Below are 57252 nucleotides of genomic sequence, written 5' to 3'. Positions count from 1 at the left end.
CGGAGAACGTGTTAACAGTTCCGGTTCTAGCCCTACAAGTTCAATTGCCTTTCTAGCCTTTTGCCTTGCTTCGTCTACAGATACTCCAAAATTAGTAGGGCCGAAACAAATATCTTTCTCCACAGTCTCTTCAAACAACTGATGTTCTGGGAATTGAAAGACAACCCCTACTTTTTTACGTAGTGGCTTTAGCTTTTTTTCTTTCTTTCCTGCCGAAATCAAATGTTCACCAATTTGAACTGTACCATTTGTCGGCTGCAATAAACCATTTAAATGTTGAATCATCGTCGACTTACCTGAACCAGTATGACCGATAATGGCATAATAGCCCCCACTTGGAAACGACACGTCTACATCATAAAGTGCGCGTCTTTCAAATGGAGTTTTATATTGATAACGATGCTCTACTTTTTGGAATGTAATCTCCAAAGTTCGTTCACCAAGCTTTCCATTGTAAGATGCGTATTTTGCAAGAGAATTTCATTTCTTTTTAATAATTCTGCTATTTTCACTGAAAACGGTACATCTAAGCCAATTTCTTGGAGCATATGAGAGGATTTGAAAATTTTTTCTGGAGTCCCTTCCTCTAATATTTCTCCCTTATTTAAAATAATGACACGATCTGACTGTGCCGCTTCTTCTAAATCGTGCGTAATCGATAACACAGTAATACCTTTTTGAGTAACAAGCTGTCTAACCGTTTCTACTACTTCACGTCTCCCTTGAGGGTCTAACATTGACGTTGCTTCATCTAATATTAAAATAGATGGTTGAAGTGCTAAAACGCCTGCTATTGCCACTCGCTGCTTTTGCCCACCGGATAAGGAATGAGGCTCATCATTAAGAAAATCTTCCATACGGACAAGTTGCAAGGCCTGTTCTAATCTTTCAATCATTTGTTCTCTTGGCATTCCGATATTCTCTAAGCCAAATACAACATCATCTTGCACTGTTGTTCCAACAAATTGATTATCTGGATTTTGAAATACCATTCCAATTTGTTTTCGAACATCCCATACCGTTTCCTCTGATAAAACCATTGTATCATTTATTATAATAGTCCCTGCTTCTGGCAAAAACAAACCATTCAATAATTTTGCAAGTGTAGACTTTCCTGAACCGTTTTGTCCAATAATAGAAACCCATTCTCCCTCATATAAGGAAAATGAAACATCTTTTAATGCATAAGTGGCTGCCCCAGGATATTGAAATGATATATTTTTTATCCGAAGTTTCTCTTTTTTCAATAGAAGGCACCCTTTCCTTCGCCAAGTTAGCCTATTTTTATATTTAAAAAAAAGGGCCATGACCAGTTTCTTGAAAAGAACTGTCCTGCCCTTTTAATTATCATTATACTAACTCGATAATTACCATTGGTGCTGCGTCTCCGCGACGTGGACCAATTTTTGCAATACGAGTGTATCCGCCTTGGCGCTCAGCATAGCGTGGAGCTACATCAGCGAATAGTTTTTGAAGTGCATCTTGACCAGTCTCAGCGTTAGCTACTTCATTGCGAATGAAAGCTGCTGCTTGACGACGAGCATGAAGATCTCCGCGTTTACCTAAAGTGATCATTTTTTCCACTACAGAACGAAGTTCTTTTGCACGAGTTTCTGTCGTTTGGATGCGCTCGTTGATAATTAAATCAGTAGCTAAATCACGTAACATAGCTTTACGTTGCGCACTTGTACGGCCTAATTTTCTGTATGCCATTCGTAGTTCCCTCCTTTGTTGATGGGTTTAAATCCTCAGTCGTCTTTACGTAAACCTAAACCTAATTCCTCAAGTTTATGTTTAACTTCTTCTAAGGATTTACGTCCTAAGTTACGAACTTTCATCATATCTTCTTCTGTTTTGTTCGCAAGCTCTTGTACAGTATTAATTCCTGCACGTTTTAGGCAATTATAAGAACGAACAGAAAGGTCTAGTTCTTCGATAGTCATCTCAAGAACTTTCTCTTTTTGATCTTCTTCCTTCTCGACCATAATCTCAGCATTTTGTGCTTCATCAGTTAAACCAACAAAGATATTTAAATGCTCAGTTAAGATTTTGGCACCTAAAGAGATAGCTTCTTTTGGCCCGATGCTTCCATCCGTCCATACATCAAGCGTAAGCTTATCATAATTAGCCACTTGTCCGACACGTGTCTTTTCCACTTGGTAAGTCACACGTGATACCGGAGTATAAATAGAATCAATAGGAATTACTCCTATTGGTTGATCTTCGCTTTTATTTGCATCAGCTGGCGTATACCCACGGCCACGCTTTGCAGTTAAACGCACGCGGAAATGCGCATCTTTTGCTAACGTTGCAATGTGTAAATCTGGATTTAAGATTTCTACATCACTATCGTGAGTAATATCAGCAGCTGTGACAATACCTTCGCCCTGTACATCAATTTCCAACGTCTTCTCTTCTTCAGAGTAGATTTTAAGAGCTAACTTTTTCAAGTTTAAGATGATCGTCGTAACGTCTTCTACTACGCCCTCAACTGTTGAAAATTCATGTAATACGCCATCGATTTGGATAGCAGTAACAGCGGCACCAGGGAGTGAGGATAAAAGAATACGACGTAAGGAGTTACCCAAAGTAGTACCATATCCACGCTCAAGCGGTTCAATTACGAATTTACCATATTTAGCATCTTCGTTAAGTTCAACCGTTTCGATTTTCGGCTTTTCGATTTCAATCATTAACTAAACCCTCCTTCAAAACGTCGAAACCCCGGTTAAACAAAGGTATAACCCCTGTCTAACCGAAAGTCCCCCTTAGGCAGTTCCCGATTGTGCACAACAAGCGATGTTTCTGTACGAAATTTCTCGATAATGCATCATATCCATTATAGACAAAAGGGAAAATTCTATACAGAAAAATTACACACGACGACGTTTTGGTGGACGACATCCATTATGAGGAACTGGAGTAACATCTCTAATTGCTGTTACTTCTAGACCTGCAGCTTGAAGAGCACGAATTGCAGCTTCACGACCAGCACCAGGACCTTTAACAGTAACCTCTAAAGTTTTTAAACCGTGTTCCATTGCAGCTTTAGCAGCAGTTTCAGCAGCCATTTGCGCAGCGAATGGAGTAGATTTACGAGATCCACGGAAACCAAGTGCACCAGCACTAGACCAAGAAAGTGCGTTACCGTGAGTATCTGTAAGTGTTACGATTGTGTTGTTGAAAGTAGAACGAATATGAGCTATACCAGCTTCAATATTCTTTTTCACACGTTTTTTACGAGTGTTTGTTTTACGTGCCATTGTTAGTTCAACCTCCTTTACTTATTATTTCTTTTTATTTGCTACTGTACGACGTGGACCTTTACGTGTACGAGCATTGTTTTTAGAGTTTTGACCACGAACTGGTAAACCACGACGGTGACGAAGACCACGGTAAGAACCGATCTCCATTAGACGTTTGATGTTAAGAGATACTTCACGACGAAGGTCTCCCTCAACTTTAATACGATCGATGATATCACGGATACGTCCTAATTCGTCTTCCGTTAAATCACGAACTCGTGTTTCTTCAGAAATACCTGCTTCAGCAAGAATTTTTTCAGCAGTTGTGCGACCAATGCCGAATACGTAAGTTAAAGAAATAACAACGCGTTTGTCTCGAGGAATATCTACACCTGCGATACGTGCCATTACGAATGCACCTCCTTCTGATTAACCTTGTTTTTGTTTATGTTTAGGGTTTTCACAAATAACCATTACTTTTCCACGTCTACGAATAACTTTACATTTTTCGCAGATTGGTTTAACTGACGGTCTTACTTTCATGTCTCGAACCTCCTTAAAGATTACGGAGTGCTATATTATTTAAAACGGTACGTAATACGACCACGATTTAAATCGTACGGAGATAATTCTACCGTAACTTTGTCTCCTGGTAAAATACGAATGAAGTTCATACGGATTTTACCAGAAACGTGAGCCAATACGACATGCCCATTCTCTAATTCTACTTTGAACATAGCATTTGGCAACGTTTCAAGAACGGTACCTTCGACTTCAATTACATCATCTTTAGCCATTCAATAGTTCTCCCTTCTTCAAATCAGTAACATTTTACACTGCTCTGAAATCCCGGAGAGCCAGCTACTTATAAAGTGGTAAGGATTTCGTATCCTGCTTCTGTAAGAGCAATCGTGTGCTCAAAATGGGCACACCATTTACCATCTACCGTTACCACTGTCCAGTCATCAGATAGTGTTTTTACATATCGTCTTCCTTGATTCACCATCGGCTCAACACAGATGACCATTCCCGGCTTTAATCTAGGGCCTCTATTTGGTGGACCATAGTGCGGGATTTGAGGGTCCTCATGTAAGTCTTGCCCGATTCCGTGACCAACATACTCCCTAACGATCGAGAATCCATTCTCTTCAGCATGGGTTTGAACCGCATGTGAGATATTTGATAATCTCTCGCCTGGTTTTACTTGTTCTAGACCAAGATACAACGATTTTTCTGTGACATCAAGTAGCTTTTGAACAGATTCAGAAATGTTTCCAACTGGATACGTCCATGCAGAATCTCCATGGTACCCATTGTATTTCGCACCAATATCGATACTGATGATATCGCCCTCTTTGAGCTTGCGCTTCCCTGGAATTCCGTGTACAAGCTCTTCATTTACAGAAGCACATATGCTCCCCGGAAATCCGTTGTATCCTTTAAAAGATGGCGTAGCACCATATTTTTGAATCGTCTTTTCCGCTATTTGATCGAGCTCTTTCGTTGTAATTCCTGGAGTAATGTGCTGTTTCAACTCTTGATGAGTCAAAGCAACGATCCTGCCAGCTTCTCGCATGATTTCTATCTCGCGAGGAGTTTTGCAGATTATCATTACGCTAAGCCTCCGATGAGAACATCGATATCAGCAAATACTTTATTGATATCTTGCTCACCATTAATGCTTTGTAAGTAACCAAGCTCTTCGTAGAAATCAAGCAAAGGTTTTGTTTGCTTAATATTTACATCTAAACGATTTGCTACAGTTTCTTCATTGTCATCAGAGCGTTGATATAATTCGCCACCACATTTATCGCACACATCAGCTTTTGCTGGTGGATTGAATTCTAAGTGGTAAGTCGCACCGCACTCTTTACAAATGCGACGGCCTGTAAGGCGTTTTAATAACAACCCTGAATCCACATTAATGTTTAAAACATAGTCGATTTTTTTGCCAAGATCTTTCATAATTTCTTCAAGAGCTGATGCTTGTGCAACAGTTCGTGGGAAACCGTCTAGTAAGAAACCTCTTACGCAGTCGTCTTGACTTAAACGTTCACGAACGATTCCGATTGTAACTTCATCTGGAACAAGTGCACCTTTATCAATAAAAGATTTTGCTTGTAGACCCATTTCAGTTTCAGCCTTCATAGCTGCACGGAACATGTCTCCTGTTGAAATGTGAGGGATGTTATACTTGGCAACAATCTGTTCGGCTTGTGTACCTTTACCAGCACCAGGAAGCCCCATTAAAATTAAGTTCATCCTTGTTCCCCCTCAGAGTACATGAGCATGTAGGGAAGACAATTCTTCCCACTTACTCACTGCTTGATAAACCCTTTGTAATGGCGTTTTACCAGTTGGCTTTCTAGCTGCTTCATTGTTTCTAAAGCAACGCCGACAACGATTAACATACTCGTTCCACCGATCTGTGCAGACGGAGGAAGATTTCCCAATTTCGTAAAGATAACTGGTAAGATTGCAATCGCTGCTAGGAAAATTGATCCTACAAAGGTCAAACGATACAAGATTTTTGTTAGATATTGTTCCGTATTCTTACCCGGACGAATACCTGGAACATATCCACCTTGCTTGTTTAGATTCTCTGACATTTGCTCTGGATTAACCTGAACAAATGCATAGAAATATGTGAAGGCTACAATGAGCGCAACATATATGATCATTCCCACTGGGTGAGAATAGTTAAAGTTTGCAATAATCCACTGCGATACATCATGTTTCGGGAAGAACTGTGCAATAGTCGGAGGCGTAATTAAGAATGAAACAGCAAAAATTACTGGAATAACACCAGCACTATTTACCTTAAGCGGTAAATGTGTGTTTTGTGCTCCAGCATAACCACCATTTCCTCCTGTTACACGCTTCGCATATTGAATTGGAATCTTTCTAACAGCCTGTTGAATGAAAATAACACCCACAATAACTGCTAGCACAGCTAGTAAAATCAATGCAACTTTAACGATACTCATGAACAATTGATCTCCGATATTTTGAAACTGTTGCTGATACACTTGAGATATAACACTTGGGATCGCTGCGGCAATACCGCCAAAGATAAGGATGGAAATACCATTACCTACACCTTTAGCTGTAATCTGTTCACCTAACCACATTAAAAATGCAGTACCAGCAGTCAGTACCGTAGCAATGTATAAATAAGTGCTCCAACCTGGATTCAAAATTAATTGTCCACCTACCATACCGTTAAAACCGATTGACATACCAAACCCCTGAATAAACGCAAGAACAATTGTAAAGTAACGCGTGAATTGCGTTAATTTACGACGGCCCATTTCACCTTGCTTCGACCATTCCGAAAATTTAGGAACAACATCCATCTGCAATAATTGCACGATGATGGATGCTGTAATATACGGCATGATTCCCATCGCAAAGATGGAGAAGTTTTTCAAGGCTCCACCGCCAAATGTATTTAGAATACCTAAAGCATTTAATTGATCTTGTGCCTTCAGTACGTCTCCATTTGTAAATGGCACGGGGATAAACGTGCCAATCCTGAATACGATTAACATCGCTAAAGTGAATAATATTTTACGTCTTATCTCAGCAACGCGCATAAAGTTGGAGATTGTACGAAACATTAGATCACCTCAACTGATCCGCCAGCTGCTTCAATTGCTTCTTTAGCACTTGAAGAGAACTTGTGCGCTTTAACAGTTAGTTTTTTCTCTACTGCTCCGCTTGCAAGAACTTTAACACCGTCGTTTAACTTGCTGATAACGCCAGTTTCCAGCAATAATTCAGGTGTTACTTCTGTACCATCTTCAAAACGATTTAACGTTGATAAGTTTACAATAGCAAACTCTTTACGGTTAATGTTTGTGAAGCCGCGTTTTGGTAAACGACGGAATAATGGAGTTTGACCACCTTCGAAGCCAAGACGAACACCGCCGCCAGAACGTGCGTTTTGTCCTTTATGACCTTTACCAGCAGTTTTACCGTTACCAGAACCGATACCACGACCGACACGGTTACGTACTTTACGAGAACCTTCTGCAGGTTTTAATTCATGAAGTTTCATTCCCAGGCACCTCCTTATATTAATGAGTTATCCTTAAGCTTCTTTTACAGTTACAAGGTGAGAAACTTTGTTGATCATACCAAGAATAGCAGGAGTTTCTTCCTTAACTACAGTTGAATTCAACTTTTTAAGACCTAAAGCTTCTACCGTCGCACGTTGATCTTGTGGACGACCAATTACACTACGAGTGAGGGTAATTTCTAACTTTTTCGCCATTTGTTTTCCCTCCTTAACCTAGTAGCTCTTCTACAGATTTACCGCGTAATTTTGCAACATCTTCAGCGCGCTTAAGTTCGCTTAATCCGTTCACAGTAGCGCGAATCATGTTGATTGGTGTGTTAGAACCAAGAGATTTCGAAAGAATATCTTGTACACCAGCTAATTCAAGGACCGCACGAACAGGTCCACCAGCAATAACACCAGTACCCTCAGCAGCAGGTTTTAAGAATACTTCACCAGCGCCAAAATGACCGTTGATTGTGTGTGGAATTGTTGTACCAACTAATGGTACAGCGATTAAGTTTTTCTTAGCGTCTTCGATAGCTTTACGGATTGCGTCTGGTACCTCTTGTGCTTTACCAGTACCGAATCCAACATGACCGTTTTTATCGCCAACTACAACTAGTGCAGCAAAGCGGAAACGACGACCACCCTTAACAACTTTCGCGACACGATTTATCGTAACTACACGTTCTTCAAGTTCTAATTTACTTGGGTCAATGCGATGCATCAATTTTCCCTCCTTTGACCATTAAAATTGTAATCCAGCCTCACGAGCAGCCTCAGCTAGAGCTTTAACACGGCCATGGTATAAGTAACCACCGCGATCAAATACTACTTCTTTAACGCCTTTCTCTACAGCACGCTTAGCAACTGATTCTCCAACTTTCGTAGCAGCTTCAATATTGCTAGTACCGTTAAGAGCAAGGTCTTTATCAAGAGTAGATGCACTTACTAACGTTACACCATTCACATCATCAATAACTTGAGCGTAAATATGTTGGTTAGAACGGAACACGTTTAAACGTGGACGCTCTGCAGTACCAGTAAGTTTAGCACGTACACGTGCATGTCTTTTCTTACGAGTCGCATTTTTATCAGCTTTAGTGATCATTCTTGTCACTCCTTTCTCTCACCTAACGGGTTTACTTAGCAGTTTTACCTTCTTTACGACGAACAACTTCGCCTTCGTAACGAATACCTTTACCTTTGTAAGGCTCAGGAGCACGTACAGCACGGATGTTAGCAGCGAATTCGCCAACACGTTGCTTGTCGATACCTTTAATTACGATCTTAGTTGGTGCAGGTACTTCAACTTCAAGACCTGCTTCCGGAGTCATTTCTACTGGATGAGAATAACCTACGCTTAATACAAGTTTATCACCTTGTTTTTGAGCACGGTAACCAACACCGACTAATTCAAGTCCGCGTGCGAAACCTTCAGTTACACCTTCAACCATGTTTCCGATTAAAGCACGAGTTGTACCGTGTAATGCACGGTGTTCCTTCTGTTCAGATGGACGCTCAACTGTTAATGTATTCTCTTCAATTTTGATAAGCATATCAGCATTGAAAGTACGAGTTAATTCACCTTTAGGGCCTTTTACTGTTACAGTATTGTCTTCTGCAACTGTAATAGTAACACCTGCAGGGATTTCAAGAATCTTTTTACCAATACGAGACATGTGGTCACACCTCCGTTCGTTTTAAATATATATTACCAAACGTATGCTACTACTTCTCCACCAGTTTGTAATTGACGAGCGTCTTTGTCTGTCATTACTCCCTTAGATGTAGAAACAAGAGCGATACCTAATCCGTTAAGTACACGTGGTACTTCGTCAGCTTTAGCGTAAACGCGTAAGCCAGGTTTACTGATACGTTTTAATCCAGTGATTACACGTTCATTGTTTGCACCATATTTCAGGAAAATACGAAGGATACCTTGTTTGTTATCCTCGATGTATTCTACATCACGAATGAAACCTTCACGTTTTAAAAGTTCAGCGATCTCTTTTTTGATTTTAGAAGCAGGAACCTCTAATTTCTCATGACGTACCATGTTCGCATTACGGATGCGAGTAAGCATGTCTGCAATTGGATCTGTCATCACCATGTGTTTTACCTCCTTCCCATTTGTGGGTTTTACCAACTAGCTTTTTTAACACCAGGAATTTGACCTTTATATGCAAGTTCACGGAAACAAATACGGCAAAGTTTAAATTTGCGGTATACAGAATGCGGACGACCGCAGCGTTCGCAACGTGTATACTCTTGTACTTTAAACTTAGGAGTACGCTTTTGTTTCGCTATCATAGATTTTTTAGCCACGTTTTCGCCTCCTCTACTTAGCGTTGGCTTCCATTATTTTTGGAATGGCATACCGAATTGTGTTAAAAGTTCACGAGCTTCTTCATCAGTTTTCGCTGTAGTAACGATTACGATGTCCATACCGCGGACTTTGCTTACTTTATCATAATCAATCTCAGGGAAAATAAGTTGCTCTTTAACACCTAATGTATAGTTTCCACGACCATCGAATGATTTCTTAGAAACACCACGGAAATCACGTACACGTGGTAAAGAAACTGATACTAATTTGTCGAAGAACTCATACATTTGCTCGCCGCGTAAAGTTACTTTCGCACCGATTGGCATACCTTCACGAAGACGGAAACCAGCGATTGATTTTTTAGCACGAGTTACAACAGGTTTTTGACCTGTGATTTGTGTTAATTCTTCTACTGCGTTGTCTAACGCTTTTGAGTTAGATACCGCGTCACCAACACCAGTGTTGATTACGATCTTTTCGATTTTTGGTACCTGCATTACAGATTTATAGTTAAACTTGCTCACTAGAGCAGGAGTAATTTCCTTTTGGAACTTCTCTTTAAGGCGATTCAATGAAGTGACCTCCTTTCTTAAGAAAATTATTTATCTAATAATTCACCAGATTTTTTTGCAATACGAACTTTTTTACCATCTTCTACTTTGAAGCCTACACGAGTAGGTTCACCTGTTTTCGGATCTAAAATCATAACGTTAGAAACGTGAATAGGTGCTTCTTTAGTAATAATTCCACCTTGTGGATTTAATTGAGATGGCTTAGAGTGCTTCTTAACGATATTGACACCCTCAACGATAACACGGTTTTGCTTTGGGAAAGCCACAAGGATAACGCCTTGTTTTCCTTTGTCTTTACCAGTGATTACCTGTACTTTATCACCTTTTTTTACATGCATCTTAATTCTGCACCTCCTTAGCAAGGCAATACCTTAAATTATAGAACTTCTGGAGCTAAAGAAACGATCTTCATGAAGTTGCTATCACGTAATTCACGAGCTACTGGTCCGAAGATACGAGTACCACGTGGGCTCTTATCGTCTTTAATGATAACCGCTGCGTTTTCATCAAATTTGATGTAAGAACCGTCCGGACGACGAGCTCCGCTCTTCGTACGTACCACTACTGCTTTAACAACGTCACCTTTTTTAACAACGCCACCTGGTGTTGCTTGTTTTACCGTAGCAACGATAATGTCACCAATGTTAGCATATTTACGACCAGAGCCGCCTAATACTTTAATTGTTAAAAGTTCACGTGCACCAGAGTTGTCAGCAACTTTCAAACGAGATTCTTGTTGGATCATGTTATGAAACCTCCCTTCGGACTAAAAATTCCGATTCGTCTATTTAGATAATAACCGCTTCTTCAACGATTTCAACTAAACGGAAACGCTTAGTAGCAGAAAGCGGGCGAGTTTCCATGATTTTAACGATATCGCCAAGTTTCGCTTGGTTTTGCTCATCATGGGCTTTGTACTTCTTAGAATACTTAACACGTTTTCCGTACAAGGAATGAGTTTTGTAAGTTTCAACTAAAACTGTAATCGTTTTGTCCATTTTGTCAGACACTACACGACCAGTATAAACTTTGCGTTGGTTACGTTCGCTCACTATGCAAACCTCCCCTCAATTTATCGATTAATTCCGATCTCTCTTTCACGAACTACAGTTTTCATACGAGCAATTGCTTTACGCACTTCACGAATGCGAGTTGGATTCTCTAATTGTCCTGTAGCAAGTTGGAAGCGAAGATTAAACAACTCTTCCTTTAAAGCTTTAACTTTTGTTTCGATTTCGGCAGTGGTTAATTCACGAATATCATTAGTTTTCATTAGATTCACCACCATTTTCTTCACGTTTTACGAATTTACATTTCACAGGTAACTTGTGAGCTGCAAGACGTAATGCTTCGCGTGCTACCTCTTCAGATACACCCGCGATTTCGAACATAATTTTCCCAGGTTTTACTACTGCTACCCAGCCTTCTGGTGCCCCTTTACCGGAACCCATACGTACTTCTAGAGGTTTTGCAGTGTAAGGTTTAGAAGGGAAAATTTTAATCCATACTTTACCGCCACGTTTCATGTAACGAGTCATTGCACGACGAGCAGCTTCGATTTGACGGTTTGTAATCCATGAAGCAGCTTGTGCTTGTAAACCGAATTCACCGAAAGCAATTTCAGTTCCACCTTTAGCACGACCACGCATTTTACCACGATGCTCTCTACGATATTTTACGCGTTTTGGCATTAACATATTATTTTCCTCCTTCCTCAGAAGCTTTCTTTTTTGTAGGAAGGACTTCTCCACGGTAGATCCATACTTTTACGCCTAATTTACCGTATGTTGTATCAGCTTCAACTGCTGCATAGTCAATATCAGCGCGAAGTGTATGAAGTGGAACAGTTCCTTCACTGTAAGATTCTGCACGAGCGATATCAGCTCCGCCAAGACGACCAGAAACCTGTGTTTTAATACCTTTAGCACCTGCACGCATAGCACGTTGAATAACTTGCTTTTGTGCACGACGGAATGATACACGGTTTTCTAATTGACGAGCGATGTTTTCGCCTACTAATTTAGCGTTAAGATCAGCTCTCTTAACTTCTAAAATGTTGATGTGTACACGCTTGCCTGTTAATTGGTTAAGAGCTTTACGAAGTGCTTCAACTTCAGTACCACCTTTACCAATTACCATACCAGGTTTTGCAGTGTGAATTGTAACATTTACACGATTTGCTGCACGTTCGATTTCTACTTTAGCAACAGCAGAATCTTTTAAGCGTACATTAATGTACTCACGGATTTTGATGTCTTCATGTAATAATGTAGCGTAATCTTTCTCAGCGAACCAACGAGATTCCCAGTCACGGATAACGCCGACACGAAGACCAATTGGATTAACCTTTTGACCCATCGATTATCCCTCCTTCTTTTCTGATACCACAACTGTGATGTGGCTTGTGCGTTTGTTAATTTGGCTTGCACGACCCATTGCACGTGGACGGAAACGTTTTAACGTTGGACCTTCGTCAACGAAAACTTTTTCAACAACTAGGTTGTTAATGTCCATCTCATAATTGTGCTCTGCATTTGCGATTGCAGATTTTAAAACTTTTTCTACAACTGGAGAAGCAGTTTTTGGTGTGTGGTTAAGGATAGCAATCGCTTCACCCACTTGCTTACCTCGGATTAAGTCTACTACTAAACGAACTTTACGAGGAGCAATACGAACTGTTCTCGCTACTGCTTTAGCTTGCATTGAAGTGCCTCCTCTCATTATCTTCTAGTTTTCTTATCGTCAGCAAGGTGACCTTTGTACGTACGAGTTGGTGCGAATTCACCTAACTTATGGCCAACCATATCCTCAGTGATGTACACAGGTACGTGTTTACGACCATCATATACAGCGATTGTGTGTCCGATGAACTGAGGGAAGATTGTTGAACGGCGAGACCAAGTTTTAACAACTTGTTTTTGCTCAGATGCAACTAATTTTTCCATTTTGCTCATTAAGTGATCATCGACAAATGGTCCTTTTTTTAAGCTACGAGCCATTTTGGTGCCTCCCTTCGTGATTGGCGTACGGTTCTAGAAATGAACCGTACTACAATCCCATTATTTTTTACGACGACGAACGATGAATTTGTCAGACGCTTTGTTTTTCTTACGAGTCTTGAATCCAAGAGTTGGTTTACCCCATGGAGACATTGGAGACTTACGTCCGATTGGAGAACGTCCTTCACCACCACCGTGTGGGTGATCAACCGGGTTCATTACAGAACCACGAACTGTTGGGCGTTTACCTAACCAGCGAGAGCGACCTGCTTTACCGATTTTGATAAGTTCGTGTTGTTCGTTACCTACTTGACCGATTGAAGCGCGACAAGCAGATAATACAAGACGTACTTCACCAGAAGTTAAACGTACAAGTACGTATTTACCTTCTTTACCAAGTACTTGAGCAGATGTACCAGCAGAACGAACTAATTGTCCGCCACGACCAGGCTTAAGCTCGATGTTATGAACAACAGTACCTACTGGAATGTTGATTAATGGTAATGCGTTACCGATTTTAATGTCAGCTTCTGGGCCAGACATAACTTCCATACCTACTTCTAAAGATTTAGGAGCAAGAATGTAACGTTTTTCACCGTCAACGTAGTTAATTAATGCGATATTCGCAGAGCGGTTTGGATCGTATTCGATCGTAGCAACGCGTCCTGGAATTCCATCTTTGTTACGCTTAAAGTCGATGATACGGTATTGACGCTTATGTCCGCCACCTTGATGACGTACAGTGATTTTACCTTGGTTATTACGACCAGCCTTCTTGCTTAAAGGAGCAAGTAATGACTTTTCGGGTCTATCAGTCGTGATTTCAGCGAAATCATTCGTAGTCATATTACGACGACCGTTAGTAGTTGGATTATACTTTTTGATTCCCATCTCAATTTCCCTCCTTCTTTAGTAAGAATTAAACGCCTTGGAAGATTTCGATTTCTTTGCTGTCAGCAGTTAGCTTAACGATTGCTTTACGACGACGGCTAGTAAAACCAGCGTGACGACCAACGCGTTTTGCTTTCGGCTTGTAGTTCATGATGTTCACTTTTTCTACTTTAACACCAAAGATCGCTTCAAGAGCATCTTTAACTTCTGTTTTATTAGATTTAACGTCCACATCGAACGTGTATTTTTTTTCAGCCATCATTTCCATAGAACGTTCAGTGATAACTGGGCGCTTAATGATATCACGAGGATCTCTCATTATGCAAGCACCTCCTCTACTTTTTCCACTGCCGCTTTTGTCATGATTAGCTTATCATGATGAAGCACGTCTAAAACGTTTACGCCATCAGCAGTGATTACTGTTACTCCAGGGATATTGCGAGCAGATAACTCTACAGATTCGTTTGCATCAGCAGTTACGATAAGAGCTTTCTTCTCAACAGTTAATCCTTTAAGTACTGCTAGCATATCTTTTGTTTTTGGTGCATTTAACACTAGGTCTTCAAGAACTACAATGTTGTTCTCAACTACTTTAGTAGCTAATGCAGATTTGATTGCTAAACGACGAACTTTCTTAGGAAGTTTGTACGCATAGCTTCTTGGTGTAGGTCCGAATACCGTACCACCACCACGCCATTGAGGAGAGCGGATAGACCCTTGACGAGCACGTCCAGTTCCTTTTTGACGCCATGGTTTACGACCACCACCGCGAACTTCAGAGCGAGTTTTTACTTTGTGTGTACCTTGACGTAAAGATGCACGTTGCATCATTACAGCTTCGAAAAGTACAGCTTCATTTGGTTCGATACCGAAAATAGCTTCAGCTAATTCGATTTCACCAACCTGTGAACCAGTTTGGTTATATACAGTAACTTTTGGCATTGGAATTCCTCCTTCCTATTGTGAATTATTTGCTAACCTTCACAGCGCCTTGAACAACTACAAGAGATTTCTTAGCACCTGGAACGTTACCTTTTACTAGTAATAAGTTGCGCTCAGTGTCAACTTGAACGATTTCTAAGTTTTGGATAGTAACTTGGTCTCCACCCATACGTCCAGCAAGTTTTTTGCCTTTGAATACACGGTTCGGAGCAACTGGGCCCATTGAACCTGGACGACGGTGATAGCGAGAACCATGAGACATAGGTCCGCGAGATTGTCCGTGGCGTTTGATAACACCTTGGAAACCTTTACCTTTAGAAATTCCTGTTACATCAACGATTTCACCTGTAGCGAATACGTCAACTTTTACCTCTTGACCAACCTCTAATCCGTCCACGTCTGCATCGCGGATTTCGCGAATGAAGCGCTTAGGAGTTGTAGATGCTTTAGCAGTGTGGCCTTGTTCAGGCTTGTTAGTTAACTTTTCACGTTTATCTTCAAATCCTAACTGGATTGCATTGTAGCCATCAGTTTCAGTTGTTTTCTTTTGAAGAACAACGTTTGGATTAGCAGCGATAACTGTTACTGGGATTAACTCACCATTCTCAGCAAATACTTGAGTCATACCGATCTTTCTTCCTAAGATTCCTTTGGTCATGAGTTACACCTCCTACATTTTTAAGTTATATAAATTATAGTTTGATTTCGATATCTACACCAGATGGTAAGTCTAAACGCATTAATGAATCTACTGTTTGTGGAGTAGGACTCACGATGTCGATTAGACGTTTGTGCGTGCGCATTTCGAATTGCTCACGAGAATCTTTGTACTTATGAACAGCACGAAGAATTGTGTAAACAGTTTTTTCAGTTGGTAATGGGATCGGACCAGAAACTGTTGCCCCAGAACGCTTAGCTGTTTCTACAATTTTCTCAGCTGACTGATCAAGAATACGGTGATCGTAAGCTTTTAAACGGATACGAATTTTTTCTTTTGCCATTATTTTCCCTCCTTCGTTCGCCTATTTCTAAAATAGACCTTCTCCATGGAAATTTCCCCACACCATGCCATGGCAAAGCGGCCGGGTGTGTCAGCAACCTTCCACTTCATCGCAGTCAAAGACCAACATTGTTTATTATACAATGTTATTCGTCTAGATGCAAGCATCTTTTTGTTTGCATCTGCTTTTCTCTACTTTTGCTATTATACATGGCACTTTAAAGAATTTCAAGTTTTCATCTAACAGAATTCATTTTACAGTTTCTGGATTATCTTTTATTGTTTTTATATTACTATAGAAGAAACTCGTCAAAACAAAAAAAACACTCTCTTCTCCCTTATATAAACGCAAACAAAAAACCTAAGGGAAAATCCCTTAGGTTTTTTTATATCAGTTAAGATTACTCAACGATAGTAGCAACTACACCGTAACCTACTGTACGTCCACCTTCACGAATAGAGAATTTAGTTCCCTCTTCGATAGCGATTGGAGCGATAAGTTCGATAGTCATTTCGATGTTGTCACCAGGCATTACCATTTCAGTACCTTCTGGTAATTGGATGATACCAGTTACGTCAGTTGTACGGAAGTAGAACTGAGGACGGTAGTTAGCGAAGAATGGAGTGTGACGTCCACCTTCTTCTTTAGATAATACGAAAACTTCAGCTTTGAATTTAGCGTGAGCTTTTACAGAACCGCTTTTTGCAAGTACTTGTCCACGTTGGATGTCTTCACGAGCAACCCCACGAAGTAAAGCACCGATGTTGTCTCCAGCTTGAGCTTGGTCAAGAAGTTTACGGAACATCTCTACACCAGTTACAGTTGTAGAAGCATTTTCTTCAGCAAGACCGATGATTTCTACTACGTCACCAACTTTAACGATACCGCGCTCAACACGACCAGTAGCAACTGTACCACGACCTGTGATAGAGAATACGTCCTCTACAGGCATTAAGAATGGTTTGTCAGTTTCACGTTCTGGAGTTGGGATGTAAGCATCAACTTCAGCCATTAATTCAATGATTTTTGCTTCCCAATCAGCTTCTCCTTGAAGAGCTTTAAGAGCAGAACCTTTGATTACAGGAATGTCGTCGCCTGGGAATCCGTATTCAGATAATAGGTCGCGAACTTCCATTTCTACTAATTCTAATAATTCTTCGTCATCTACCATGTCGCATTTGTTTAAGAATACAACGATGTAAGGAACACCTACTTGACGAGAAAGAAGGATGTGCTCACGTGTTTGAGGCATTGGGCCATCAGCAGCAGATACTACTAAGATACCGCCGTCCATTTGAGCAGCACCAGTGATCATGTTTTTAACATAGTCAGCGTGACCTGGGCAGTCAACGTGTGCATAGTGACGAGTTTCAGTTTCGTACTCAACGTGTGCAGTTGAGATTGTGATACCGCGCTCTCTTTCTTCTGGAGCAGCATCGATTTGATCGTATCCGCGTGCTTCAGCACCACCAGCTTTTGCAAGAACTGTAGTGATCGCAGCAGTTAATGTAGTTTTACCATGGTCAACGTGGCCGATTGTACCGATGTTAACATGGGGTTTAGAACGTTCGAATTTAGCTTTAGCCATTCTAAATTCCTCCTTAGTTTATATAGGTTATTTTATATTTAGACTAGAAAGCGAAACTTACGTCCCACTTTCTAAGCTTACATAAGTAGTTATACTTGAACAATCGATAAAAATCAATTATTCACCTTTATTTTTTTTGATAATTTCTTCAGAAACAGACTTTGGTACTTCTTCATAGTGGTCAAACACCATAGAGAATGTTCCGCGTCCTTGAGTGTTAGAACGTAATGACGTTGCATAACCGAACATTTCAGAAAGTGGAACCATAGCGCGAACAACTTGTGCGTTACCGCGAGCTTCCATACCTTCTACACGTCCACGACGAGATGTTACGTCACCCATAATGTCACCCATGTACTCTTCAGGAATTACAACTTCAACTTTCATCATTGGCTCAAGAATTACTGGGCTACATTTAGAAACCGCAGCTTTAAGTGCCATAGATGCAGCGATTTTGAACGCCATCTCAGATGAATCGACATCATGGTAAGATCCGTCAACTAATGCAGCTTTAATGTCAACTAGTGGATAACCAGCTAGTACACCATTTTTAAGTGCATCTTCAAGACCTGCTCCAACAGCTGGGATGTATTCACGAGGAACTACACCACCGACGATCTTGTTTTCGAATTCGAATCCTTTACCTTCTTCGTTAGGTTCAAACTCAATCCAAACGTGACCGAATTGTCCACGACCACCAGATTGACGAGCGAACTTACCTTCAACTTTCGCAGCAGCGCGGAAAGTCTCACGGTATGCTACCTGAGGAGCACCAACGTTTGCTTCCACTTTGAATTCACGGCGCATACGGTCAACGATGATATCAAGGTGAAGTTCACCCATACCAGCGATGATAGTTTGGCCAGTTTCTTGGTCAGTGTGAGCACGGAATGTTGGATCTTCTTCAGAAAGCTTAGATAATGCTGTACCCATCTTATCTTGGTCAGCTTTAGATTTTGGTTCGATAGCTACAGAGATAACTGGCTCTGGGAATTCCATAGACTCAAGGATAACAAGGCTCTTCTCGTCACAAAGAGTATCACCAGTAGTAGTATCTTTTAAACCTACAGCAGCAGCGATATCACCAGCGTAAACTGTTGAAATCTCTTCACGGCTGTTAGCGTGCATTTGTAGGATACGACCTACACGCTCACGCTTACCTTTAGTTGAGTTTTTCACGTATGATCCAGAGTTTAACACACCAGAGTACACACGGAAGAACGTTAACTTACCAACATAAGGGTCAGTCATGATTTTGAATGCTAAAGCTGCGAATGGTTCTTCATCGCTAGACTTACGTTCTACTTCTTCATCTGTATCCGGTAGAGTACCTTTAATAGCAGGTACATCTAGTGGAGATGGAAGGTAGTCGATAACTGCGTCTAACAGAATTTGAACACCTTTGTTTTTGAATGCAGAACCACAGATTACTGGGAAGAATTCTACAGAAGTTGTAGCCTTACGGATACCAGCTTTAAGCTCTTCTACAGTGATTTCTTCACCTTCTAGGTACTTCATCATCATTTCTTCATCAAGCTCAGCTACCGCTTCAATAAGTTTTCCACGGTATTCTTCAGCTAATTCTTTGTGCTCTTCAGGAATTTCAACACGTTGAATGTCTGTTCCTAAATCGTTACCGTACATGTAAGCACACTCTTCAACAAGGTCAATGATACCATTGAACTCATCTTCAGCACCGATTGGTAACTGAATTGGATGTGCGTTTGCTTGTAAACGATCGTGGATTGTTCCTACAGAGTATAAGAAATCTGCACCGATCTTATCCATTTTGTTAACGAATACGATACGAGGTACGCCGTAAGTAGTAGCCTGACGCCAAACAGTTTCTGTTTGTGGTTCTACACCAGATTGCGCATCAAGTACTGCTACAGCGCCATCAAGTACGCGTAAAGAACGTTCTACTTCTACTGTGAAATCTACGTGTCCTGGAGTATCAATGATGTTTACACGATGACCTTTCCATTGTGCTGTAGTTGCAGCAGAAGTAATTGTGATACCACGCTCTTGCTCTTGCTCCATCCAGTCCATCTGAGATGCACCTTCGTGAGTTTCACCGATTTTATGAATACGTCCTGTGTAGTACAGAATACGCTCAGTTGCTGTTGTTTTACCAGCATCGATGTGAGCCATGATACCAATATTACGAGTGTTTTCTAAAGAGAACTCTCTTGCCATTTGGTGTCTTGCTCCTTCCATATATGGATTGGATTTTTTTATTTTAAGTAGCAAAAAAGCCACTTTATATTGTTACACATGTCAGTATGTCCAGTACTCTCATTATGTAAAACGAGCGCCCGATGAAAGGGAGAGGCATTCTCCCTCTCCACACTTCCATAAGCGACAAATAAAGCGGTTTATGCTTACATTTATTTTACGTTGAATCCTACCAACGGTAATGAGCAAATGCTTTGTTAGCTTCTGCCATTTTATGAGTGTCTTCACGTTTCTTAACAGATGCACCAGCGTTGTTAGCTGCATCTAAGATTTCGTTAGCAAGACGCTCTTCCATAGTTTTTTCACCACGAAGACGAGCGTAGTTTACTAACCAACGAAGACCTAAAGTTGTACGGCGTTCTGGACGAACCTCAACTGGAACTTGGTAGTTAGCACCACCAACACGACGAGCGCGTACTTCAAGAACAGGCATGATGTTCTTAAGAGCTTGCTCGAATACTTCCATTGGCTCTTTACCAGTACGTTCGTTTACGATATCGAACGCATTATAAAGAATTGTTTGAGATTTACCTTTTTTACCGTCAACCATCATTTTGTTGATAAGGCGTGTTACTAGCTTAGAATTGTACATTGGATCTGGTAACACGTCACGTTTCGCAACAGGTCCTTTACGAGGCATATTGAGTTCCTCCTTTCATTTTAAAGTTATTATTTTTTAGCAGGTTTTGGTCTCTTAGTACCATATTTAGAACGTCCTTGCATACGTTTGTCAACACCAGCTGTGTCAAGCGCACCACGAACGATGTGGTAACGTACCCCCGGTAAATCCTTTACACGACCACCGCGAATTAATACTACGCTATGCTCTTGTAGGTTATGACCGATACCTGGGATGTAAGCTGTAACCTCGATACCGTTTGTTAAACGTACACGAGCGTATTTACGTAACGCTGAGTTAGGTTTCTTTGGAGTCATTGTACCAACACGAGTACATACACCACGTTTTTGAGGTGCAGAGATATCAGTTGATTTTTTCTTTAAAGAGTTAAAACCTTTGTTTAACGCAGGTGATTTAGATTTCCATACTTTATCAGTACGACCATTTCTCACTAATTGGTTAATAGTAGGCATTTGATTATCCTCCCTTCGCATGTTTGTATGACCACATATCCAGGTGGTTCATTATTAGTTGAAAACAAAGTTTTTGCAAGGAAGAGCAAATGCTCTCTCCTCACAAAAACAGTTTTAACTTATTATTCCTATTGCTGAAGCTCCCACTTGAATCCCCGAAGCTTTACCAAGCTTACGAACTGATTCAACTTTTGTTATGGGCACGTTATATTGCATTGCAACACGAATGATAGCATGGGTTAACCGCATGTCAGCATCCTCTGCGATGACAACTTCTTTAACTGTACCATTTTTGATTGCTTCCAATGTGCGTTTATGACCAACGACTACATTTTCAGCAGTTGATACTTTTTGATAAGACATATAAATATCCTCCAAAGCATCGTTCAGGAGCAACCTTGATTATAGTAACATTTTGACTCATACAATGTCAACTAAGATTAATTGTTTTTATACAAAATTTATACCGGAAAATTTTACTGTTCCACATAAACCTCATCGTTTTCTACATTCATGTCATCTTGTGTTGTTTTTACAAGATCCACTTTGCGATAACGATTCATACCTGTTCCAGCAGGAACAAGTTTACCGATAATAACATTTTCTTTTAATCCTAGAAGTTCATCGCGTTTACCCTTAATTGCTGCATCAGTTAAGACACGAGTTGTTTCTTGGAACGATGCTGCAGATAAGAATGAATCTGTTTCAAGTGAAGCTTTTGTAATACCAAGTAGAACAGGTCTAGCCGTTGCTGGTTGCTTACCTTGCAGTAAGACCTTAGCATTCGCATCAGTAAACTGATGGATATCTAGTAATGTTCCTGGTAATACATCTGTTTCACCTGCATCACTTACACGAACTTTACGTAACATTTGACGTACCATTACTTCTACGTGTTTGTCACCAATTTCTACCCCTTGCATACGGTATACTTTTTGAACTTCACGTAATAAGTATTCTTGAACCGCCGTAATGTCCGTTACTTTTAGTAATTCTTTCGGATCAATAGAACCTTCTGTTAACTCTTTACCGTGGCTAATTGGCTGTCCTGGAGTTACTTTCAGACGAGCACCGTAAGGAATAGCATACGTACGAGCTTCAACTTCACCCTGCACAACTACTTCTTGGCGATCTTTAACGTCGTTGATCGCTGCGATAACACCGTCGATTTCACTGATAACTGCCTGACCTTTCGGATTACGAGCTTCGAAAATCTCTTGGATACGAGGTAAACCTTGAGTGATATCATCTCCGGCAACCCCACCTGTATGGAATGTACGCATCGTTAACTGTGTACCTGGCTCACCGATAGATTGAGCTGCGATAATACCTACCGCTTCTCCTACTTCTACGTCTGTTCCAGTTGCTAAGTTACGACCGTAACACTTCTTACATACACCGTGGCGAGTGTTACACGTAAACGCTGAACGAATGTTTACAGTTTCAACACCCGAATTTTCAACGATATGAGCAATATCTTCAGTAATTAATTGATTTTCAGCAACTAATACTTCACCTGTTTCAGGATGTTTTACAGTTTTTCTTGCAAAACGTCCAACAAGACGATCATATAATGACTCGATAACTTCATTACCCTCTTTAATCGCACCAATTAATAAACCGCGATCTGTTCCACAATCATCTTCACGAACGATTACATCTTGTGCAACGTCAACAAGACGACGTGTTAAGTAACCAGAATCGGCAGTTTTAAGTGCTGTATCGGCAAGACCTTTACGCGCACCATGCGTAGAGATGAAGTACTCAAGTACTGTTAAACCTTCACGGAAACTCGATTTGATTGGAAGTTCGATGATACGACCAGATGGATTGGCCATAAGACCACGCATACCAGCAAGCTGAGTAAAGTTAGATGCGTTACCACGGGCACCTGAGTCACTCATCATGAAGATTGGGTTGCGTTTATTCAAGGATTTCATCAGTTTTCCTTGGATAACATCTTTTGCATTACTCCAAATAGAGATAACGCGATCGTAACGTTCTTCTTCCGTGATTAAACCGCGACGGAATTGTTTAATTACATTATCTACTTTTGCTTGTGCTTCGTGGAGAATTTCATCTTTTTCGCCTAATACAAGAATGTCAGATACCCCAACTGTAATACCAGCTTTTGTAGAGTACTTGAATCCTAAGTTTTTCATACGGTCAAGCATGCGAGACGTTTCTGTAATTTGGAAACGTTTGAACACTTCCGCAATGATGTTACCAAGGATCTTCTTGCTAAATGGCGCCACTTCTTCGCGACTAGCAATAATTTCTTTAATGTTCGCACCTTTTTCAACGAAATATTTCGCTGGTGTTTCTTTTTCAAGGTTTGAATTTGTTGGTTCATTAATATAAGGGAACGACTCTGGTAAGATTTCGTTAAATATTAATTTACCAACTGTTGTTAATAGAAGCATACTCTTTTGCTCTTCAGTAAATGTTGCGTTGTTTACTGCACTTGCAGCTACTGCAACACGTGTATGAAGATGAACATATCCATTTTGATATGCAAGCAATGCTTCGTTTGCATCTTTAAAGACCATACCTTCACCGATTGCACCTTCACGCTCAAGTGTTAAGTAATAGTTACCTAATACCATATCCTGAGATGGAGTAACAACTGGTTTACCGTCTTTCGGGTTCAAGATGTTTTGTGCCGCTAACATAAGAAGACGAGCTTCAGCTTGAGCTTCTGATGATAAAGGTACGTGAACGGCCATTTGGTCACCGTCAAAGTCCGCGTTGTATGCAGTACATACAAGTGGGTGTAGACGGATTGCGCGACCTTCTACTAATGTAGGTTCAAACGCCTGGATACCAAGACGGTGAAGTGTTGGTGCGCGGTTTAGAAGTACTGGATGTTCTTTAATCACAGACTCTAAAACGTCCCAAACTTCAGGTTGTACACGCTCGATTTTACGTTTCGCACTCTTAATGTTATGTGCTAATCCTTTTTCAACTAACTCTTTCATTACGAAAGGTTTGAACAGTTCAAGCGCCATTTCTTTTGGTAATCCACATTGATACATCTTTAAGTTCGGTCCTACAACGATTACAGAACGACCAGAGTAGTCAACACGTTTACCTAATAAGTTTTGACGGAAACGTCCTTGTTTACCTTTAAGCATGTGAGATAGTGATTTTAATGGACGATTACCTGGTCCAGTAACTGGACGGCCACGACGACCATTATCGATTAATGCGTCTACAGCTTCTTGTAACATACGTTTTTCGTTTTGAACGATGATGCTTGGTGCACCTAAGTCCAATAGACGTTTTAAACGATTGTTACGGTTAATTACACGACGGTATAAGTCGTTTAAGTCAGAAGTAGCAAAACGTCCACCGTCTAACTGTACCATTGGGCGTAGTTCTGGTGGGATTACTGGTAGAACATCTAAGATCATCCAAGACGGTTCATTTCCAGAGTTACGGAATGCTTCTAATACTTCTAGACGTTTAATAGCACGAGTACGGCGTTGTCCTTGTGCTGTTTTTAATTCTTCTTTTAAGAAGTCTACTTCTTTATCTAAATCGATGTCTTGTAGTAGCTTTTTAATTGCTTCTGCACCCATAGCAGCTTGGAATGTGCTACCATATCGATCACGATATGCACGGTATTCTTTTTCAGAAAGTAATTGCTTCTTATCAAGTGGTGTATCTCCACTTTCTGTTACAACATAAGAAGCGAAATAAATTACTTCTTCAAGCGCGCGAGGGGACATGTCTAAGACAAGTCCCATGCGGCTCGGGATACCTTTGAAATACCAAATATGAGATACAGGAGCAGCTAATTCGATATGACCCATACGTTCACGACGTACTTTTGCACGCGTTACTTCAACGCCACATCGATCACAAACTACACCTTTATAACGTACACGTTTGTATTTTCCGCAATGACATTCCCAGTCCTTTTGTGGTCCGAAAATACGCTCACAGAACAAGCCATCTTTTTCAGGCTTTAACGTACGATAGTTAATAGTTTCTGGTTTCTTAACTTCACCGTATGACCAAGAACGAATCTTGTCAGGTGAAGCAAGTCCAATCTTCATATATTCAAAGTTATTTACATCTATCAAGGGGCCTACCTCCCTTTTAGTCTACAGGTTATCCCAATTATTCCTTAGTTGTCTCAACTTCGACATTCAATTTATCTGCTGATTGATGATCATCGTCATCTTCTGTATCACGCATTTCAATTTCTGTATCGTCGCTAGACATCATTTTAACGTCCATACCTAAACTTTGCAGCTCTTTAATCAATACTTTGAATGATTCAGGAACGCCTGGTTCTGGAACATTTTCGCCTTTAACAATTGCTTCATAAGTCTTAACACGTCCAACAACATCATCAGACTTCACTGTTAAGATTTCTTGAAGAGTATAAGCAGCACCGTATGCTTCAAGTGCCCAAACCTCCATCTCACCGAAACGCTGTCCACCGAACTGAGCTTTACCTCCAAGAGGTTGCTGCGTTACAAGTGAGTATGGTCCAGTAGAACGAGCATGAAGTTTATCGTCAACCATGTGCGCAAGTTTGATCATATACATGACACCAACAGATACGCGGTTATCGAATGGTTCACCAGTACGTCCGTCATACAGGATTGTTTTCGCGTCATTTGCCATACCAGCTTCTTCAATTGTGCCCCAAACATCTTCCTCACGAGCACCATCAAATACTGGTGTTGCAATGTGAATGCCAAGGTATCTTGCTGCCATACCAAGATGAAGTTCTAATACCTGACCGATATTCATACGAGATGGTACCCCTAATGGGTTTAACATGATATCGATTGGCGTACCGTCTGGTAAGTAAGGCATATCTTCTTCTGGTAAAATACGAGAAATAACACCTTTGTTACCGTGACGTCCGGCCATCTTGTCACCTTCAGAGATTTTACGTTTTTGAACGATATATGCACGTACAAGTTGATTCACACCTGGTGGTAATTCATCGCCATCTTCACGGTTGAATACTTTTACGTCTAAGATAATACCGCCACCACCGTGTGGTACACGTAGTGATGTATCACGTACTTCACGTGCTTTTTCTCCAAAGATAGCATGTAATAGACGTTCTTCAGCTGTTAATTCTGTTACACCTTTAGGTGTTACTTTACCAACAAGTAAATCTCCATCTTTTACTTCAGCACCAACGCGAATGATACCGCGCTCGTCAAGGTTACGTAATGCGTCTTCCCCAACGTTTGGAATGTCACGTGTAATTTCTTCTGGTCCAAGCTTCGTATCACGAGCTTCTGATTCATATTCTTCAATATGAATAGAAGTGTACACATCATCTTTTACAAGGCGCTCACTCATGATGATCGCATCCTCGTAGTTATAACCGTCCCAAGTCATGAAGCCAACAAGCACGTTACGTCCAAGTGCTAGTTCACCTAATTCCATAGAAGGACCATCCGCAAGGATTTCACCTTTTACAACTTCATTTCCAACACTTACGATTGGACGTTGGTTGTAACAAGTTCCTTGGTTAGAACGAATGAATTTTTGCATTTTGTAGCGATCTAAGTCGCCTTTTACTGTTTGACCGTCAACTTCTACATAGCGACGTACCCAAACTTCACGTGCTTCTACGCGCTCAACAACACCAGGATGTTTACAGATTACTGCAGCACCTGAGTCTTTTGCTGATACGTACTCCATACCTGTACCTACAATCGGAGATTCCGGATTCATTAACGGAACCGCCTGACGTTGCATGTTCGCTCCCATAAGTGCGCGGTTAGAGTCATCGTTTTCTAAGAACGGAATACAAGCTGTCGCTGCCGACACTACTTGTTTTGGAGATACATCCATGTAGTCGATGCGTTCTCTATTTGTGACAATGTTTTCACCACGGAAACGAGCTACGATATCTTCACTTAGGAATTCACCTTCGTCAGATAATTTCATATTCGCTTGGGCTACAACATAGTTATCTTCTTCATCTGCTGTTAAGTAATCAACATGCCCTGTTACAAGACCAGTTTCTGGGTCAACACGACGGTATGGTGTTTCAATGAAACCAAACTCATTTACTTTCGCGAACGAAGATAATGAGTTAATCAAACCGATGTTTGGTCCCTCTGGTGTTTCAATCGGACACATACGACCGTAGTGGGAGTAATGAACGTCACGCACTTCAAAGCCTGCGCGCTCACGCGTTAAACCACCAGGTCCTAATGCAGATAGTCTTCGTTTGTGAGTTAACTCTGCTAATGGGTTTGTTTGGTCCATAAACTGAGATAACTGAGAACTTCCGAAGAACTCTTTAATAGATGCAATAACAGGACGAATATTAATTAGTGCCTGTGGTGTAATTGCATTTGTATCTTGGATCGACATTCTCTCACGAACAACACGTTCCATACGAGAAAGACCGATACGGAATTGATTTTGTAATAGTTCTCCAACAGAACGCAGACGACGGTTTCCTAAATGGTCAATATCATCTGTATCCCCTACTTTGTATAGTAGGTTGAAGAAGTAACTGATAGAAGCAAGGATATCACCTGGTGTGATGTGTTTCACATCACGAGTAATGTTTGCATTACCAATTACATTAATTACGCGTTCGCCTTCCGACTCAGGAGCATAAATCTTAATAGATTGCAGCTCAACATCGCCTTCTACCACTCCACCCATTGGTTTCGCTGTTTTGAATCCAATGTTTTTCTCTAAGTAAGGTAAAATGCGATCAAGTGTACGACGATCTAAGATTGTTCCTTCTGCCGCTAAAATTTCACCAGTTTCTGGATCCACTAATGTTTCAGCTAAACGTTGATTAAACAACCTGTTTTTAATGTGTAACTTCTTGTTGATCTTATAGCGACCTACATTTGCTAAATCGTAGCGCTTTGGATCGAAGAAACGAGACACAAGTAAGCTCTTAGCATTTTCTACTGTTGGTGGTTCACCAGGACGTAGACGCTCATAAATTTCAAGCAATGCTTTTTCTGTGCTATCTGTGTTGTCTTTTTCTAATGTGTTGCTTAAGTATTCGTTATCACCTAAAAGCTCGGTGATTTCTTGATCAGAGCCAAACCCTAATGCGCGTAACAAAACAGTTACAGGAAGTTTACGCGTACGGTCAATACGCACATATACAACATCCTTAGCATCTGTCTCATACTCTAACCAAGCTCCGCGGTTTGGAATTACAGTAGCAGTAAAACCACGTTTTCCGTTTTTATCCACTTTGCCACTATAGTATACGCTTGGAGAGCGAACTAACTGGGAAACGATAACACGTTCTGCACCGTTAATTACGAATGTTCCAGTCTCTGTCATGAGTGGGAAATCTCCCATGAACACATCTTGTTCTTTTACTTCACCAGTTTCCTTGTTGATTAGACGCACTTTTACACGAAGTGGTGCTGCATACGTCACATCACGCTCTTTGCATTCGTCTACAGAGTATTTAGGTTCACCTAAGCTGTAGTCGATAAATTCAAGCGATAGATTTCCCGTAAAGTCTTCAATCGGAGAAATGTCTTGGAACATTTCTCGCAAACCCTCATCAAGAAACCACTGATAAGAAGAGGTTTGAATTTCGATAAGATTTGGTAACTCTAATACTTCACTAATACGGGCATAACTTCTTCGTTGGCGGTGGCGTCCGTATTGAACTAGTTGACCTGTCAACTGCTTCACCCCTCAAATCATGAGTATTATAAATGCACAAAAAAATTTGTGCAAAATCACAAATAAATACAACTACTGCTATTAGCGTAGTCTCTTTCTCTTAAAGATAAATACGTTGAGTCTTTCTACCTGCTCAAAAAAGAAAAATGGCTTCTATAAGAAAACCATCATTCTGTTTCATAATCTGCTGATTTTACTATCTTTTCCAAGAGAAACAAAAATATACATCTTTCTCAACGCAGAAAATCATATATTGGCATTGTATAATGTTAACATAGCCAAAAATAACCGTCAACGTTTTTTTGATTTTATGATATAATATCCTTTTTTCTTTTCTACAACCTCAACTTCAGAAAATACTTCTTCTAGTTTTTTTAGCGCAGACGGTGCACCTTGTTTCTTTTGAATAACAACCCAAAGTTCTCCACCCGGAACTAAATACTCCACAGCTTTTTCTAAAATCTCATGTACGATATCTTTACCCGCACGAATTGGAGGGTTAGATAGAATAGCAGCATACTTACCATCTACATTTTCATAGACGCTACTTTGAAAAATACGTATATTCTCGATTTTGTTATTAGCGGCGTTTTCTTTCGCAAGCCCAAGTGCCCTCTCGTTCACATCCACCATGTGAACTTCACGACCTTGAAACTCTTTCGCTAACGACAAACCAATAGGACCGTATCCGCAACCTACGTCTAATATATCACCTTTAATATCTGGCATTTGAAACGCTTCAATTAAAAGACGGGAACCAAAGTCCACTTCGTTTTTCGAGAACACCCCATGGTCAGATAAGAAAGTAAATCGAGATCCACGAAGGGCAAACTCCCATCGCTTACGATCACTTTTACTAGAAGGGTCGTTAGAAAAATAATGGTCTGCCATATGGCCACCTCTTTTCTTTACAGTTAAAAAAAAAGCTCGCATGAGAGCGAGCTTTTTTTAAAGCATCAAAAGTTAATTACTTAACTTCTACAGCAGCGCCAACTTCTTCAAGTTTAGCTTTGATTTCTTCAGCTTCTTCTTTAGCAGCAGCTTCTTTGATTACTTTTGGAGTGTTGTCAACTAATTCTTTAGCTTCTTTTAAGCCAAGACCAGTGATTTCACGAACAACTTTGATAACTTTGATTTTTTGTGCACCAGCGCTAGTTAGTTCCACATCAAATTCAGTTTTCTCAGCAGCAGCTTCTCCAGCGCCACCAGCAACAGCTACAGGAGCAGCAGCAGTTACGCCGAATTCTTCCTCGATAGCTTTTACTAAGTCGTTAAGTTCTAATACAGTCATAGATTTAACTGCTTCAATGATTTGTTCTTTAGTCATTGTAAATATCCTCCCTTAAATAGGTTTGTATTGTTTTATCGATAATACGTAATTATCTTTTAAAAAATTAAGCGCCTTGCTCTTCCTTTTGGTCTGCAACTGCTTTAGTAGCAAGTGCAAGGTTACGGATTGGAGCTTGAAGAACGCTAAGAAGCATAGAAAGTAAGCCTTCACGTGATGGAAGAGTAGCGATTGCTTTAACCTCATCAAGTGTTACAAGTTTACCTTCGATTACGCCCGCTTTAATTTCTAAAGCTTCATGATCTTTAGCGAAGTCGTTTAATACTTTCGCAGGAGCAACTACATCCTCGTTACTGAACGCGATTGCGTTTGGTCCTGTTAAGAATTCATTTAACTCAGCCATTTCAGCAGATTCTGCAGCACGACGAGTTAGAGAGTTTTTGTAAACTTTGAACTCAACGCCAGCTTCACGTAATTGCTTACGTAATTCTGTTGCTTCAGAAACTGTTAAACCACGGTAGTCAACAACGATTGTAGATTTACTAGCGCGAAGTTTGTCCGCGATTTCAGTTACAACTTGTTGTTTAGTTTCGATTACTTTGCTCATGTTATTACACCTCCTGTAGATTATATAGAAGATGTACCGAAAGTGCACTAAAAACCTCCATGCCCAACTTGTAGACATGGAGGCATATAGTCACAGAAAAAAGATTCCGCTTCGTATATTAACACCTAGGTAGGAAATTAAGTCTATTGACACCTACTGTCTACGGTACACTAATTAAATTCACAACATAAATGATTATATTAAAACTTCTTTATGAAGTCAACTTCCAAAATTTACGCTAATGTAGAAACGTCTACACGTACGCCAGGTCCCATTGTAGAAGCAACTGTTACGTTCTTCATGTAAGTACCTTTTGCAGCAGCTGGCTTAACTTTTTGTAAAGTGTCAGCAATTGTTTTGAAGTTTTCTACTAATTTAGCATCTTCGAAAGATACTTTACCGATTGGAACGTGGATGTTACCAGCTTTATCAACGCGGTATTCAACTTTACCAGCTTTGATTTCGTTAACAGCTTTAGTTACATCGAAAGTAACTGTTCCAGTTTTAGGGTTTGGCATTAAACCTTTAGGTCCTAATACGCGACCAAGTTTACCAACTTCACCCATCATGTCAGGAGTTGCTACTACTACATCGAAATCGAACCAACCTTGTTGGATTTTACCGATGTAATCAGTATCGCCTACGAAGTCAGCTCCAGCAGCTTCAGCTTCTTTAGCTTTTTCACCTTTAGCAAATACTAATACACGTTGTACTTTACCAGTACCGTGTGGAAGAACAACTGCGCCACGGATTTGTTGGTCAGCTTTCTTAGGGTCAACACCTAAACGGAATGCAGCTTCTACAGTTGCATCAAATTTAGCTGTGTTTGTTTTCTTTACTAATTCTACTGCTTCTGTTGCAGAGTAAGCAGCTGCACGATCAACAAGCTTTGCAGCTTCTACGTACTTTTTACCTCTTTTAGCCATTTTTATTTCCTCCTCGAATGTGGTTTTAGCGGAATAACCTCCCACGTTTACGCCTGTTTTCAGGTATAACCTGAGGATGAGCGCCATCCATTTATTTAAAAACGATAATCATTTACGATAATAAAGGTTGCGAATTGGAATTCCAGACCCGCAACCTTTTTTAAAAACAAATCGAATTAGTCTTCGATAACGATGCCCATACTGCGTGCAGTACCTTCAACCATACGCATTGCAGCTTCTACGCTAGCAGCGTTTAGGTCAGGCATTTTAGTTTCAGCGATTTCGCGTACTTTATCACGCTTAACAGTTGCCACTTTATTACGGTTTGGTTCACCAGAACCAGACTCAATACCAGCTACTTTCTTAAGAAGAACAGCAGCAGGAGGAGTTTTAGTAATGAAAGTGAATGAACGGTCCTCAAATACCGTAATTTCAACAGGGATGATAAGACCAGCTTGATCTGCTGTACGAGCGTTAAACTCTTTACAGAAGCCCATGATGTTAACACCTGCTTGTCCTAATGCTGGACCAACTGGTGGAGCTGGGTTAGCTTTACCTGCAGGAATTTGAAGCTTTACCATTTTAATTACCTTTTTAGCCACGAGACACACCTCCTTAAGTCCGTGATGTGGTCAATTGGACAGTGATTTGCCCTCCCACGTCATATTTTATCTGTAAGGATAAAATCTTTCAAAAAACGTCTCCGATAACGAAGACGTACTGACTTAAAAGATATTATCACTTTTTACAATTCATTTCAAGTTTCATTTTATAATTTTTCAATTTGATGGAAGTCAAGTTCAACTGGAGTCTCGCGACCAAACATGTCCACAAGCACGCTAACCTTTTTCTTCTCCACATCAATTTCTTCAATAGCACCTGTATAATCTGCGAATGGCCCCTCATTTACACGTACTGTCTCATGAAGTTCAAAGTCGAAATCAACCACTTCGTTGTCCATTCCCATATGTTTCATAATGGTAACAACTTCCTCTTCTAATAGAGGTGATGGTTTAGATCCAGAACCAGAAGAACCAACGAACCCAGTTACACCTGGCGTGTTACGTACAACATACCAAGAGTCATCAGTCATGATTAATTCTACTAATACATAACCTGGGAACACTTTTCTTTTCATTAATTTTTCTTTTCCGTTTTTCATTTCTACTTCTACTTCTTCCGGGACAACAACACGGAAAATTTTATCTTGCATACCCATTGATTCTACACGTTTCTCTAGGTTTGCTTTTACTTTATTTTCATATCCAGAATAAGTATGGACAACATACCAACTTTTTTCCATTCATTTAGGACGAGCGTCCTTCCCTCCCTGACGTACATTTTTTTGCGCAAATGAAAAAACCCGTTCACCGGGCTTTTACACAGTTCTTATAAATAACATTATATCATGGATAAGTGCTTCTTATTCAAGAATTAACCAAGAATTAACCGAATTAAAGAAGAAATGCCCATATCAACTACTGCGAAGAAAATCGCAAAGAACACAACTGTAGCAACAACAGTCGCTGTTGAGCGGAGTAATTCATCTTTTTTAGGCCAACTTACTTTTTTCATTTCGCGACCTACATCGCCGAAAAAGTTCGTTAAACGCATCTGCGGGACCTCCAGTGTATTATTTCAATTATTTATTTTGTTTCCTTGTGAACTGTATGCTGATTGCATGTTTTACAAAACTTTTTTATTTCAAGTCGCTCTATTGAGCTCGTATCTTTCATAGTAGAGTAGTTTCGATTTTTACACTCTTCACATGAGAGTACAACTTTTTTCCTCATTAGTTACACCAACCTTGTAACATTATGTCCCTAAAAATGTATCATACAATAAAAGACAATGTCAATGACATGCATTTTGTACTCTCTACAAAAGAAAACAGGTGATTTATTTTACACCTGCAGCACTTGTTACTTCTTATGAATTTAAAGTTGTACTTTCTCTCATTTCCATATATCGTTCCAATTTCCTCTTTACTCGTTGTAAAGCGTTATCAATAGATTTCACATGCCTGTTTAACTGTTCTGAAATCTCTTGATAAGAACGACCATCTAAATATAAAGAAAGCACTTTTCTTTCTAAATCGCTTAATAATTCAGATATTTTTGATTCTATGTCTGTATATTCTTCCTGGCTAATGATCATCTCTTCAGGATCAGTCACCTTCGCTTCAGAAATAACATCCAATAACGTTCGATCAGATTCCTCATCGTAAATCGGCTTATCTAAAGACACATACGAATTTAAAGGAATATGTTTTTGTCTTGTTGCCGTTTTAATAGCGGTAATAATTTGTCGAGTGATACATAGTTCAGCAAATGCTTTGAATGAAGACAGCTTGTCCTCTTTATAATCACGAATTGCTTTAAACAACCCTATCATACCTTCTTGAACAATGTCTTCTCGATCGGCACCCACTAAAAAGTAAGATCTTGATTTCGCACGAACAAAGTTCTTATACTTGTGAATTAAATATTCTAGAGCGTCAGTATTACCTTTTCGAACTAACTCAACGATTGCCTCATCCTCTAAATCACGAAATGTAACGTCGCCTATACTTACGAAGCCTGCTTCCACCTTGATCCCTCCGACCGCTATTTATTTAGCAATATTATACAGTAAAAAGATAAAGAGCGTCAATGCTTCAACGCTCTCCTCTTCTTAATTTTTCTAATTTTTCTGTAATATCCTTACTAAATATCTTTCGCATGGCAGGCTGCTGTTCTTTCGCGTCTTTTGTACGCCTTCTTACTTGTTGTTCCATCGCTTGTACTTCCAACTCTAATTCACGCGCAGATTTTCGAAGGGCACCTTGCCCAAATATAACCCATTGTTCTGTATAATCAGAAGTCGCAACATATATTTGTGTATTTATATTTCTAAGCTCTATTGCAAGTTGCTCTATCTTTTCGTCTGCAGTTTGATTCTTTCGTGTGAATATTACTTCTACACGAGATTGTTTCATCTTTTTTTCAATACCATGGACTGTATAGGCATCAAAGACTATCATCACTTTTGTGCCTGTATAACCTTGATAATCCGCCATCTTATCAATAAGCGCATCTCTTGATGATTGTAAATCTACATCCCGCAGTTTCTTCAAATCTCCCCAAGCTCCGATAATGTTGTAACCGTCAACGATTAAAATATCGTTCATTTTTTATTTACCAATTTCGTGACGTTTACGATATACCTCATACATTAACAAACTTGCGGCTACTGAAGCATTTAAGGATGTAACTTTACCAACCATCGGTAGAGTGATTAAGAAATCACACTTTTCACCAATAATACGACTCATACCTTTTCCTTCACTACCAATTACTAATCCAATCGGCATTGTACCATCTAAATTACGGTAATCCGTTTTCCCTTTGGCATCTGTACCAGCAATCCAAAGTCCACGCTCTTTTAATTCATCAATTGTACGAGATAAGTTTGTTACGCGCGCAACAGGAATGTATTCAATCGCTCCTGTTGATGCTTTCGCAACTGATGCTGTAAGTCCCACAGCTCTTCTCTTCGGAATAATAATTCCATGAGCTCCTGTTGCATCAGCAGTACGCATAATAGAACCTAGGTTATGCGGATCTTCAATCTCATCTAAAATCAAGAAGAACGGATCTTCATTACGTTTTTCTGCCACTTTGAATAAATCTTCTAACTCTGCATACTGATATGCAGCTACTTGAGCAATTACACCTTGATGATTACCCTCAACTAATTGATCTAACTTTTTCTTTGGTGCATGTTGTAAAATAATCTTATTTTCTTTCGCTAACGCTAGTACAATTTGTACTTGTCCTTTGGCAGCACCTTCTGCGATCCAAATTTTATTAATATCTCTCCCTGATCTTAACGCTTCAATTACAGGGTTACGTCCGATAATATATTCACTAGTCATGATGATGTGCCCCCTTCCTTTTCTTCTAAAACTGCAATTGCCTTATATACAATTTCGTCTAATCTTTCACGATTATTTAATAAATGATGATAACCAATTAGTGCTTCAAAGGCTGTACTATGTCGATATGTTTGTACATCCGTATTTTTCGGAACTGTACCTGAATTTGCATTACGCCCTCTTCTTAATACCGCCTCTTCTTCCTCTGTCAAAAATGCCGTCTCTAATAAATGATAAACAACTTTCGCCTGTGCTTTTGCTGAAACAAAGCTCGTCCCTAAGCGATGTAATTGATTAGGGCGAACTTTTCCTTTTTGAAGGAGGTGATAGCGGATATATTGTTCATATACCGCATCACCCATATACGCTAACGCCAAGCTGTTTAATTGCTTTGCATCAATCATCCTTATCCTCTTTTCCATCTTGTACCTTGAGCGGTATCTTCTAAAATAATATTACGTTCTTTTAAATCGTCACGAATTTGATCAGACAATGCGAAATCGCGATTTTTACGAGCTTCAATGCGCTTTTGGATAAGCTCTTCAATTTCTTCATCCAGTAATTCTTCTTTTGATAATTCTAATCCTAAAATATCAAATAACGTTTCCAGTTGTTTTACGTATGCTTCAATCACAACTTTAGATGTATGCTCTTCAAGTAAATATTGATTTGCATGATTTGCTACGTTGTATAATTCGGTAATTGCATTTGCAGTGTTAAAGTCATCATTCATTGCCTCTTCAAATGCAGTCTGGAATTTCTCTATTTCAGCTAACCATTTCTCATTATGGTCCGTTAAATCCGTACTACTCTCCATACGATGCTTTAAGTTTCCATAAGCTGTTTTAATTCTTTCCAGTCCATTATTCGTACTTTGTAATAACTCTTCACTAAAGTTAATCGGGTGACGATAGTGTACTGATAACATAAAGAATCTAATTAACTGCGGGTCGTATTGCTTAATAATATCGTGAACTAAAATAAAGTTACCAAGCGATTTAGACATCTTCTCATTGTTAATATTAATATATCCATTATGCATCCAGTAACGTGCAAACGTTTTTCCAGTCAATGCCTCTGACTGCGCAATTTCATTTTCATGATGCGGGAACGCCAAATCTTGCCCACCAGCATGAATGTCAATTGTATCCCCTAAGTACTTACGCGCCATTGCTGAGCATTCAATATGCCATCCTGGACGTCCTTGCCCCCAAGGGCTTTCCCAGAAGATTTCTCCTTCTTTCGCAGCTTTCCATAAAGCAAAATCAAGAGGGTCTTGTTTCTTTTCCCCTACCTCAATACGAGCACCGTGACGTAAATCTGCGATTGGTTGATGTGATAATTTACCGTAACCTTCAAATTCCTTCGTCTTAAAGTACACATCACCCTCTGATTCATATGCATACCCTTTATTCACAAGTTCTTGAATAAATTCAATAATGATATCCATATTTTCTGTTACACGAGGATGAACTGTTGCATGTTTGCAACCTAGTGCTGTTACATCTTCAAAGTACGCTTCAACAAAACGATCAGCAATCGTTGGTACATCTTCACCTAATTCATTTGCCGCTTTAATTAATTTATCATCTACGTCCGTAAAGTTAGATACATATTGCACATCGTATCCTTTGTATTCTAAATAACGACGCACTGTATCGAATACCATAGGAGGTCTTGCATTCCCAATATGAATGTAGTTATAAACTGTAGGTCCGCATACATACATCTTTACCTTATTTTCTTCTAATGGAACAAACTCTTCTTTTTGACGTGTTAACGTATTATAAATGTGAATAGTCATTTTTATCCTTCCTTTCTACCTTTAATTCCAATTGTTTCTTCAATTTATCAAGTTCTACTTCCATAGCCTTTAATTTATCAAAAATCGGATCTGGAAGGTCAGAGTGATTTAATTCTTGACCAATCTTTACTCCATTTTGAATAACGACACGGCCAGGTATACCTACAACTGTAGAATGTGCAGGAACTTCTTTTAATACGACAGACCCTGCTCCGATTTTAGAATTCTCTCCCACAGTAATAGACCCAAGAACTTTAGCACCCGTCGCAATTAATACATTATCCTGAATTGTTGGGTGCCTCTTCCCTTTTTCTTTTCCTGTACCACCTAATGTAACCCCTTGATAAATCGTTACATTATCACCAATTTCACAAGTTTCTCCAATTACAACTCCCATTCCATGATCTATAAAAAAGCGTCGACCAATAGTTGCTCCTGGATGGATCTCAATGCCAGTAAAAAAGCGACTCACTTGTGAAACAAAACGTGCAAGAAAGAAAAAATTCCTTTTATAAAAAGCATGTGCAATTCGATGGGCCCAAACTGCATGTAATCCAGAGTAAGTTAAAATGACTTCGAAATAACCTCTTGCCGCTGGATCCTGTTCAAAAACGACTTCAATATCTTCCCGAAGCCTCTTAAACATCGGTGTTCCCTCCCCTTTATGGGCTGCTTTTTTGTCGAACGAACTAACTCCCCTAACTCATCACTTCTCCCCTAATTCTTTATATAAGGGGAGAAATTCTATATCTCTACCTATTTACACGGTATAAAAAAAAAGGCGTCTCTGTCATATTGACAGAGACGCCTTTTAAGCGCGGTTCCACTCTGTTTAGGCTTAAAAAAGCCTCAAACTCATCCATGATAACGGTGTACACCGCTTCTGCTTACTTTGCGGCCTAAGACGTCCCACGAAGCAATTCGCTGTTCAGCAGAAGACTCGAAGGGGCATTTCAAAAACCCGCTTATAAACCACTCCCAGCCTAAAGGTGGTTCTCTCTGTAAAAAGCCTGATTTTCTACTTCTCCTTCTCGTCGCTTTTCCTTATTAGATTTTAGGTATACTTATTATATTTCTAAATCTAGAAAATGTTAACCAATTACTTTTTGAAGACGATTTAAAACTTTTTCTTTTCCAAGAAGTGCAATAGCATTCGGAAGCTCTGGACCATGCGTTTGTCCTGTAGTTGCAACACGGATTGGCATAAATAAATTTTTACCTTTATGTCCTGTTTCCTTTTGAACTGCTTTAATTGCTGCCTTAATTGCTGCTGGCTCCATTGCTTCTAGAGCTTCTATTTGACCAGCAAATGCACGAAGTACTTCAGGTACTTGTTCACCATTTAATACTTCTTGTCCTTCTTCTTCATAATCAACATGATCTTTAAAGAACATTTCAGAAAGCTCTACAATTTCAGCTCCAAAACTCATTTGTTCATGGTATAAAGCAATTACATCACGAATCCAAGCTTGGTCTTGTTCGCTTAAAGTTTCTCCCACACGTCCAGCTTTCACTAAATGCGGTAAGCTTAACTCTACAACCGTATCTAAATCTTGCTTTTTCATATACTGGTTGTTCATCCATTTTAGTTTTTGAGAATCAAATAATGCAGGTGATTTTGATAAACGAGCTGCATCGAACATTTTGATAAACTCATCTTTAGAGAAGATTTCTTCTTCTCCTACCGGAGACCAACCTAGTAGTGCAATAAAGTTAAAGATTGCTTCTGGAAGATACCCAAGCTCTTTATATTGCTCAATAAATTGAATAATAGATTCATCACGCTTACTTAACTTTTTACGACTTTCATTAACAATTAGAGTCATATGACCGAATTGTGGAATATCCCAGCCGAAAGCTTCATAAATCATCATTTGTTTCGGTGTATTTGAAATATGATCATCACCACGAAGTACATGTGTAATTTCCATTAGATGATCATCTACTGCTACTGCAAAGTTATAAGTTGGAATTCCATCTTTTTTCACAATAACAAAATCACCGAAATCATTTGAATGGAACGCAACTTCATCTTTTACAATATCTTTGAATGTGTAGTCACGATCAGCTGGTACACGGAAACGAATACTTGGAATACGTCCCTCAGCTTCAAATTCTTTCACTTGTTCTTCAGTTAATTCACGGTGGTTACCTGCGTAACGAGGTGTTTCACCGCGAGCGATTTGTCCTTCACGCTCTGCTTCTAGCTCTTCTTCTGTCATGTAACATTTATAAGCTAGACCACGCTCTAATAAATCTTCATATAATTTTTTATAAATATCTAAACGCTCTGTTTGGCGATATGGTCCAAATTCACCACCAACATCAACACCTTCATCCCAGTCCATACCGAGCCATTTCAAGTATTTTAATTGGCTTTCTTCTCCACCAGCCACGTTACGTTTTACATCAGTATCTTCAATACGAATAATAAATTTGCCATCTAAATGACGAGCAAATAAATAATTAAATAATGCCGTACGCGCATTTCCGATATGTAAGTGTCCTGTTGGACTTGGCGCGTAGCGCACTCTCACTTGCTTTTCCATAATTGGTACACCTTCCATTCTTAATGTCAACACATTCTATAATTGTACACCAAAAAAATGTGATTATCCATCTTACGAATTAAAAACCATTATTTTTTCTGTAATAAAACAACCGCTTGAGAAGCAATCCCTTCTTCTCTACCTGTAAATCCTAATTTTTCTGTTGTTGTTGCCTTTACATTAATGTTATTGATAGACGTTTCTAACAGTTCACTAATGCGCTTACGCATGCTCTCAATATGTGGTGCCATTTTTGGTTTTTGAGCAATAATTGTACAATCTAAATTTCCTAACTCGTAACCTTGTTCACGCACAAATTCCCAAACTTTTTGTAACAATACAGCTGAATCTGCATCTTTAAAAGCTGGGTCTGTATCAGGAAAATGCTTTCCGATATCTCCTGCTGCAATCGCACCTAAACATGCATCAGCAATCGTATGTAACAATACATCTGCATCTGAATGACCGATTAATCCTTTCTCGTGTGGAATTGTAATTCCACCGATAATCAACGGACGCCCTTCCGCAAATTCATGTACATCAAAACCTTGTCCAATTCGAAACATCCTTACTTCCTCCTTAAGCTAAACTACTGAGCTTTATGACTCTATATTATATCGCTATCCTTATAAAGAAAAGCCCGGCTGTTGCCGAGCTTTTCTTTATTAACACATCATCAACTTTATTTCTTCTGAACACGAAGGAAACTTTCAGCAATTAGTAGATCTTCCGGAGTCGTCACTTTAATATTATAGTAACTCCCCTCCACTACACCAACTTGCTTCCCAACGCGTTCTACGAGACTTGCATCATCTGTGCCAAGAAAACAACTTTGCTTTGCGCTTCTATGAGCTTCTAGCAAAAGAGAAACAGAGAATCCTTGTGGTGTTTGTACAGCGTTAAGTTGAGACCGCTCTACCGTTTCTACAACAACACCCTGCTCTACTTTCTTAACAGTATCTTTTACTGGCACTGCACAAATGGAAGCTCCATATTTTTCTGCTGCAGTTAATACATCGCAAATCACTTTATTCGTTACGAACGGGCGCGCCCCGTCATGAACAAGAACATATTCGACACCACTCGCATACTGAAGTGCGTTATATACGCTATCTTGTCTTTCGGCTCCACCCTGAATAAATTGTACGTGCTTTTCAATCTGGTACTTCTGCACCAACTCTTCAAAATACGGGCGTTCTTCTTCGTTAATTGCCATAATAATACTTTTGCACGCTTTATCTTTTTCAAAAGCACGCAATGTGTGCACAATAATTGGTACTTCATCTATAAGTAAAAATAACTTATTTTTACCAGCACCCATTCGTTTCCCTTGGCCCGCTGCCGGAATAATTAATGTATACATATTAATAATCCTCTACTTATAATGCTTTTTCTAGCAATTTACGTTTTGCGAAAATCATACGACCAGCCGATGTTTGTAATACGCTAGTAACAAGTACATCAAGTTGTGAACCCACATACTCTCTACCATCTTCTACTACAATCATCGTACCATCATCTAAGTATGCAACACCTTGATTCTGTTCTTTACCATCTTTCACAACATAAACACTTAATTCTTCACCAGGGAGTACGACTGGTTTAATCGCATTAGCTAAATCATTAATGTTTAACACCGTAACCCCTTGTAATTCAGAAACTTTGTTTAAATTGAAATCGTTTGTTACTACAGTTCCACCAGTGATTTTTGCCAACTTTACAAGCTTGCTATCTACTTCTTGGATATCATCGAAATCGCCTTCATAAATTTCTACCGGAATTGGCATCTCCTTTTGAATACGATTTAAAATGTCTAGTCCTCTGCGGCCACGATTACGCTTTAAAGCATCTGAAGAATCGGCAATATGCTGAAGCTCTTCTAATACGAATTGTGGAATGACGATTGTTCCTTCTAAAAACTTTGTTTGGCAAATATCTGCAATACGTCCATCAATAATTACACTCGTATCGAGAATTTTCCAATGAGTCGTAGATTTTTCTGCTTCGACCTCTACCTCTTCATTCTCACTATTGTTTTTCTTCTTACCTCCGCGTTGGGGTAATGTAAATAATCCTAGCAATTCATTCCTCTTTTTAAATCCTACTTGGAATCCTAAATATCCAAGTAAAAGGGTGAAGAACACTTGCAACACCGTACTAATAACTGGAATTGTAAATTCACGAATTGGTATCAAAATTAAATATGCAACAATAAGACCAGAGATTAATCCTAATGTACCAAATAAAACATCTGCTACAGGCGCCTTTACAAGAGCCTCTTCAATATGCTTAATAAGTTGAACAATATAATCTACAAGCCAAAATGTTGTTAAAAATAAAATAATTGCACCAATAATTGCACGAACATACGATCCTTCCAACAAAGGAACCGCACCGATATCTAATACATTAATAATTTTTGGGATTAAGTAAATCCCTAACGCTCCCCCGATCACTAAAAAGAAGAGCTGTACAATCCGTTTTAACATCCAACCACCTCCTACTCATTATTAACCATTGTTTCGCTAATCAAAACGCCGAATGCAAAAGCGGACGTGTTTTTTTGTAAATAGTTTTATTTACCAATATATCATATCATATACCAAAAATGTTCTAGTGTCGTTATATTATAGAATCAATGTAATATTCTTAATTGTGTCTACTCATATAGAGATGCTCTTGAATTCTTTTTAGACCTTCTCGTATTTTCTTCGCTCTCACTTCTCCAATTCCTTCCACATCATCCAATTCATTAATAGTTGCTCGGCAAACACCTTGCAATGTTTTAAATCGATTAATTAAATTCTCGATAATAAGTGGCGGAACACGAGAAATCTTGCTTGTGATTCGGTATCCTCTAGGTGTCACACTTTCTTCTAAACTTGTTTGTCCTGAATACCCAAGTAATTTAACTAAATCACTATCCTCTAAAAGTTGTGTATTTGCAAGATCTTGTAACTTTTTCAAGATTTGATGATGGTCTTGTGTTTTCTCCTGGTGATAATCTTTAATTAACAATGCTGCCTCTGCCTCTAAATCAGCTAGTAATTCTGTAAGCTGTAAACGAATTAACCTACCTTCTGTTCCTAGCTCATGAATATAGCTCAATATTTCATTTTTTATACGCAGCACCATTTCAACACTATGTAAAACGTGAACCACCTCGGACATTGTAACGACCTCTTCAAATTCTAGAATACCCAAATTCGTAATGCCGTCATTCCATACAGCCTTATATTTTTCTAGCGTTTGAATTGCTTGATTTGCCTTCGTTAAAATGACACCTATATCTTTTAGTGTATAACGTAAGTTCCCTTGATATAGCGTAATTACATTACGTCTTTGTGAAATGGCCACAACAAGGCTGCCCGTCTGCTTTGCTACACGCTCTGCTGTTCGGTGACGCATACCTGTTTCAATAGAATCAATAGATGAATCCGGAACTAACTGTGCGTTTGCAATTAAAATTTTACTTCCAGTTTCATTTAAAATAAGTGCTCCATCCATTTTTGCTAATTCATATAAACTAGCAGGAGAGAATGCGCAATTAATATGAAAACCACCATCAACAATGCTTTTAATCTGCTCATTATACCCAAGAACAATTAGTCCCCCTGTTTGTGCGCGAAGTACATTATCTATCCCTTCGCGCAGTGGTGTTCCCGGGGCCACGAGCTGTAAAATATTAATTATACTTTTGACACGTTGCTTATTTTCTTCCATAGCCTAGCCTCCTAATGTCAAACGAAGCGCTTCTCCTAAATTAGAAACACCTACAACCTCAATCCCCTCTGGAATTGTCCACCCCCCTAAATTTTTTCTAGGAATGATAGCACGTTGAAATCCTAATTTAGCTGCTTCTTGTACACGTTGTTCGATTCTTGATACTCTTCTTATTTCTCCAGTTAATCCAACTTCTCCTATTACCGCATCAGTTGGTGCCGTAGATTTATCTCTAAAACTTGAAGCTATACTTAAGGCAACAGCTAAATCAATTGCCGGTTCATCTAATTTCAAACCACCAGCTACTTTTAAATACGCATCTTGATTTTGTAATAGTAAACCTGTTCTTTTCTCTAGTACCGCCATAATAAGCGAGACACGATTATGATCAATTCCTGTCGCCATTCTTCGAGGATTTCCAAAACTAGTAGGGGAAATTAATGCCTGTATTTCTACTAAAACTGGTCTTGTTCCTTCCATTGAGGCAACTACTGTTGAACCTGCAACTCCAACTGGTCTTTCCTCAAGGAAAATTTCAGAAGGATTTAAGACTTCTGCAAGGCCAAGTTCTTTCATTTCAAAGATACCCATTTCATTCGTAGAACCAAAACGATTCTTTACAGCTCGTAAAATACGATATGTATGGTGTCGATCTCCTTCAAAGTAAAGAACTGCATCGACCATATGTTCTAGCATACGCGGTCCCGCAATTGCACCTTCTTTTGTCACATGCCCTACGATAAAAATTGGGATTCCCTTTGTTTTTGCAAGTTTCATTAATTCTGCTGTACATTCACGTACTTGCGCCACACTACCAGGAGCTGATGTCACTTCAGGTAAATGTATCGTTTGAATAGAATCAATAACAACAAAAGCAGGATTCATCTCTTCAATATGTGCTGCAATACGCTGTAAATCTGTCTCTGATACAACAAATAGATTACTACCATTTACATGTAAACGATCTGCACGAAGTTTAATCTGCTTTGCTGACTCCTCACCTGATATATACAATACATCATATGAAGCATCTGCTAATTGCGAGGAAATCTGTAATAATAACGTTGATTTTCCAATCCCAGGGTCCCCACCAATAAGTACTAAAGATCCATCTACAATTCCGCCACCTAGTACACGGTTAAACTCCTGAAATTTTGTTTCAATACGTGCCTCAGACTTTGTTTCTACTTCTGTAAGACGTCTTGGTTTTGTTACTTCTGTTTGAATTGCATTTGCATAATTTAGGCGTCTGGATGATACAACGGGTTCCATCTCTTCAACAAGCGAATTCCATTGACCACACCCTGGACATTTACCCATATATTTTGGTGATTGATAACCACACTCTTGACATGTGAATTTTGTTTTCTTTTTAGCCATATCTTTTTATATTTCACTTCGCTTTCATCTATAAACATTTGACCTTCTCGTACAAGAAAGAGGGCTATCTCGTAGCCCTCTTAGTTTGTCTATACTTATTTTACCTTTTCAGCACTATGAATGACAAATGTTTCCCCTTCTACATCAAAGATAACTTTTTGCCCTTTCTCAATAGCACCTTTTAAAAGTTCTTCCGATAGTCTATCTTCTACATGCTTCTGAATTGCTCTACGTAGTGGACGAGCACCATATTCACGATCAAACCCTTTATCAGCAATAGCTGCAATCGCCCCTTCTGTTAATTGCAATTCAATTTCTTGTTCTTTTAAGCGATTCACTAACTGATTTACCATAAGAGTCACAATTTCTTGAATATGTTTTTTCTCAAGCATATGGAATACGATAATTTCATCAATACGGTTTAAGAATTCTGGACGAAATGCCTTTTTCAGCTCATCCATTACTTTACCTTTCATATCCGAATAATCACGGCTTTCATCTTGTACGTTAAATCCAAGATGTTTGTTACGTTTTAACGCCTCAGCACCAACGTTAGACGTCATAATAACAATCGTATTACGGAAGTCAACTGTACGTCCTTTAGAATCAGTTAAACGACCATCTTCCAATACCTGTAGTAAAATATTAAATACATCGGGATGCGCCTTCTCTACTTCATCTAATAGGACAACTGAATACGGCTTACGACGAACCTTCTCTGTTAATTGTCCGCCTTCTTCATACCCAACATATCCTGGAGGAGAACCAACTAAGCGAGAAGTTGAATGTTTCTCCATATACTCAGACATATCAATGCGAATCATTGCATCCTCATCACCGAACATAGATTCTGCCAATGCTCTTGCTAATTCTGTTTTACCTACACCTGTTGGTCCTAAGAAAATAAATGAACCAATTGGACGTTTCGGATCTTTTAGTCCTGCTCTTGCACGACGAACAGCTTTCGCTACAGCCACTACCGCTTCATCCTGGCCGATGACACGATCATGAAGAATGGATTCTAAGTTTAATAATTTATCAGTCTCTGTTTGTGCAAGTTTAGAAACAGGGATACGTGTCCATGTAGAAACGACATTTGCAATATCTTCTACCGTAACCTCTGAATTTTCTTTTCCTTGTTGCTCTTTCCACTGACGCTTTGTATCTTCCAATTTCTCACGTAAGCGTTGTTCCATATCACGTAAGGAAGCAGCCTTTTCAAACTCTTGACTTTGTACAGCCGCATCTTTTTCTTTTCGAATTTCCTCAAGCTTCACTTCAAGCTCTTTTAAGTTTGGTGGTGTTGTATAAGAGCGTAAGCGAACCTTTGAAGCAGCTTCATCAATTAAATCAATTGCTTTATCCGGTAAGAAACGATCCGTAATATAACGATCAGAAAGTTTTACAGCTGCATCAATTGCATCATCTGTAATAGACACACGGTGATGCGCCTCATAACGATCGCGTAAACCTTTCAAGATTTGAGTTGATTCTTCTAGACTCGGCTCATCAACATGAATTGGCTGGAAACGTCTCTCTAAAGCTGCATCCTTTTCAATATATTTACGATACTCATCTAAAGTTGTCGCACCAATACATTGTAATTCTCCGCGTGCTAAAGATGGTTTTAAAATATTTGATGCATCGATTGCACCTTCTGCTCCACCTGCACCGATTAATGTATGAAGTTCATCAATAAATAGAATAATATTCCCTGCTTGACGTATTTCATCCATTACTTTCTTTAAACGATCTTCAAACTCACCACGATATTTCGTCCCAGCTACCACTGTTCCCATATCTAGTGTCATAACACGCTTATCTCTTAACGTTTCAGGAACTTCATTATTTACGATTTGCTGTGCTAACCCTTCAGCAATTGCTGTTTTACCTACACCAGGCTCTCCAATTAACACTGGATTGTTTTTTGTTCTACGGCTTAACACTTCAATTACACGTTGAATTTCTTTACTACGTCCAATAACAGGATCCAAACGATTCTCACGTGCAACAACTGTTAAGTCGCGCGCTAAACTGTCTAGTGTCGGTGTATTGGCATTTGTCGATGAACCACCTTGGTGACCTGAACTCGCTTCGTTACTTCCAAGAAGTTGTAACACTTGTTGTCTTGCTTTGTTGAGGCTTACGCCTAAATTATTTAAAACACGTGCCGCTACACCTTCACCTTCACGGATTAAGCCAAGTAAAATATGTTCTGTTCCAACGTAAGAATGTCCTAGCTTACGCGCTTCATCCATAGACAATTCAATAACTTTTTTAGCACGAGGTGTATAATGTACAGTTTGAGAAGCTTCTGTTCCACGTCCAATTAACGCTTCTACCTCTTTTTGCACTTTTTCCGGGCTCAATCCAAGAGCAATTAACGCTTTTGCTGCAATTCCTTCACCTTCGCGTACAAGCCCAAGTAAAATATGTTCTGTTCCAATATTATTATGCCCAATGCGAATTGCTTCCTCTTGAGATAAAGCTAATACTTTCTGTGCTCTTTCTGTAAATCTTCCAAACATCATAGAAATCGCCTCCTACTTGCGCTTAGTTTTTTTCAATACGTAATCGCTCACGGATTAAGGTTGCTCTTCGATAATCTCTTTCTTCTGGTCCTAAAGGTCCTCCTGCGTATTGTTGTAAAATACCTGGTTGCGTAAGAACCATTAGCTCAGTCAAAATATTTCTCGATATACCTTTTATATATCCTAGATCAATACCAAGTCGTACATCCGATAAGCAAGTTGCCGCTTCTGCAGATTGAATTAAACGACTGTTTGCTAGTATACCGTAAGAACGATAAACCTTATCTTCAAGCTCAATACTCGAATTTTGTACAATTAATTCTCTGGCCAATTTTTCTTGTTGTATAATTTGCTGCATGACACTCTTTAAATCTGCAATAATATCTACTTCGGATTTCCCTAGCGTCATTTGATTTGATACTTGAAATATATTACCTAACGCTTCGCTACCTTCACCGTATATTCCTCTTACTACTAACCCTAATTTTTGAATTACTTGTATAATACGGCTAATTCTTTTTGTTAAAACCAGCCCTGGTAAATGAATCATTACAGAAGCTCTTAATCCTGTACCAACGTTAGTAGGACAACTCGTAATATATCCAAGTGATTCATCAAAAGCATATTCAACCTCTTTCTCAATCCAATTATCTATTTGATTAGCGCTTTGAAGCGCCTTTGATAACTGTAGCCCTGGAAATAGGCACTGAATCCTAATGTGGTCTTCCTCATTAAGCATCACACTAATGTGTTCGCTTTCTGATAACAGACATGCTCCATATTCGGTCCCTGCGAGATTTGGACTAATTAAATGCTTTTCGACTAAAACTCTCCTTTGAAGAGGCGTTAATTCATTCATTTTTAATAATCCAAACTTCCCAAAGGGCTCTACCGATTTATTTATAAATTTCTTTTTAAATAATTCTTGAACCTGTTGAGCTTCCTCTTCGTTTTGCATAGTAGAAAATTGATATTGCTTAAAATTACGAGCCAAACGAATTCGACTACTTAAAACAATATCAGAATCAGGGCCATCCCCCTTCATCCATGGACTAATCGCTTCATTCATAATTTTGTCCAGTGACATAGAACTACTCCCCCTCTCTATGCTCACTAAGCTGAGTTTCAAGCCCTCGAATTTCATCTCTTACCTCAGCAGCTTTCTCAAACTCCTCATTCTGTACATATTGTTTCAGAATAAGTTTTAGTTCATCTAATTCTTTCTTTAAGTGGATATTTCCTTCCATTCGTTCCGGAATTTTTCCACAATGTTCTGTATGTCCACCATGAAGTCGCTTTAACAATGGGTTTAAGTGTCCTTTAAATGTATCGTAACAAGAAGCACAACCAAAGCGTCCCACTTTTGTAAAATGTTCATATGTCATCTTACAATCTGGACATCTTACTGTATTTGTATTTGAAAACCCGTTTTTTTCTTCTCCAAACATTGTTGATTCACCGTGTAATAAACCAGCAAATACATCATGAAATGAAAAGTTAGACTGTGATGATTGAAAGAAAGACGTATAGCCACTTTGCTCCGCACATTGCTCACAAAGATGAACTTCCGCCTTCTTCTCGTTGATTACTTTTGTATAATGTAAAGTTGCTGGTCTTATATTACAGTTTTGACAAGTCATCAATATCCCCACCTTTACAATAGGAACGATCTACCTCATGATACTTTTCATACATTACTAGATTGTCCTCTTTCCTTAATCCATTTAGATAAAAGTACATGCTCTTTTTCAAAACTTCTACAATATTTAACTGCCCTATCTTAATTATCATTCTTTTACAAAAGCTGTATTTATTTATATTTCAGTGTTCTTAACATTGCGCATAATATTCGAGCCCTAAGTTCATCTCGAGAAGGAATATCCATTGATAATACAGAACGATCTAGTACACTTAACATTAGTTTTGCTTCACGGCCTGTTATAATTCCCTCTTCTAATAAACGTATAATCATACTCTCTGCATTCCCTTGTGCAACGCTATGATCAATCATATGAAGCATTTGATCAATAATGTCTATATCATCATGCAGTTTGACTTTTATAATGCGAATGTAACCTCCACCACCACGTTTACTTTCTACTATAAATCCTCTTTCTAATGTAAAACGGGTATTGATTACATAATTGATTTGAGATGGTACGCACTCGAATCGATCCGCAATCTCATTTCTTTTGATTTCAATCACATTATTATTACTTAAGTCAATAACTTGCTTTAGATATTGCTCAATGATATCAGATATATTTCTCATTTATCCGCCACCTTTATTGACTTTGACTATCTTTGACTTTAATTATATACGTATTAATAAAATTTGCAACTCTTTTGCTTATTCACTATCCTAGCCACATTCCCCTGTATTTAATCAACATGGTAATTATTTAAGCACATTTTTTTAATTACTATGGATTATAAAAGAAAACACGAAAAAACACGAGTCATTTGACTCGTGTTTAGTTGCTTGGCGACGTCCTACTCTCACAGGGACAAGGTCCCAACTACCATCGGCGCTAGAGAGCTTAACTTCCGTGTTCGGTATGGGAACGGGTGTGACCTCTCTGCCATCATCACCAAACTATGAAGGCATATTCCTTCAAAACTAGATAACATTTGCTACATATTATATGGTTAAGTCCTCGATCTATTAGTATTCGTCAGCTCCACATGTCACCATGCTTCCACCTCGAACCTATCAACCTGATCATCTTTCAGGGATCTTACTAGCTTACGCTATGGGAAATCTCATCTTGAGGGGGGCTTCATGCTTAGATGCTTTCAGCACTTATCCCTTCCGCACATAGCTACCCAGCTATGCCCTTGGCAGAACAACTGGTACACCAGCGGTGCGTCCATCCCGGTCCTCTCGTACTAAGGACAGCTCCTCTCAAATTTCCTACGCCCACGACGGATAGGGACCGAACTGTCTCACGACGTTCTGAACCCAGCTCGCGTACCGCTTTAATGGGCGAACAGCCCAACCCTTGGGACCGACTACAGCCCCAGGATGCGATGAGCCGACATCGAGGTGCCAAACCTCCCCGTCGATGTGGACTCTTGGGGGAGATAAGCCTGTTATCCCCGGGGTAGCTTTTATCCGTTGAGCGATGGCCCTTCCATGCGGAACCACCGGATCACTAAGCCCGACTTTCGTCCCTGCTCGACTTGTAGGTCTCGCAGTCAAGCTCCCTTATGCCTTTGCACTCTACGAATGATTTCCAACCATTCTGAGGGAACCTTTGGGCGCCTCCGTTACACTTTAGGAGGCGACCGCCCCAGTCAAACTGCCCACCTGACACTGTCTCCCGGGTCGATAAGACCCGTAGGTTAGAATTTCAATACAGTCAGGGCGGTATCCCACCAGCGCCTCCACCGAAGCTAGCGCTCCGGTTTCAATGGCTCCCGCCTATCCTGTACAAACTGTACCAAAATTCAATATCAGGCTACAGTAAAGCTCCACGGGGTCTTTCCGTCCTGTCGCGGGTAACCTGCATCTTCACAGGTACTATAATTTCACCGAGTCTCTGGTTGAGACAGTGCCCAAATCGTTACACCTTTCGTGCGGGTCGGAACTTACCCGACAAGGAATTTCGCTACCTTAGGACCGTTATAGTTACGGCCGCCGTTTACTGGGGCTTCAGTTCAGAGCTTCGCTTACGCTAACCCCTCTCCTTAACCTTCCAGCACCGGGCAGGTGTCACCCCCTATACTTCGCCTTACGGCTTCGCAGAGAGCTGTGTTTTTGCTAAACAGTCGCTTGGGCCTATTCACTGCGGCTTTCCGTTAAGAAAGCACCCCTTCTCCCGAAGTTACGGGGTCATTTTGCCGAGTTCCTTAACCAGAGTTCTCTCGCACACCTTAGGATTCTCTCCTCGCCTACCTGTGTCGGTTTGCGGTACAGGCACCTTTTATCTCGCTAGAAGCTTTTCTTGGCAGCGGGGAATCAAAGACTTCGCTCCATAAGGAGCTTCCCCATCACAGCTCAGCCTTCACGATAAGCGGATTTGCCTACTTATCAGCCTAACTGCTTGGACGTGCACAACCAATCGCACGCTTCTTCTATCCTTCTGCGTCCCTCCATTGCTCAAACGATAAAGAGGTGGTACAGGAATATCAACCTGTTGTCCATCGCCTACGCCTGTCGGCCTCGGCTTAGGTCCTGACTAACCCTGAGCGGACGAGCCTTCCTCAGGAAACCTTAGGCATTCGGTGGACGGGATTCTCACCCGTCTTTCGCTACTCATACCGGCATTCTCACTTCTAAGCACTCCACCAGTCCTTACGGTCTGACTTCACTGTCCTTAGAACGCTCCCCTACCACTGATACCATTCGGTATCAATCCGCAGCTTCGGTGGTGTATTTAGCCCCGGTACATTTTCGGCGCAGAGTCACTCGACTAGTGAGCTATTACGCACTCTTTAAATGGTGGCTGCTTCTAAGCCAACATCCTAGTTGTCTAAGCAACTCCACATCCTTTTCCACTTAATACACACTTTGGGACCTTAGCTGGCGGTCTGGGCTGTTTCCCTTTTGACTACGGATCTTATCACTCGCAGTCTGACTCCTAAGGATAAGTCATTGGCATTCGGAGTTTGACTGAATTCGGTAATCCGATGAGGACCCCTAGTCCAATCAGTGCTCTACCTCCAAGACTCTTACACTTAAGGCTAGCCCTAAAGCTATTTCGGGGAGAACCAGCTATCTCCAGGTTCGATTGGAATTTCTCCGCTACCCACACCTCATCCCCGCACTTTTCAACGTGCGTGGGTTCGGGCCTCCATTCAGTGTTACCTGAACTTCACCCTGGACATGGGTAGATCACCTGGTTTCGGGTCTACGACCACGTACTAAACGCCCTATTCAGACTCGCTTTCGCTGCGGCTCCGCCTCTTCAGCTTAACCTCGCACGGGATCGTAACTCGCCGGTTCATTCTACAAAAGGCACGCCATCACCCGTTAACGGGCTCTGACTATTTGTAGGCACACGGTTTCAGGATCTCTTTCACTCCCCTTCCGGGGTGCTTTTCACCTTTCCCTCACGGTACTGGTTCACTATCGATCACTAGGGAGTATTTAGCCTTGGGAGATGGTCCTCCCAGATTCCGACGGAATTTCACGTGTTCCGCCGTACTCAGGATACATTCAAGAGAGAACGAAGTTTCGACTACGGGGTTGTTACCCTCTACGACGGACCTTTCCAGGTCGCTTCGTCTACCTCGTTCCTTTGTAACTCCGTATAGAATGTCCTACAACCCCAAGAGGCAAGCCTCTTGGTTTGGGCTATGTTCCGTTTCGCTCGCCGCTACTCAGGAAATCGCATTTGCTTTCTCTTCCTCCAGGTACTTAGATGTTTCAGTTCCCTGGGTCTGTCTTCCTTACCCTATGTATTCAGATAAGGATACCATACCATTACGTATGGTGGGTTTCCCCATTCGGAAATCTTCGGATCAAAGCTTACTTACAGCTCCCCGAAGCATATCGGCGTTAGTCCCGTCCTTCATCGACTCCTAGTGTCAAGGCATCCACCGTGCGCCCTTTCTAACTTAACCAAACTAAAATTAAAAAATATGAGCTACACTGTTATCTAGTTTTCAAAGAACATACATTTATATATGAGAGATAGTTCTCTCAAAACTGAACAAAACGAAACACGGAAACTTATATTGATGAACAGCGTTCATCAATTCTCCATAGAAAGGAGGTGATCCAGCCGCACCTTCCGATACGGCTACCTTGTTACGACTTCACCCCAATCATCTGTCCCACCTTAGGCGGCTGGCTCCAAAAAGGTTACCCCACCGACTTCGGGTGTTACAAACTCTCGTGGTGTGACGGGCGGTGTGTACAAGGCCCGGGAACGTATTCACCGCGGCATGCTGATCCGCGATTACTAGCGATTCCAGCTTCATGTAGGCGAGTTGCAGCCTACAATCCGAACTGAGAACGGTTTTATGAGATTAGCTCCACCTCGCGGTCTTGCAGCTCTTTGTACCGTCCATTGTAGCACGTGTGTAGCCCAGGTCATAAGGGGCATGATGATTTGACGTCATCCCCACCTTCCTCCGGTTTGTCACCGGCAGTCACCTTAGAGTGCCCAACTTAATGATGGCAACTAAGATCAAGGGTTGCGCTCGTTGCGGGACTTAACCCAACATCTCACGACACGAGCTGACGACAACCATGCACCACCTGTCACTCTGCTCCCGAAGGAGAAGCCCTATCTCTAGGGTTTTCAGAGGATGTCAAGACCTGGTAAGGTTCTTCGCGTTGCTTCGAATTAAACCACATGCTCCACCGCTTGTGCGGGCCCCCGTCAATTCCTTTGAGTTTCAGCCTTGCGGCCGTACTCCCCAGGCGGAGTGCTTAATGCGTTAACTTCAGCACTAAAGGGCGGAAACCCTCTAACACTTAGCACTCATCGTTTACGGCGTGGACTACCAGGGTATCTAATCCTGTTTGCTCCCCACGCTTTCGCGCCTCAGTGTCAGTTACAGACCAGAAAGTCGCCTTCGCCACTGGTGTTCCTCCATATCTCTACGCATTTCACCGCTACACATGGAATTCCACTTTCCTCTTCTGCACTCAAGTCTCCCAGTTTCCAATGACCCTCCACGGTTGAGCCGTGGGCTTTCACATCAGACTTAAGAAACCACCTGCGCGCGCTTTACGCCCAATAATTCCGGATAACGCTTGCCACCTACGTATTACCGCGGCTGCTGGCACGTAGTTAGCCGTGGCTTTCTGGTTAGGTACCGTCAAGGTGCCAGCTTATTCAACTAGCACTTGTTCTTCCCTAACAACAGAGTTTTACGACCCGAAAGCCTTCATCACTCACGCGGCGTTGCTCCGTCAGACTTTCGTCCATTGCGGAAGATTCCCTACTGCTGCCTCCCGTAGGAGTCTGGGCCGTGTCTCAGTCCCAGTGTGGCCGATCACCCTCTCAGGTCGGCTACGCATCGTTGCCTTGGTGAGCCGTTACCTCACCAACTAGCTAATGCGACGCGGGTCCATCCATAAGTGACAGCCGAAGCCGCCTTTCAATTTCGAACCATGCAGTTCAAAATATTATCCGGTATTAGCCCCGGTTTCCCGGAGTTATCCCAGTCTTATGGGCAGGTTACCCACGTGTTACTCACCCGTCCGCCGCTAACTTCATAAGAGCAAGCTCTTAATCCATTCGCTCGACTTGCATGTATTAGGCACGCCGCCAGCGTTCATCCTGAGCCAGGATCAAACTCTCCAATAAAGTTAGTTTGTCTAGCATCTAAAATAAAAATTGACGTTTCACGTTGTTTGTTTCGTTCAGTTTTCAAAGAACTAATGGTGGAGCCTAGCGGGATCGAACCGCTGACCTCCTGCGTGCAAGGCAGGCGCTCTCCCAGCTGAGCTAAGGCCCCAAACAAGTATCGGGAAGACAGGATTTGAACCTGCGACCCCCTGGTCCCAAACCAGGTGCTCTACCAAGCTGAGCCACTTCCCGAAAGAAAACGCGCCCGAGAGGAGTCGAACCCCTAACCTCTTGATCCGTAGTCAAACGCTCTATCCAATTGAGCTACGGGCGCATATGGTGCCGAGGGCGGGGGTCGAACCCGCACGGTGGTCACCCACCGCAGGATTTTAAGTCCTGTGCGTCTGCCTGTTCCGCCACCCCGGCATGTCATATTGAAAATTGGAGCGGAAGACGGGATTCGAACCCGCGACCCCAACCTTGGCAAGGTTGTATTCTACCACTGAACTACTTCCGCAAGACATGTTTGAGATATTTTATTAAAAGTGCGGGTGAAGGGAGTCGAACCCCCACGCCAAAGGCGCTAGATCCTAAGTCTAGTGCGTCTGCCAATTCCGCCACACCCGCATATTAATTAAAATGGTGAGCCATGAAGGACTCGAACCTTCGACCCTCTGATTAAAAGTCAGATGCTCTACCAACTGAGCTAATGGCTCTTACAATAAAAACTGGTGCCGACTAGAGGACTTGAACCCCCAACCTACTGATTACAAGTCAGTTGCTCTACCAATTGAGCTAAGTCGGCTAAATGGTGGAGGATGACGGGATCGAACCGCCGACCCCCTGCTTGTAAGGCAGGTGCTCTCCCAGCTGAGCTAATCCTCCGGATTGCCTGGCAACGTCCTACTCTCACAGGGACAAGGTCCCAACTACCATCGGCGCTAGAGAGCTTAACTTCCGTGTTCGGTATGGGAACGGGTGTGGCCTCTCTGCCATCATTACCAGACTGTATTCATTTAAGACAAGAATCATTGTAACTCATTTAACTTTTAAAGTCAACAAGTTTTTTATATTCTTTCAAAACTAGATAACATTGCTTCATATTATATGGTTAAGTCCTCGATCTATTAGTATTCGTCAGCTCCACATGTCACCATGCTTCCACCTCGAACCTATCAACCTGATCATCTTTCAGGGATCTTACTAGCTTACGCTATGGGAAATCTCATCTTGAGGGGGGCTTCATGCTTAGATGCTTTCAGCACTTATCCCTTCCGCACATAGCTACCCAGCTATGCCCTTGGCAGAACAACTGGTACACCAGCGGTGCGTCCATCCCGGTCCTCTCGTACTAAGGACAGCTCCTCTCAAATTTCCTACGCCCACGACGGATAGGGACCGAACTGTCTCACGACGTTCTGAACCCAGCTCGCGTACCGCTTTAATGGGCGAACAGCCCAACCCTTGGGACCGACTACAGCCCCAGGATGCGATGAGCCGACATCGAGGTGCCAAACCTCCCCGTCGATGTGGACTCTTGGGGGAGATAAGCCTGTTATCCCCGGGGTAGCTTTTATCCGTTGAGCGATGGCCCTTCCATGCGGAACCACCGGATCACTAAGCCCGACTTTCGTCCCTGCTCGACTTGTAGGTCTCGCAGTCAAGCTCCCTTATGCCTTTGCACTCTACGAATGATTTCCAACCATTCTGAGGGAACCTTTGGGCGCCTCCGTTACACTTTAGGAGGCGACCGCCCCAGTCAAACTGCCCACCTGACACTGTCTCCCGGGTCGATAAGACCCGTAGGTTAGAATTTCAATACAGTCAGGGCGGTATCCCACCAGCGCCTCCACCGAAGCTAGCGCTCCGGTTTCAATGGCTCCCGCCTATCCTGTACAAACTGTACCAAAATTCAATATCAGGCTACAGTAAAGCTCCACGGGGTCTTTCCGTCCTGTCGCGGGTAACCTGCATCTTCACAGGTACTATAATTTCACCGAGTCTCTGGTTGAGACAGTGCCCAAATCGTTACACCTTTCGTGCGGGTCGGAACTTACCCGACAAGGAATTTCGCTACCTTAGGACCGTTATAGTTACGGCCGCCGTTTACTGGGGCTTCAGTTCAGAGCTTCGCTTACGCTAACCCCTCTCCTTAACCTTCCAGCACCGGGCAGGTGTCACCCCCTATACTTCGCCTTACGGCTTCGCAGAGAGCTGTGTTTTTGCTAAACAGTCGCTTGGGCCTATTCACTGCGGCTTTCCGTTAAGAAAGCACCCCTTCTCCCGAAGTTACGGGGTCATTTTGCCGAGTTCCTTAACCAGAGTTCTCTCGCACACCTTAGGATTCTCTCCTCGCCTACCTGTGTCGGTTTGCGGTACAGGCACCTTTTATCTCGCTAGAAGCTTTTCTTGGCAGCGGGGAATCAAAGACTTCGCTCCATAAGGAGCTTCCCCATCACAGCTCAGCCTTCACGATAAGCGGATTTGCCTACTTATCAGCCTAACTGCTTGGACGTGCACAACCAATCGCACGCTTCTTCTATCCTTCTGCGTCCCTCCATTGCTCAAACGATAAAGAGGTGGTACAGGAATATCAACCTGTTGTCCATCGCCTACGCCTGTCGGCCTCGGCTTAGGTCCTGACTAACCCTGAGCGGACGAGCCT

General features: G+C 40.9%; 63 protein-coding genes, 9 tRNA genes, 5 rRNA genes and 2 other annotated features (2 of these 79 only partly in view). All 77 genes read right to left on the bottom strand.

Annotation, left to right across the window (positions count from 1 at the left end; all coding sequences use genetic code 11):
- Window positions 1–429, bottom strand: the 5' end (the start) of a protein-coding gene (locus MHB52_RS00820) for an energy-coupling factor ABC transporter ATP-binding protein (protein WP_000406534.1). Its footprint begins 453 nt before the window's first position; only the first 429 of its 882 coding nucleotides appear in the window; its start codon is at window positions 427–429; the stop codon falls past the left edge of the window.
- Window positions 405–1247: an energy-coupling factor ABC transporter ATP-binding protein gene (locus tag MHB52_RS00815; protein ID WP_000711765.1), complete on the bottom strand. Its 843-nt coding sequence runs from the start codon at window positions 1245–1247 to the stop codon at window positions 405–407. The genes MHB52_RS00820 and MHB52_RS00815 overlap by 25 nt, the downstream gene beginning before the upstream one ends.
- Before the next feature lie 103 nt (window positions 1248–1350).
- Complete coding sequence (rplQ, locus tag MHB52_RS00810; protein WP_000331490.1) at window positions 1351–1713, bottom strand: 50S ribosomal protein L17; 363 nt, start codon at window positions 1711–1713, stop codon at window positions 1351–1353.
- A 35-nt stretch (window positions 1714–1748) separates the two neighbouring features.
- Entirely contained in the window at window positions 1749–2693 is a 945-nt protein-coding gene (locus tag MHB52_RS00805) for a DNA-directed RNA polymerase subunit alpha (RefSeq protein ID WP_000569643.1), read from the bottom strand.
- Between the two features lie 180 nt (window positions 2694–2873).
- Window positions 2874–3263 carry a 30S ribosomal protein S11 gene (gene rpsK, locus MHB52_RS00800; RefSeq protein WP_000101798.1) on the bottom strand — a complete coding sequence of 130 codons (390 nt, stop codon included), beginning with the start codon at window positions 3261–3263 and terminating at the stop codon, window positions 2874–2876.
- 24 nt (window positions 3264–3287) lie between these two features.
- Complete coding sequence (gene rpsM, locus MHB52_RS00795) at window positions 3288–3653, bottom strand: 30S ribosomal protein S13 (RefSeq protein WP_000090788.1); 366 nt, start codon at window positions 3651–3653, stop codon at window positions 3288–3290.
- Between the two features lie 21 nt (window positions 3654–3674).
- Window positions 3675–3788, bottom strand: a complete 114-nt coding sequence (gene rpmJ, locus MHB52_RS00790; RefSeq protein WP_000868344.1) for a 50S ribosomal protein L36 — start codon at window positions 3786–3788, stop codon at window positions 3675–3677.
- Window positions 3789–3823: 35 nt separating this feature from the next.
- Entirely contained in the window at window positions 3824–4042 is a 219-nt protein-coding gene (gene infA, locus MHB52_RS00785; protein ID WP_001029884.1) for a translation initiation factor IF-1, read from the bottom strand.
- Between the two features lie 68 nt (window positions 4043–4110).
- Window positions 4111–4857: a type I methionyl aminopeptidase gene (gene map / locus MHB52_RS00780; protein WP_000582539.1), complete on the bottom strand. Its 747-nt coding sequence runs from the start codon at window positions 4855–4857 to the stop codon at window positions 4111–4113.
- A complete protein-coding gene (locus MHB52_RS00775; protein ID WP_001048989.1) occupies window positions 4857–5507 on the bottom strand; it encodes an adenylate kinase in 651 nt (216 codons plus the stop codon). The genes map and MHB52_RS00775 overlap by 1 nt, the downstream gene beginning before the upstream one ends.
- Before the next feature lie 56 nt (window positions 5508–5563).
- Window positions 5564–6865 carry a preprotein translocase subunit SecY gene (gene secY / locus MHB52_RS00770; RefSeq protein WP_000490117.1) on the bottom strand — a complete coding sequence of 434 codons (1302 nt, stop codon included), beginning with the start codon at window positions 6863–6865 and terminating at the stop codon, window positions 5564–5566.
- Window positions 6865–7305: a 50S ribosomal protein L15 gene (gene rplO / locus MHB52_RS00765; RefSeq protein WP_000766081.1), complete on the bottom strand. Its 441-nt coding sequence runs from the start codon at window positions 7303–7305 to the stop codon at window positions 6865–6867. The genes secY and rplO overlap by 1 nt, the downstream gene beginning before the upstream one ends.
- A gap of 33 nt (window positions 7306–7338) precedes the next feature.
- Window positions 7339–7521 (bottom strand): 50S ribosomal protein L30, encoded by a 183-nt coding sequence (rpmD, locus tag MHB52_RS00760; protein WP_001085234.1) that lies wholly within the window; start codon window positions 7519–7521, stop codon window positions 7339–7341.
- A gap of 13 nt (window positions 7522–7534) precedes the next feature.
- Window positions 7535–8035 (bottom strand): 30S ribosomal protein S5, encoded by a 501-nt coding sequence (gene rpsE, locus MHB52_RS00755; protein WP_000554646.1) that lies wholly within the window; start codon window positions 8033–8035, stop codon window positions 7535–7537.
- 21 nt (window positions 8036–8056) lie between these two features.
- Window positions 8057–8419 (bottom strand): 50S ribosomal protein L18, encoded by a 363-nt coding sequence (gene rplR, locus MHB52_RS00750; protein ID WP_000628816.1) that lies wholly within the window; start codon window positions 8417–8419, stop codon window positions 8057–8059.
- A gap of 31 nt (window positions 8420–8450) precedes the next feature.
- Window positions 8451–8990: a 50S ribosomal protein L6 gene (rplF, locus tag MHB52_RS00745; RefSeq protein WP_000086558.1), complete on the bottom strand. Its 540-nt coding sequence runs from the start codon at window positions 8988–8990 to the stop codon at window positions 8451–8453.
- A gap of 32 nt (window positions 8991–9022) precedes the next feature.
- Window positions 9023–9421, bottom strand: a complete 399-nt coding sequence (rpsH, locus tag MHB52_RS00740) for a 30S ribosomal protein S8 (RefSeq protein ID WP_000245511.1) — start codon at window positions 9419–9421, stop codon at window positions 9023–9025.
- 29 nt (window positions 9422–9450) lie between these two features.
- On the bottom strand, window positions 9451–9636 hold the full coding sequence (rpsN, locus tag MHB52_RS00735) for a 30S ribosomal protein S14 (protein ID WP_001085700.1): 186 nt from the start codon (window positions 9634–9636) through the stop codon (window positions 9451–9453).
- Between the two features lie 33 nt (window positions 9637–9669).
- Entirely contained in the window at window positions 9670–10209 is a 540-nt protein-coding gene (gene rplE, locus MHB52_RS00730) for a 50S ribosomal protein L5 (RefSeq protein ID WP_001080831.1), read from the bottom strand.
- Between the two features lie 26 nt (window positions 10210–10235).
- Window positions 10236–10547, bottom strand: coding sequence for a 50S ribosomal protein L24 (gene rplX, locus MHB52_RS00725; RefSeq protein WP_000558200.1), 312 nt, complete (start codon window positions 10545–10547; stop codon window positions 10236–10238).
- A gap of 38 nt (window positions 10548–10585) precedes the next feature.
- Window positions 10586–10954, bottom strand: a complete 369-nt coding sequence (gene rplN / locus MHB52_RS00720) for a 50S ribosomal protein L14 (protein ID WP_000615912.1) — start codon at window positions 10952–10954, stop codon at window positions 10586–10588.
- Window positions 10955–10997: 43 nt separating this feature from the next.
- Window positions 10998–11261 carry a 30S ribosomal protein S17 gene (rpsQ, locus tag MHB52_RS00715; protein ID WP_000004106.1) on the bottom strand — a complete coding sequence of 88 codons (264 nt, stop codon included), beginning with the start codon at window positions 11259–11261 and terminating at the stop codon, window positions 10998–11000.
- A gap of 20 nt (window positions 11262–11281) precedes the next feature.
- A complete protein-coding gene (gene rpmC / locus MHB52_RS00710) occupies window positions 11282–11482 on the bottom strand; it encodes a 50S ribosomal protein L29 (protein WP_000855718.1) in 201 nt (66 codons plus the stop codon).
- On the bottom strand, window positions 11472–11906 hold the full coding sequence (gene rplP, locus MHB52_RS00705) for a 50S ribosomal protein L16 (RefSeq protein ID WP_000928969.1): 435 nt from the start codon (window positions 11904–11906) through the stop codon (window positions 11472–11474). Before rplP ends, rpmC begins: the two co-directional genes overlap by 11 nt.
- Before the next feature lies 1 nt (window position 11907).
- Window positions 11908–12567 carry a 30S ribosomal protein S3 gene (gene rpsC / locus MHB52_RS00700; RefSeq protein WP_000529956.1) on the bottom strand — a complete coding sequence of 220 codons (660 nt, stop codon included), beginning with the start codon at window positions 12565–12567 and terminating at the stop codon, window positions 11908–11910.
- A 3-nt stretch (window positions 12568–12570) separates the two neighbouring features.
- Complete coding sequence (rplV, locus tag MHB52_RS00695; protein WP_001148024.1) at window positions 12571–12912, bottom strand: 50S ribosomal protein L22; 342 nt, start codon at window positions 12910–12912, stop codon at window positions 12571–12573.
- Between the two features lie 17 nt (window positions 12913–12929).
- Window positions 12930–13208: a 30S ribosomal protein S19 gene (gene rpsS / locus MHB52_RS00690; protein WP_000124454.1), complete on the bottom strand. Its 279-nt coding sequence runs from the start codon at window positions 13206–13208 to the stop codon at window positions 12930–12932.
- 60 nt (window positions 13209–13268) lie between these two features.
- Window positions 13269–14099: a 50S ribosomal protein L2 gene (gene rplB, locus MHB52_RS00685; protein ID WP_000511583.1), complete on the bottom strand. Its 831-nt coding sequence runs from the start codon at window positions 14097–14099 to the stop codon at window positions 13269–13271.
- 28 nt (window positions 14100–14127) lie between these two features.
- Window positions 14128–14418: a 50S ribosomal protein L23 gene (gene rplW, locus MHB52_RS00680; protein ID WP_001205558.1), complete on the bottom strand. Its 291-nt coding sequence runs from the start codon at window positions 14416–14418 to the stop codon at window positions 14128–14130.
- Entirely contained in the window at window positions 14418–15041 is a 624-nt protein-coding gene (gene rplD / locus MHB52_RS00675) for a 50S ribosomal protein L4 (RefSeq protein ID WP_001127258.1), read from the bottom strand. The genes rplW and rplD overlap by 1 nt, the downstream gene beginning before the upstream one ends.
- A gap of 25 nt (window positions 15042–15066) precedes the next feature.
- Window positions 15067–15699, bottom strand: a complete 633-nt coding sequence (rplC, locus tag MHB52_RS00670; protein WP_000160207.1) for a 50S ribosomal protein L3 — start codon at window positions 15697–15699, stop codon at window positions 15067–15069.
- 34 nt (window positions 15700–15733) lie between these two features.
- Window positions 15734–16042: a 30S ribosomal protein S10 gene (rpsJ, locus tag MHB52_RS00665; RefSeq protein WP_001040596.1), complete on the bottom strand. Its 309-nt coding sequence runs from the start codon at window positions 16040–16042 to the stop codon at window positions 15734–15736.
- Between the two features lie 400 nt (window positions 16043–16442).
- Window positions 16443–17630 carry an elongation factor Tu gene (tuf, locus tag MHB52_RS00660; RefSeq protein WP_001029614.1) on the bottom strand — a complete coding sequence of 396 codons (1188 nt, stop codon included), beginning with the start codon at window positions 17628–17630 and terminating at the stop codon, window positions 16443–16445.
- A 117-nt stretch (window positions 17631–17747) separates the two neighbouring features.
- Complete coding sequence (gene fusA, locus MHB52_RS00655) at window positions 17748–19826, bottom strand: elongation factor G (protein ID WP_000090370.1); 2079 nt, start codon at window positions 19824–19826, stop codon at window positions 17748–17750.
- A gap of 208 nt (window positions 19827–20034) precedes the next feature.
- Window positions 20035–20505, bottom strand: a complete 471-nt coding sequence (gene rpsG, locus MHB52_RS00650) for a 30S ribosomal protein S7 (protein ID WP_001137491.1) — start codon at window positions 20503–20505, stop codon at window positions 20035–20037.
- Window positions 20506–20534: 29 nt separating this feature from the next.
- Window positions 20535–20957 (bottom strand): 30S ribosomal protein S12, encoded by a 423-nt coding sequence (gene rpsL, locus MHB52_RS00645; protein ID WP_001142341.1) that lies wholly within the window; start codon window positions 20955–20957, stop codon window positions 20535–20537.
- A gap of 114 nt (window positions 20958–21071) precedes the next feature.
- Complete coding sequence (locus MHB52_RS00640; protein ID WP_000121837.1) at window positions 21072–21320, bottom strand: 50S ribosomal protein L7ae-like protein; 249 nt, start codon at window positions 21318–21320, stop codon at window positions 21072–21074.
- A gap of 113 nt (window positions 21321–21433) precedes the next feature.
- On the bottom strand, window positions 21434–25045 hold the full coding sequence (gene rpoC, locus MHB52_RS00635; RefSeq protein ID WP_000567939.1) for a DNA-directed RNA polymerase subunit beta': 3612 nt from the start codon (window positions 25043–25045) through the stop codon (window positions 21434–21436).
- A gap of 37 nt (window positions 25046–25082) precedes the next feature.
- A complete protein-coding gene (gene rpoB, locus MHB52_RS00630; RefSeq protein ID WP_000147553.1) occupies window positions 25083–28616 on the bottom strand; it encodes a DNA-directed RNA polymerase subunit beta in 3534 nt (1177 codons plus the stop codon).
- A 291-nt stretch (window positions 28617–28907) separates the two neighbouring features.
- Window positions 28908–29507, bottom strand: coding sequence for a class I SAM-dependent methyltransferase (locus MHB52_RS00625; RefSeq protein ID WP_061663736.1), 600 nt, complete (start codon window positions 29505–29507; stop codon window positions 28908–28910).
- Window positions 29508–29583: 76 nt separating this feature from the next.
- Window positions 29584–29943, bottom strand: a complete 360-nt coding sequence (gene rplL / locus MHB52_RS00620) for a 50S ribosomal protein L7/L12 (RefSeq protein ID WP_000159736.1) — start codon at window positions 29941–29943, stop codon at window positions 29584–29586.
- A 67-nt stretch (window positions 29944–30010) separates the two neighbouring features.
- Complete coding sequence (rplJ, locus tag MHB52_RS00615; protein WP_000048716.1) at window positions 30011–30511, bottom strand: 50S ribosomal protein L10; 501 nt, start codon at window positions 30509–30511, stop codon at window positions 30011–30013.
- A gap of 39 nt (window positions 30512–30550) precedes the next feature.
- Window positions 30551–30695: a sequence feature (ribosomal protein L10 leader region), on the bottom strand.
- Window positions 30696–30744: 49 nt separating this feature from the next.
- The gene (gene rplA, locus MHB52_RS00610) at window positions 30745–31437 is read right to left on the bottom strand and encodes a 50S ribosomal protein L1 (RefSeq protein WP_001987630.1); all 693 of its coding nucleotides are present in this window, start codon (window positions 31435–31437) and stop codon (window positions 30745–30747) included.
- A 176-nt stretch (window positions 31438–31613) separates the two neighbouring features.
- Window positions 31614–32039, bottom strand: a complete 426-nt coding sequence (gene rplK / locus MHB52_RS00605) for a 50S ribosomal protein L11 (protein ID WP_001085872.1) — start codon at window positions 32037–32039, stop codon at window positions 31614–31616.
- Between the two features lie 167 nt (window positions 32040–32206).
- Window positions 32207–32740, bottom strand: a complete 534-nt coding sequence (gene nusG, locus MHB52_RS00600; protein WP_000415794.1) for a transcription termination/antitermination protein NusG — start codon at window positions 32738–32740, stop codon at window positions 32207–32209.
- Between the two features lie 131 nt (window positions 32741–32871).
- Window positions 32872–33051 (bottom strand): preprotein translocase subunit SecE, encoded by a 180-nt coding sequence (gene secE / locus MHB52_RS00595; RefSeq protein ID WP_001241323.1) that lies wholly within the window; start codon window positions 33049–33051, stop codon window positions 32872–32874.
- Between the two features lie 32 nt (window positions 33052–33083).
- Window positions 33084–33230, bottom strand: a complete 147-nt coding sequence (rpmG, locus tag MHB52_RS00590) for a 50S ribosomal protein L33 (RefSeq protein ID WP_014481927.1) — start codon at window positions 33228–33230, stop codon at window positions 33084–33086.
- A 136-nt stretch (window positions 33231–33366) separates the two neighbouring features.
- A complete protein-coding gene (locus MHB52_RS00585; RefSeq protein ID WP_000387193.1) occupies window positions 33367–34026 on the bottom strand; it encodes an RNA polymerase sporulation sigma factor SigH in 660 nt (219 codons plus the stop codon).
- A gap of 67 nt (window positions 34027–34093) precedes the next feature.
- On the bottom strand, window positions 34094–34606 hold the full coding sequence (locus MHB52_RS00580; RefSeq protein WP_000997885.1) for an NYN domain-containing protein: 513 nt from the start codon (window positions 34604–34606) through the stop codon (window positions 34094–34096).
- 3 nt (window positions 34607–34609) lie between these two features.
- Window positions 34610–35353, bottom strand: coding sequence for a 23S rRNA (guanosine(2251)-2'-O)-methyltransferase RlmB (gene rlmB / locus MHB52_RS00575; protein ID WP_000200237.1), 744 nt, complete (start codon window positions 35351–35353; stop codon window positions 34610–34612).
- Window positions 35350–35757 carry a Mini-ribonuclease 3 gene (locus tag MHB52_RS00570; RefSeq protein ID WP_000564261.1) on the bottom strand — a complete coding sequence of 136 codons (408 nt, stop codon included), beginning with the start codon at window positions 35755–35757 and terminating at the stop codon, window positions 35350–35352. The genes rlmB and MHB52_RS00570 overlap by 4 nt, the downstream gene beginning before the upstream one ends.
- A gap of 2 nt (window positions 35758–35759) precedes the next feature.
- The gene (gene cysS, locus MHB52_RS00565; RefSeq protein ID WP_000152276.1) at window positions 35760–37157 is read right to left on the bottom strand and encodes a cysteine--tRNA ligase; all 1398 of its coding nucleotides are present in this window, start codon (window positions 37155–37157) and stop codon (window positions 35760–35762) included.
- Window positions 37138–37803 (bottom strand): serine O-acetyltransferase, encoded by a 666-nt coding sequence (cysE, locus tag MHB52_RS00560; protein ID WP_000476497.1) that lies wholly within the window; start codon window positions 37801–37803, stop codon window positions 37138–37140. Before cysE ends, cysS begins: the two co-directional genes overlap by 20 nt.
- A 151-nt stretch (window positions 37804–37954) precedes the next feature.
- Window positions 37955–38201: a binding site (T-box leader), on the bottom strand.
- A 47-nt stretch (window positions 38202–38248) separates the two neighbouring features.
- Window positions 38249–39706 (bottom strand): glutamate--tRNA ligase, encoded by a 1458-nt coding sequence (gltX, locus tag MHB52_RS00555; RefSeq protein WP_000415143.1) that lies wholly within the window; start codon window positions 39704–39706, stop codon window positions 38249–38251.
- 89 nt (window positions 39707–39795) lie between these two features.
- A complete protein-coding gene (gene ispF, locus MHB52_RS00550; RefSeq protein ID WP_000488388.1) occupies window positions 39796–40272 on the bottom strand; it encodes a 2-C-methyl-D-erythritol 2,4-cyclodiphosphate synthase in 477 nt (158 codons plus the stop codon).
- Between the two features lie 116 nt (window positions 40273–40388).
- Window positions 40389–41069, bottom strand: coding sequence for a 2-C-methyl-D-erythritol 4-phosphate cytidylyltransferase (ispD, locus tag MHB52_RS00545; protein WP_061663735.1), 681 nt, complete (start codon window positions 41067–41069; stop codon window positions 40389–40391).
- Between the two features lie 16 nt (window positions 41070–41085).
- Complete coding sequence (locus tag MHB52_RS00540; RefSeq protein WP_000919677.1) at window positions 41086–42195, bottom strand: PIN/TRAM domain-containing protein; 1110 nt, start codon at window positions 42193–42195, stop codon at window positions 41086–41088.
- A gap of 160 nt (window positions 42196–42355) precedes the next feature.
- Window positions 42356–43429, bottom strand: coding sequence for a DNA integrity scanning diadenylate cyclase DisA (gene disA, locus MHB52_RS00535; RefSeq protein ID WP_000392159.1), 1074 nt, complete (start codon window positions 43427–43429; stop codon window positions 42356–42358).
- Between the two features lie 3 nt (window positions 43430–43432).
- Window positions 43433–44809 (bottom strand): DNA repair protein RadA, encoded by a 1377-nt coding sequence (gene radA, locus MHB52_RS00530; RefSeq protein WP_001085202.1) that lies wholly within the window; start codon window positions 44807–44809, stop codon window positions 43433–43435.
- Window positions 44810–44904: 95 nt separating this feature from the next.
- Window positions 44905–47340, bottom strand: a complete 2436-nt coding sequence (gene clpC, locus MHB52_RS00525) for an ATP-dependent protease ATP-binding subunit ClpC (RefSeq protein WP_000971184.1) — start codon at window positions 47338–47340, stop codon at window positions 44905–44907.
- Window positions 47341–47362: 22 nt separating this feature from the next.
- On the bottom strand, window positions 47363–48427 hold the full coding sequence (locus MHB52_RS00520) for a protein arginine kinase (RefSeq protein WP_000050843.1): 1065 nt from the start codon (window positions 48425–48427) through the stop codon (window positions 47363–47365).
- Window positions 48428–48431: 4 nt separating this feature from the next.
- Window positions 48432–48980: a UvrB/UvrC motif-containing protein gene (locus MHB52_RS00515; protein ID WP_000128397.1), complete on the bottom strand. Its 549-nt coding sequence runs from the start codon at window positions 48978–48980 to the stop codon at window positions 48432–48434.
- A 170-nt stretch (window positions 48981–49150) separates the two neighbouring features.
- Window positions 49151–49612, bottom strand: a complete 462-nt coding sequence (gene ctsR, locus MHB52_RS00510; RefSeq protein ID WP_001244558.1) for a transcriptional regulator CtsR — start codon at window positions 49610–49612, stop codon at window positions 49151–49153.
- A 208-nt stretch (window positions 49613–49820) separates the two neighbouring features.
- Window positions 49821–49936 (bottom strand): 5S ribosomal RNA (rrf, locus tag MHB52_RS00505).
- Between the two features lie 49 nt (window positions 49937–49985).
- Window positions 49986–52908: ribosomal RNA gene (locus tag MHB52_RS00500) — 23S ribosomal RNA — on the bottom strand.
- Between the two features lie 145 nt (window positions 52909–53053).
- Window positions 53054–54605, bottom strand: a 16S ribosomal RNA gene (locus MHB52_RS00495).
- 75 nt (window positions 54606–54680) lie between these two features.
- A tRNA-Ala gene (locus MHB52_RS00490) sits at window positions 54681–54756 on the bottom strand.
- A gap of 9 nt (window positions 54757–54765) precedes the next feature.
- Window positions 54766–54839, bottom strand: a tRNA-Pro gene (locus tag MHB52_RS00485).
- An 8-nt stretch (window positions 54840–54847) separates the two neighbouring features.
- Window positions 54848–54921, bottom strand: a tRNA-Arg gene (locus MHB52_RS00480).
- Between the two features lie 3 nt (window positions 54922–54924).
- Window positions 54925–55013: transfer RNA gene (locus tag MHB52_RS00475), tRNA-Leu, on the bottom strand.
- 16 nt (window positions 55014–55029) lie between these two features.
- Window positions 55030–55104: transfer RNA gene (locus tag MHB52_RS00470), tRNA-Gly, on the bottom strand.
- Between the two features lie 29 nt (window positions 55105–55133).
- A tRNA-Leu gene (locus MHB52_RS00465) sits at window positions 55134–55214 on the bottom strand.
- A gap of 13 nt (window positions 55215–55227) precedes the next feature.
- Window positions 55228–55303: transfer RNA gene (locus MHB52_RS00460), tRNA-Lys, on the bottom strand.
- Window positions 55304–55316: 13 nt separating this feature from the next.
- Window positions 55317–55392 (bottom strand) — tRNA-Thr (locus MHB52_RS00455).
- A gap of 4 nt (window positions 55393–55396) precedes the next feature.
- Window positions 55397–55472: transfer RNA gene (locus MHB52_RS00450), tRNA-Val, on the bottom strand.
- 5 nt (window positions 55473–55477) lie between these two features.
- Window positions 55478–55593, bottom strand: a 5S ribosomal RNA gene (gene rrf, locus MHB52_RS00445).
- A 101-nt stretch (window positions 55594–55694) separates the two neighbouring features.
- A 23S ribosomal RNA gene (locus tag MHB52_RS00440) occupies window positions 55695–57252 on the bottom strand (it continues 1365 nt past the right edge of the window).
- The 16S, 23S and 5S rRNA genes sit together here with 9 tRNA genes alongside, the layout of an rRNA operon.

The sequence above is a fragment of the Bacillus sp. FSL K6-0073 genome, from assembly GCF_038006085.1.
Classification (GTDB): domain Bacteria; phylum Bacillota; class Bacilli; order Bacillales; family Bacillaceae_G; genus Bacillus_A; species Bacillus_A cereus.
Note: the sequence above shows the minus strand (reverse complement) of the source record. Positions and strands in the feature narration are given on the sequence as shown.

What these genes read in the sequence shown, in the direction of transcription:
- rplQ (WP_000331490.1), bottom strand. Translation starts at nt 1,713, where the DNA reads ATGGCATACAGAAAATTAGGCCGTACAAGTGCGCAACGTAAAGCTATG.
- MHB52_RS00805 (WP_000569643.1), bottom strand. Translation starts at nt 2,693, where the DNA reads ATGATTGAAATCGAAAAGCCGAAAATCGAAACGGTTGAACTTAACGAA.
- rpsK (WP_000101798.1), bottom strand. Translation starts at nt 3,263, where the DNA reads ATGGCACGTAAAACAAACACTCGTAAAAAACGTGTGAAAAAGAATATT.
- rpsM (WP_000090788.1), bottom strand. Translation starts at nt 3,653, where the DNA reads ATGGCACGTATCGCAGGTGTAGATATTCCTCGAGACAAACGCGTTGTT.
- rpmJ (WP_000868344.1), bottom strand. Translation starts at nt 3,788, where the DNA reads ATGAAAGTAAGACCGTCAGTTAAACCAATCTGCGAAAAATGTAAAGTT.
- infA (WP_001029884.1), bottom strand. Translation starts at nt 4,042, where the DNA reads ATGGCTAAAGATGATGTAATTGAAGTCGAAGGTACCGTTCTTGAAACG.
- map (WP_000582539.1), bottom strand. Translation starts at nt 4,857, where the DNA reads ATGATAATCTGCAAAACTCCTCGCGAGATAGAAATCATGCGAGAAGCT.
- MHB52_RS00775 (WP_001048989.1), bottom strand. Translation starts at nt 5,507, where the DNA reads ATGAACTTAATTTTAATGGGGCTTCCTGGTGCTGGTAAAGGTACACAA.
- secY (WP_000490117.1), bottom strand. Translation starts at nt 6,865, where the DNA reads ATGTTTCGTACAATCTCCAACTTTATGCGCGTTGCTGAGATAAGACGT.
- rplO (WP_000766081.1), bottom strand. Translation starts at nt 7,305, where the DNA reads ATGAAACTTCATGAATTAAAACCTGCAGAAGGTTCTCGTAAAGTACGT.
- rpmD (WP_001085234.1), bottom strand. Translation starts at nt 7,521, where the DNA reads ATGGCGAAAAAGTTAGAAATTACCCTCACTCGTAGTGTAATTGGTCGT.
- rpsE (WP_000554646.1), bottom strand. Translation starts at nt 8,035, where the DNA reads ATGCATCGCATTGACCCAAGTAAATTAGAACTTGAAGAACGTGTAGTT.
- rplR (WP_000628816.1), bottom strand. Translation starts at nt 8,419, where the DNA reads ATGATCACTAAAGCTGATAAAAATGCGACTCGTAAGAAAAGACATGCA.
- rplF (WP_000086558.1), bottom strand. Translation starts at nt 8,990, where the DNA reads ATGTCTCGTATTGGTAAAAAGATTCTTGAAATCCCTGCAGGTGTTACT.
- rpsH (WP_000245511.1), bottom strand. Translation starts at nt 9,421, where the DNA reads ATGGTGATGACAGATCCAATTGCAGACATGCTTACTCGCATCCGTAAT.
- rplX (WP_000558200.1), bottom strand. Translation starts at nt 10,547, where the DNA reads ATGCATGTAAAAAAAGGTGATAAAGTACAGGTAATCACTGGTAAAGAC.
- rplN (WP_000615912.1), bottom strand. Translation starts at nt 10,954, where the DNA reads ATGATCCAACAAGAATCTCGTTTGAAAGTTGCTGACAACTCTGGTGCA.
- rpmC (WP_000855718.1), bottom strand. Translation starts at nt 11,482, where the DNA reads ATGAAAACTAATGATATTCGTGAATTAACCACTGCCGAAATCGAAACA.
- rplP (WP_000928969.1), bottom strand. Translation starts at nt 11,906, where the DNA reads ATGTTAATGCCAAAACGCGTAAAATATCGTAGAGAGCATCGTGGTAAA.
- rpsC (WP_000529956.1), bottom strand. Translation starts at nt 12,567, where the DNA reads ATGGGTCAAAAGGTTAATCCAATTGGTCTTCGTGTCGGCGTTATCCGT.
- rplV (WP_001148024.1), bottom strand. Translation starts at nt 12,912, where the DNA reads ATGCAAGCTAAAGCAGTAGCGAGAACAGTTCGTATTGCTCCTCGTAAA.
- rpsS (WP_000124454.1), bottom strand. Translation starts at nt 13,208, where the DNA reads ATGGCTCGTAGCTTAAAAAAAGGACCATTTGTCGATGATCACTTAATG.
- rplB (WP_000511583.1), bottom strand. Translation starts at nt 14,099, where the DNA reads ATGGGAATCAAAAAGTATAATCCAACTACTAACGGTCGTCGTAATATG.
- rplW (WP_001205558.1), bottom strand. Translation starts at nt 14,418, where the DNA reads ATGAGAGATCCTCGTGATATCATTAAGCGCCCAGTTATCACTGAACGT.
- rplD (WP_001127258.1), bottom strand. Translation starts at nt 15,041, where the DNA reads ATGCCAAAAGTTACTGTATATAACCAAACTGGTTCACAGGTTGGTGAA.
- rplC (WP_000160207.1), bottom strand. Translation starts at nt 15,699, where the DNA reads ATGACCAAAGGAATCTTAGGAAGAAAGATCGGTATGACTCAAGTATTT.
- rpsJ (WP_001040596.1), bottom strand. Translation starts at nt 16,042, where the DNA reads ATGGCAAAAGAAAAAATTCGTATCCGTTTAAAAGCTTACGATCACCGT.
- tuf (WP_001029614.1), bottom strand. Translation starts at nt 17,630, where the DNA reads ATGGCTAAAGCTAAATTCGAACGTTCTAAACCCCATGTTAACATCGGT.
- fusA (WP_000090370.1), bottom strand. Translation starts at nt 19,826, where the DNA reads ATGGCAAGAGAGTTCTCTTTAGAAAACACTCGTAATATTGGTATCATG.
- rpsG (WP_001137491.1), bottom strand. Translation starts at nt 20,505, where the DNA reads ATGCCTCGTAAAGGACCTGTTGCGAAACGTGACGTGTTACCAGATCCA.
- rpsL (WP_001142341.1), bottom strand. Translation starts at nt 20,957, where the DNA reads ATGCCTACTATTAACCAATTAGTGAGAAATGGTCGTACTGATAAAGTA.
- MHB52_RS00640 (WP_000121837.1), bottom strand. Translation starts at nt 21,320, where the DNA reads ATGTCTTATCAAAAAGTATCAACTGCTGAAAATGTAGTCGTTGGTCAT.
- MHB52_RS00625 (WP_061663736.1), bottom strand. Translation starts at nt 29,507, where the DNA reads ATGGCAGACCATTATTTTTCTAACGACCCTTCTAGTAAAAGTGATCGT.
- rplL (WP_000159736.1), bottom strand. Translation starts at nt 29,943, where the DNA reads ATGACTAAAGAACAAATCATTGAAGCAGTTAAATCTATGACTGTATTA.
- rplJ (WP_000048716.1), bottom strand. Translation starts at nt 30,511, where the DNA reads ATGAGCAAAGTAATCGAAACTAAACAACAAGTTGTAACTGAAATCGCG.
- rplA (WP_001987630.1), bottom strand. Translation starts at nt 31,437, where the DNA reads ATGGCTAAAAGAGGTAAAAAGTACGTAGAAGCTGCAAAGCTTGTTGAT.
- nusG (WP_000415794.1), bottom strand. Translation starts at nt 32,740, where the DNA reads ATGGAAAAAAGTTGGTATGTTGTCCATACTTATTCTGGATATGAAAAT.
- secE (WP_001241323.1), bottom strand. Translation starts at nt 33,051, where the DNA reads ATGCGTTTAACGAACTTTTTCGGCGATGTAGGTCGCGAAATGAAAAAA.
- rpmG (WP_014481927.1), bottom strand. Translation starts at nt 33,230, where the DNA reads ATGAGGAAAAAAGTTGTACTCTCATGTGAAGAGTGTAAAAATCGAAAC.
- MHB52_RS00580 (WP_000997885.1), bottom strand. Translation starts at nt 34,606, where the DNA reads ATGAACGATATTTTAATCGTTGACGGTTACAACATTATCGGAGCTTGG.
- rlmB (WP_000200237.1), bottom strand. Translation starts at nt 35,353, where the DNA reads ATGACTAGTGAATATATTATCGGACGTAACCCTGTAATTGAAGCGTTA.
- MHB52_RS00570 (WP_000564261.1), bottom strand. Translation starts at nt 35,757, where the DNA reads ATGATTGATGCAAAGCAATTAAACAGCTTGGCGTTAGCGTATATGGGT.
- cysS (WP_000152276.1), bottom strand. Translation starts at nt 37,157, where the DNA reads ATGACTATTCACATTTATAATACGTTAACACGTCAAAAAGAAGAGTTT.
- cysE (WP_000476497.1), bottom strand. Translation starts at nt 37,803, where the DNA reads ATGTTTAAGAGGCTTCGGGAAGATATTGAAGTCGTTTTTGAACAGGAT.
- gltX (WP_000415143.1), bottom strand. Translation starts at nt 39,706, where the DNA reads ATGGAAAAGCAAGTGAGAGTGCGCTACGCGCCAAGTCCAACAGGACAC.
- ispF (WP_000488388.1), bottom strand. Translation starts at nt 40,272, where the DNA reads ATGTTTCGAATTGGACAAGGTTTTGATGTACATGAATTTGCGGAAGGG.
- ispD (WP_061663735.1), bottom strand. Translation starts at nt 41,069, where the DNA reads ATGTATACATTAATTATTCCGGCAGCGGGCCAAGGGAAACGAATGGGT.
- MHB52_RS00540 (WP_000919677.1), bottom strand. Translation starts at nt 42,195, where the DNA reads ATGTTAAAACGGATTGTACAGCTCTTCTTTTTAGTGATCGGGGGAGCG.
- disA (WP_000392159.1), bottom strand. Translation starts at nt 43,429, where the DNA reads ATGGAAGAAAATAAGCAACGTGTCAAAAGTATAATTAATATTTTACAG.
- radA (WP_001085202.1), bottom strand. Translation starts at nt 44,809, where the DNA reads ATGGCTAAAAAGAAAACAAAATTCACATGTCAAGAGTGTGGTTATCAA.
- clpC (WP_000971184.1), bottom strand. Translation starts at nt 47,340, where the DNA reads ATGATGTTTGGAAGATTTACAGAAAGAGCACAGAAAGTATTAGCTTTA.
- MHB52_RS00520 (WP_000050843.1), bottom strand. Translation starts at nt 48,427, where the DNA reads ATGTCACTGGACAAAATTATGAATGAAGCGATTAGTCCATGGATGAAG.
- MHB52_RS00515 (WP_000128397.1), bottom strand. Translation starts at nt 48,980, where the DNA reads ATGACTTGTCAAAACTGTAATATAAGACCAGCAACTTTACATTATACA.
- ctsR (WP_001244558.1), bottom strand. Translation starts at nt 49,612, where the DNA reads ATGAGAAATATATCTGATATCATTGAGCAATATCTAAAGCAAGTTATT.